The organism is Mycolicibacter hiberniae (assembly GCF_010729485.1).
GTDB classification, from domain to species: Bacteria; Actinomycetota; Actinomycetes; order Mycobacteriales; family Mycobacteriaceae; genus Mycobacterium; species Mycobacterium hiberniae.
In genome coordinates, this window is the sequence record NZ_AP022609.1 from 2,058,020 (window position 1) to 2,113,750 (window position 55,731).

Annotated in this window: 62 protein-coding genes (2 of these 62 only partly in view); 19 read left to right on the top strand and 43 right to left on the bottom strand. The window is 68.2% G+C overall.

What is annotated here, in order from left to right; genetic code table 11:
* On the bottom strand, positions 1-527 hold the 5' end (the start) of the coding sequence (locus G6N14_RS09645) for a glycosyltransferase (RefSeq protein ID WP_085134474.1). The gene continues 646 nt to the left of window position 1, outside the view; only the first 527 of its 1,173 coding nucleotides appear in the window; the start codon lies at positions 525-527; the stop codon falls past the left edge of the window.
* Positions 528-569: 42 nt separating this feature from the next.
* Between G6N14_RS09645 and G6N14_RS09650 the strand changes: the two genes are divergently transcribed.
* Both G6N14_RS09650 and G6N14_RS09655 read left to right on the top strand, forming a co-directional pair.
* Positions 570-1,016, top strand: a complete 447-nt coding sequence (locus G6N14_RS09650; RefSeq protein ID WP_085134475.1) for a limonene-1,2-epoxide hydrolase family protein — start codon at positions 570-572, stop codon at positions 1,014-1,016.
* 10 nt (positions 1,017-1,026) lie between these two features.
* Entirely contained in the window at positions 1,027-1,434 is a 408-nt protein-coding gene (locus G6N14_RS09655) for a DUF5313 domain-containing protein (RefSeq protein WP_085134476.1), read from the top strand.
* Here G6N14_RS09655 and pspM read toward each other — a convergent pair.
* The 4 genes from pspM to pgsA all read right to left on the bottom strand — a co-directional run bounded on the left by pspM (position 1,431) and on the right by pgsA (position 4,227).
* Positions 1,431-2,267, bottom strand: a complete 837-nt coding sequence (gene pspM / locus G6N14_RS09660) for a phage shock envelope stress response protein PspM (protein ID WP_085134477.1) — start codon at positions 2,265-2,267, stop codon at positions 1,431-1,433. The two genes, G6N14_RS09655 and pspM, sit on opposite strands and share 4 nt — an antisense overlap.
* 4 nt (positions 2,268-2,271) lie before the next feature.
* Positions 2,272-3,096: a phage shock protein PspA gene (gene pspA, locus G6N14_RS09665; protein ID WP_085134478.1), complete on the bottom strand. Its 825-nt coding sequence runs from the start codon at positions 3,094-3,096 to the stop codon at positions 2,272-2,274.
* A gap of 104 nt (positions 3,097-3,200) precedes the next feature.
* Complete coding sequence (clgR, locus tag G6N14_RS09670) at positions 3,201-3,542, bottom strand: transcriptional regulator ClgR (protein ID WP_046315495.1); 342 nt, start codon at positions 3,540-3,542, stop codon at positions 3,201-3,203.
* A gap of 88 nt (positions 3,543-3,630) precedes the next feature.
* Complete coding sequence (gene pgsA, locus G6N14_RS09675) at positions 3,631-4,227, bottom strand: CDP-diacylglycerol--glycerol-3-phosphate 3-phosphatidyltransferase (RefSeq protein ID WP_085134479.1); 597 nt, start codon at positions 4,225-4,227, stop codon at positions 3,631-3,633.
* A 54-nt stretch (positions 4,228-4,281) separates the two neighbouring features.
* Between pgsA and G6N14_RS09680 the strand changes: the two genes are divergently transcribed.
* Positions 4,282-4,806, top strand: a complete 525-nt coding sequence (locus G6N14_RS09680) for an amino-acid N-acetyltransferase (protein WP_179960824.1) — start codon at positions 4,282-4,284, stop codon at positions 4,804-4,806.
* On the opposite strand, the gene G6N14_RS09685 is transcribed toward G6N14_RS09680, so the two are convergent.
* Entirely contained in the window at positions 4,803-5,312 is a 510-nt protein-coding gene (locus G6N14_RS09685; protein WP_085134480.1) for a DUF421 domain-containing protein, read from the bottom strand. The two genes, G6N14_RS09680 and G6N14_RS09685, sit on opposite strands and share 4 nt — an antisense overlap.
* Before the next feature lie 182 nt (positions 5,313-5,494).
* Between G6N14_RS09685 and G6N14_RS09690 the strand changes: the two genes are divergently transcribed.
* A complete protein-coding gene (locus G6N14_RS09690; protein WP_308214857.1) occupies positions 5,495-6,856 on the top strand; it encodes a wax ester/triacylglycerol synthase family O-acyltransferase in 1,362 nt (453 codons plus the stop codon).
* A 47-nt stretch (positions 6,857-6,903) separates the two neighbouring features.
* On the opposite strand, the gene G6N14_RS09695 is transcribed toward G6N14_RS09690, so the two are convergent.
* Entirely contained in the window at positions 6,904-9,498 is a 2,595-nt protein-coding gene (locus G6N14_RS09695; RefSeq protein WP_085134482.1) for an FtsK/SpoIIIE family DNA translocase, read from the bottom strand.
* A 133-nt stretch (positions 9,499-9,631) separates the two neighbouring features.
* Between G6N14_RS09695 and G6N14_RS09700 the strand changes: the two genes are divergently transcribed.
* Complete coding sequence (locus G6N14_RS09700; protein WP_085134483.1) at positions 9,632-9,946, top strand: putative quinol monooxygenase; 315 nt, start codon at positions 9,632-9,634, stop codon at positions 9,944-9,946.
* Entirely contained in the window at positions 9,943-10,776 is an 834-nt protein-coding gene (locus G6N14_RS09705) for a mycofactocin-coupled SDR family oxidoreductase (RefSeq protein ID WP_085134484.1), read from the top strand. The genes G6N14_RS09700 and G6N14_RS09705 overlap by 4 nt, the downstream gene beginning before the upstream one ends.
* Before the next feature lie 72 nt (positions 10,777-10,848).
* Here the strand turns inward: G6N14_RS09705 and G6N14_RS09710 are convergent, their stop codons facing one another.
* The 4 genes from G6N14_RS09710 to G6N14_RS09725 are packed head-to-tail and all read right to left on the bottom strand — an operon-like array spanning position 10,849 to position 14,956.
* Entirely contained in the window at positions 10,849-12,525 is a 1,677-nt protein-coding gene (locus G6N14_RS09710; RefSeq protein ID WP_085134523.1) for a ribonuclease J, read from the bottom strand.
* Between the two features lie 8 nt (positions 12,526-12,533).
* The gene (gene dapA / locus G6N14_RS09715; RefSeq protein WP_085134485.1) at positions 12,534-13,436 is read right to left on the bottom strand and encodes a 4-hydroxy-tetrahydrodipicolinate synthase; all 903 of its coding nucleotides are present in this window, start codon (positions 13,434-13,436) and stop codon (positions 12,534-12,536) included.
* A 31-nt stretch (positions 13,437-13,467) separates the two neighbouring features.
* Entirely contained in the window at positions 13,468-14,220 is a 753-nt protein-coding gene (gene thyX / locus G6N14_RS09720) for an FAD-dependent thymidylate synthase (protein ID WP_085134524.1), read from the bottom strand.
* 10 nt (positions 14,221-14,230) lie between these two features.
* Positions 14,231-14,956 (bottom strand): sensor domain-containing protein, encoded by a 726-nt coding sequence (locus G6N14_RS09725; RefSeq protein ID WP_085134486.1) that lies wholly within the window; start codon positions 14,954-14,956, stop codon positions 14,231-14,233.
* Positions 14,957-15,103: 147 nt separating this feature from the next.
* On the opposite strand from G6N14_RS09725, the gene G6N14_RS09730 reads away from it, so the two are divergent.
* Positions 15,104-16,591, top strand: a complete 1,488-nt coding sequence (locus G6N14_RS09730) for a flavin-containing monooxygenase (protein WP_085134487.1) — start codon at positions 15,104-15,106, stop codon at positions 16,589-16,591.
* Here G6N14_RS09730 and G6N14_RS09735 read toward each other — a convergent pair.
* Genes G6N14_RS09735 through G6N14_RS09745 form a run of 3 tightly spaced genes read right to left on the bottom strand, consistent with a single transcriptional unit; the run spans position 16,576 to position 19,084 of the window.
* Positions 16,576-17,769 (bottom strand): winged helix-turn-helix domain-containing protein, encoded by a 1,194-nt coding sequence (locus tag G6N14_RS09735; protein WP_234808816.1) that lies wholly within the window; start codon positions 17,767-17,769, stop codon positions 16,576-16,578. The two genes, G6N14_RS09730 and G6N14_RS09735, sit on opposite strands and share 16 nt — an antisense overlap.
* A 38-nt stretch (positions 17,770-17,807) precedes the next feature.
* On the bottom strand, positions 17,808-18,287 hold the full coding sequence (locus tag G6N14_RS09740; RefSeq protein ID WP_085134489.1) for a dihydrofolate reductase: 480 nt from the start codon (positions 18,285-18,287) through the stop codon (positions 17,808-17,810).
* On the bottom strand, positions 18,284-19,084 hold the full coding sequence (locus G6N14_RS09745) for a thymidylate synthase (protein ID WP_085134490.1): 801 nt from the start codon (positions 19,082-19,084) through the stop codon (positions 18,284-18,286). The genes G6N14_RS09740 and G6N14_RS09745 overlap by 4 nt, the downstream gene beginning before the upstream one ends.
* A gap of 85 nt (positions 19,085-19,169) precedes the next feature.
* Between G6N14_RS09745 and G6N14_RS09750 the strand changes: the two genes are divergently transcribed.
* Positions 19,170-19,910, top strand: a complete 741-nt coding sequence (locus G6N14_RS09750; RefSeq protein WP_085134491.1) for a dienelactone hydrolase family protein — start codon at positions 19,170-19,172, stop codon at positions 19,908-19,910.
* Between the two features lie 30 nt (positions 19,911-19,940).
* Here the strand turns inward: G6N14_RS09750 and G6N14_RS09755 are convergent, their stop codons facing one another.
* From G6N14_RS09755 to G6N14_RS09800, 10 genes are read right to left on the bottom strand one after another with little or no spacing between them, the layout of a single operon-like run.
* Positions 19,941-21,347, bottom strand: coding sequence for an MFS transporter (locus tag G6N14_RS09755; RefSeq protein WP_085134492.1), 1,407 nt, complete (start codon positions 21,345-21,347; stop codon positions 19,941-19,943).
* A complete protein-coding gene (locus G6N14_RS09760) occupies positions 21,331-22,359 on the bottom strand; it encodes a phosphotransferase family protein (protein ID WP_085134493.1) in 1,029 nt (342 codons plus the stop codon). Before G6N14_RS09760 ends, G6N14_RS09755 begins: the two co-directional genes overlap by 17 nt.
* Complete coding sequence (locus G6N14_RS09765) at positions 22,360-23,127, bottom strand: SDR family oxidoreductase (protein ID WP_085134494.1); 768 nt, start codon at positions 23,125-23,127, stop codon at positions 22,360-22,362.
* Entirely contained in the window at positions 23,124-24,344 is a 1,221-nt protein-coding gene (locus G6N14_RS09770; RefSeq protein WP_085134495.1) for an acyl-CoA dehydrogenase family protein, read from the bottom strand. The genes G6N14_RS09765 and G6N14_RS09770 overlap by 4 nt, the downstream gene beginning before the upstream one ends.
* A 13-nt stretch (positions 24,345-24,357) precedes the next feature.
* Complete coding sequence (locus G6N14_RS09775) at positions 24,358-25,179, bottom strand: SDR family oxidoreductase (protein WP_085134525.1); 822 nt, start codon at positions 25,177-25,179, stop codon at positions 24,358-24,360.
* Between the two features lie 56 nt (positions 25,180-25,235).
* The gene (locus G6N14_RS09780; protein WP_085134496.1) at positions 25,236-25,883 is read right to left on the bottom strand and encodes a TetR/AcrR family transcriptional regulator; all 648 of its coding nucleotides are present in this window, start codon (positions 25,881-25,883) and stop codon (positions 25,236-25,238) included.
* A 9-nt stretch (positions 25,884-25,892) separates the two neighbouring features.
* Positions 25,893-27,140, bottom strand: coding sequence for a DNA recombination protein RmuC (locus tag G6N14_RS09785; protein ID WP_085134497.1), 1,248 nt, complete (start codon positions 27,138-27,140; stop codon positions 25,893-25,895).
* 52 nt (positions 27,141-27,192) lie between these two features.
* Positions 27,193-28,731, bottom strand: a complete 1,539-nt coding sequence (locus tag G6N14_RS09790; RefSeq protein ID WP_179960825.1) for a class I adenylate-forming enzyme family protein — start codon at positions 28,729-28,731, stop codon at positions 27,193-27,195.
* Between the two features lie 10 nt (positions 28,732-28,741).
* A complete protein-coding gene (locus tag G6N14_RS09795) occupies positions 28,742-29,191 on the bottom strand; it encodes a CPBP family intramembrane metalloprotease (RefSeq protein ID WP_085134498.1) in 450 nt (149 codons plus the stop codon).
* A 44-nt stretch (positions 29,192-29,235) separates the two neighbouring features.
* The gene (locus G6N14_RS09800) at positions 29,236-29,664 is read right to left on the bottom strand and encodes a VOC family protein (RefSeq protein ID WP_085134499.1); all 429 of its coding nucleotides are present in this window, start codon (positions 29,662-29,664) and stop codon (positions 29,236-29,238) included.
* A 161-nt stretch (positions 29,665-29,825) separates the two neighbouring features.
* On the opposite strand from G6N14_RS09800, the gene G6N14_RS09805 reads away from it, so the two are divergent.
* Complete coding sequence (locus G6N14_RS09805) at positions 29,826-30,131, top strand: CDGP domain-containing protein (RefSeq protein WP_085127407.1); 306 nt, start codon at positions 29,826-29,828, stop codon at positions 30,129-30,131.
* A gap of 6 nt (positions 30,132-30,137) precedes the next feature.
* On the opposite strand, the gene G6N14_RS09810 is transcribed toward G6N14_RS09805, so the two are convergent.
* The 7 genes from G6N14_RS09810 to G6N14_RS09840 form a co-directional block, all read right to left on the bottom strand.
* Positions 30,138-30,539: a flavodoxin family protein gene (locus tag G6N14_RS09810; RefSeq protein WP_234808822.1), complete on the bottom strand. Its 402-nt coding sequence runs from the start codon at positions 30,537-30,539 to the stop codon at positions 30,138-30,140.
* A gap of 50 nt (positions 30,540-30,589) precedes the next feature.
* Complete coding sequence (locus G6N14_RS09815; RefSeq protein WP_109559714.1) at positions 30,590-31,051, bottom strand: tetratricopeptide repeat protein; 462 nt, start codon at positions 31,049-31,051, stop codon at positions 30,590-30,592.
* A gap of 5 nt (positions 31,052-31,056) precedes the next feature.
* Positions 31,057-31,794: a 4-hydroxy-tetrahydrodipicolinate reductase gene (gene dapB / locus G6N14_RS09820; RefSeq protein ID WP_085134501.1), complete on the bottom strand. Its 738-nt coding sequence runs from the start codon at positions 31,792-31,794 to the stop codon at positions 31,057-31,059.
* Between the two features lie 113 nt (positions 31,795-31,907).
* On the bottom strand, positions 31,908-32,924 hold the full coding sequence (locus G6N14_RS09825; RefSeq protein WP_085134502.1) for an alpha/beta hydrolase: 1,017 nt from the start codon (positions 32,922-32,924) through the stop codon (positions 31,908-31,910).
* Positions 32,925-33,002: 78 nt separating this feature from the next.
* A complete protein-coding gene (locus G6N14_RS09830; RefSeq protein WP_085134503.1) occupies positions 33,003-34,079 on the bottom strand; it encodes a PDR/VanB family oxidoreductase in 1,077 nt (358 codons plus the stop codon).
* Position 34,080: 1 nt separating this feature from the next.
* Complete coding sequence (locus G6N14_RS09835; RefSeq protein ID WP_085134528.1) at positions 34,081-35,031, bottom strand: alpha/beta fold hydrolase; 951 nt, start codon at positions 35,029-35,031, stop codon at positions 34,081-34,083.
* Between the two features lie 33 nt (positions 35,032-35,064).
* Positions 35,065-35,979, bottom strand: coding sequence for a metal-dependent hydrolase (locus tag G6N14_RS09840; protein ID WP_085134504.1), 915 nt, complete (start codon positions 35,977-35,979; stop codon positions 35,065-35,067).
* A 275-nt stretch (positions 35,980-36,254) separates the two neighbouring features.
* Between G6N14_RS09840 and G6N14_RS09845 the strand changes: the two genes are divergently transcribed.
* The 5 genes from G6N14_RS09845 to glnA all read left to right on the top strand — a co-directional run bounded on the left by G6N14_RS09845 (position 36,255) and on the right by glnA (position 39,948).
* Positions 36,255-36,554: a PE family protein gene (locus G6N14_RS09845; RefSeq protein WP_085134505.1), complete on the top strand. Its 300-nt coding sequence runs from the start codon at positions 36,255-36,257 to the stop codon at positions 36,552-36,554.
* A gap of 18 nt (positions 36,555-36,572) precedes the next feature.
* A complete protein-coding gene (locus tag G6N14_RS09850; protein WP_163787115.1) occupies positions 36,573-37,739 on the top strand; it encodes a PPE family protein in 1,167 nt (388 codons plus the stop codon).
* 43 nt (positions 37,740-37,782) lie between these two features.
* A complete protein-coding gene (locus G6N14_RS09855) occupies positions 37,783-38,082 on the top strand; it encodes a WXG100 family type VII secretion target (RefSeq protein ID WP_163787117.1) in 300 nt (99 codons plus the stop codon).
* Positions 38,083-38,113: 31 nt separating this feature from the next.
* Entirely contained in the window at positions 38,114-38,398 is a 285-nt protein-coding gene (locus G6N14_RS09860; RefSeq protein WP_163787119.1) for a WXG100 family type VII secretion target, read from the top strand.
* 113 nt (positions 38,399-38,511) lie between these two features.
* Positions 38,512-39,948 carry a type I glutamate--ammonia ligase gene (gene glnA / locus G6N14_RS09865; RefSeq protein WP_163787306.1) on the top strand — a complete coding sequence of 479 codons (1,437 nt, stop codon included), beginning with the start codon at positions 38,512-38,514 and terminating at the stop codon, positions 39,946-39,948.
* A gap of 45 nt (positions 39,949-39,993) precedes the next feature.
* On the opposite strand, the gene G6N14_RS09870 is transcribed toward glnA, so the two are convergent.
* The 5 genes from G6N14_RS09870 to G6N14_RS09890 form a co-directional block, all read right to left on the bottom strand.
* Entirely contained in the window at positions 39,994-41,019 is a 1,026-nt protein-coding gene (locus G6N14_RS09870; RefSeq protein ID WP_085137247.1) for a nitronate monooxygenase, read from the bottom strand.
* Between the two features lie 4 nt (positions 41,020-41,023).
* Positions 41,024-42,346, bottom strand: coding sequence for a M16 family metallopeptidase (locus tag G6N14_RS09875; RefSeq protein ID WP_085137245.1), 1,323 nt, complete (start codon positions 42,344-42,346; stop codon positions 41,024-41,026).
* Positions 42,324-44,591: a polyribonucleotide nucleotidyltransferase gene (locus G6N14_RS09880; RefSeq protein ID WP_085137243.1), complete on the bottom strand. Its 2,268-nt coding sequence runs from the start codon at positions 44,589-44,591 to the stop codon at positions 42,324-42,326. The genes G6N14_RS09875 and G6N14_RS09880 overlap by 23 nt, the downstream gene beginning before the upstream one ends.
* A gap of 302 nt (positions 44,592-44,893) precedes the next feature.
* Entirely contained in the window at positions 44,894-45,163 is a 270-nt protein-coding gene (gene rpsO, locus G6N14_RS09885; protein ID WP_085137241.1) for a 30S ribosomal protein S15, read from the bottom strand.
* Positions 45,164-45,279: 116 nt separating this feature from the next.
* Positions 45,280-46,257: a bifunctional riboflavin kinase/FAD synthetase gene (locus G6N14_RS09890; RefSeq protein ID WP_085137239.1), complete on the bottom strand. Its 978-nt coding sequence runs from the start codon at positions 46,255-46,257 to the stop codon at positions 45,280-45,282.
* Between the two features lie 25 nt (positions 46,258-46,282).
* On the opposite strand from G6N14_RS09890, the gene mntR reads away from it, so the two are divergent.
* A complete protein-coding gene (mntR, locus tag G6N14_RS09895; RefSeq protein WP_234809022.1) occupies positions 46,283-46,981 on the top strand; it encodes a manganese-binding transcriptional regulator MntR in 699 nt (232 codons plus the stop codon).
* 5 nt (positions 46,982-46,986) lie between these two features.
* Here the strand turns inward: mntR and G6N14_RS09900 are convergent, their stop codons facing one another.
* The 4 genes from G6N14_RS09900 to G6N14_RS09915 are packed head-to-tail and all read right to left on the bottom strand — an operon-like array spanning position 46,987 to position 50,479.
* Positions 46,987-47,964 (bottom strand): DUF2804 domain-containing protein, encoded by a 978-nt coding sequence (locus G6N14_RS09900; RefSeq protein ID WP_085137235.1) that lies wholly within the window; start codon positions 47,962-47,964, stop codon positions 46,987-46,989.
* 6 nt (positions 47,965-47,970) lie between these two features.
* On the bottom strand, positions 47,971-48,861 hold the full coding sequence (gene truB / locus G6N14_RS09905) for a tRNA pseudouridine(55) synthase TruB (protein ID WP_109559921.1): 891 nt from the start codon (positions 48,859-48,861) through the stop codon (positions 47,971-47,973).
* On the bottom strand, positions 48,858-49,517 hold the full coding sequence (gene pptT, locus G6N14_RS09910; protein ID WP_109559920.1) for a 4'-phosphopantetheinyl transferase PptT: 660 nt from the start codon (positions 49,515-49,517) through the stop codon (positions 48,858-48,860). The genes truB and pptT overlap by 4 nt, the downstream gene beginning before the upstream one ends.
* Positions 49,514-50,479 carry an ACP phosphodiesterase PptH gene (locus tag G6N14_RS09915; RefSeq protein WP_085137231.1) on the bottom strand — a complete coding sequence of 322 codons (966 nt, stop codon included), beginning with the start codon at positions 50,477-50,479 and terminating at the stop codon, positions 49,514-49,516. The genes pptT and G6N14_RS09915 overlap by 4 nt, the downstream gene beginning before the upstream one ends.
* A gap of 117 nt (positions 50,480-50,596) precedes the next feature.
* On the opposite strand from G6N14_RS09915, the gene G6N14_RS09920 reads away from it, so the two are divergent.
* Positions 50,597-51,178: a DUF3558 domain-containing protein gene (locus G6N14_RS09920; RefSeq protein ID WP_085137230.1), complete on the top strand. Its 582-nt coding sequence runs from the start codon at positions 50,597-50,599 to the stop codon at positions 51,176-51,178.
* Between the two features lie 13 nt (positions 51,179-51,191).
* Positions 51,192-52,859, top strand: coding sequence for a CocE/NonD family hydrolase (locus G6N14_RS09925; protein ID WP_407663096.1), 1,668 nt, complete (start codon positions 51,192-51,194; stop codon positions 52,857-52,859).
* Here G6N14_RS09925 and G6N14_RS09930 read toward each other — a convergent pair.
* Both G6N14_RS09930 and G6N14_RS09935 read right to left on the bottom strand, forming a co-directional pair.
* Positions 52,806-53,567, bottom strand: coding sequence for a DUF5642 family protein (locus G6N14_RS09930; RefSeq protein WP_234809021.1), 762 nt, complete (start codon positions 53,565-53,567; stop codon positions 52,806-52,808). The genes G6N14_RS09925 and G6N14_RS09930 overlap by 54 nt on opposite strands.
* Entirely contained in the window at positions 53,540-53,872 is a 333-nt protein-coding gene (locus G6N14_RS09935) for a hypothetical protein (protein ID WP_133054955.1), read from the bottom strand. The genes G6N14_RS09930 and G6N14_RS09935 overlap by 28 nt, the downstream gene beginning before the upstream one ends.
* A 422-nt stretch (positions 53,873-54,294) precedes the next feature.
* Between G6N14_RS09935 and G6N14_RS09940 the strand changes: the two genes are divergently transcribed.
* Both G6N14_RS09940 and G6N14_RS09945 read left to right on the top strand, forming a co-directional pair.
* Positions 54,295-54,783, top strand: a complete 489-nt coding sequence (locus G6N14_RS09940; protein WP_085137224.1) for a hypothetical protein — start codon at positions 54,295-54,297, stop codon at positions 54,781-54,783.
* A gap of 165 nt (positions 54,784-54,948) precedes the next feature.
* On the top strand, positions 54,949-55,257 hold the full coding sequence (locus G6N14_RS09945; RefSeq protein WP_085137222.1) for a hypothetical protein: 309 nt from the start codon (positions 54,949-54,951) through the stop codon (positions 55,255-55,257).
* 47 nt (positions 55,258-55,304) lie between these two features.
* Here the strand turns inward: G6N14_RS09945 and G6N14_RS09950 are convergent, their stop codons facing one another.
* Positions 55,305-55,731: the 3' end of a lipase family protein gene (locus G6N14_RS09950; RefSeq protein WP_085137220.1), read on the bottom strand. 845 nt of this gene lie beyond the right edge of the window; only the last 427 of its 1,272 coding nucleotides appear in the window; its start codon lies beyond the right edge, outside the window — the gene reads right to left on this strand; it ends in the stop codon at positions 55,305-55,307.

Sequence of the window (55,731 nt, forward strand, 5' to 3'; positions counted from 1 at the left end):
GGCAGCCCGATAGCAACCCGGGCGTCGGCACGCTGGCGCAGCCCACTTCGGACCGACCGTGCCGTCAGCGACCGCATCACCGCATCCCGGAGCCGGCCGCGCACCCCCGTGCCCGGAGCCAGCCCGCTGCCGATCGGCGGCAGACCCTTCGACGGCAGGTACAGCGGGTGCGGGCTCAGTTCCACCCACCCGATGCCCAGCAGCTCGGCGGCCATTCCACCGCAGGCCGTGATGACGTCGGAGACCACCAGGTCGGGCCCCAGTGCCCGCAGCTGGTCACGGTTCTGCACCGCCATCCGGGCCGCACGGTGGTGCAGTTTGGCGCCGTCGTCGGCGTCGTCATCGCCAGCGGTGGGATCGAGGCCGAGTAGTTCGGCGGCGTCCACCCCGGCGGCACGCGCGGTGTCGAGCCACTTGACCCCGGTCAGCAGCGTCGGTGCGTCGCCGGCCGCCACGAAGCGCTTGCACAAGGCGATCGCGGGGATCGCGTGACCGGGATCCGGGCCTGCTACCACTACCACTCGCATCGGCCTACCGTGCCACAGCCCCACGGGCCTAGGGTGGCAGGTATGACCGAACTGACTGACCAGCACGGCGCCGCGGACACCACCGAGAACATCCGCATCGTTGAGACCTTCCTCGAAGCCCTCCGCGACGAGGATCTCGACGCGGCGGCCGCAGCGCTCGCCGAGGACGTCGTGTATCAGAACGTCGGGCTGCCGACCATCTACGGCCGCAGCGCCACGATCAAGGTGTTCCGCCGGTTGGCCGGACGCGGGTCGTTCGACGTGAAGACCCACCGTATCGCCGCCGACGGCTCGGCGGTGCTCACCGAGCGCACCGACGTGCTGACGCTGGGTCCGCTACGGCTGCAGTTCTGGGTATGCGGGGTGTTCGAGGTGCACCACGGGCGGATCACCTTGTGGCGCGACTACTTCGACTTCCTCGACATGTTCAAGGCGACGCTGCGCGCGGTGGCGGCCACGGTGTTTCCGGCGCTGCGCCCGACGCTCTAAGGTCACGACCGTGTCAAAGCGCCCCACCCCGATTCAATACATCCGTTACTGCTACGGGCGCCCGCTGCCTCCGGAGCTGCTGGACTGGGTCCGCAACGACCTCGCCGGGCCCGGCGCCACCGTCCGGATGATCATGCGCGCGGCCGTGCCCACGACGCTCATCCTGATCCCGTTCTGGTTCCTGCCGGCTGACTTCATGACGCATTTCACCATGACGTTTCCGATCTGGTTCATGGTGATTCTGTTCGCGCATGCGCTCAACAAGGTGTGGCGCACCCACATGCTGCGCATGCACGGCCTCGATCCGGAGCTCGCCACTGCGCGCAAGCGGCAGCGCGACGCCCACATTCACCGCTCCTACGTCGAGCGTTACGGCCCGCGGCCGGATTCAGTCGATCAGCGCAGCGACGACATCTAGACGACGCGGGGCAACTGGCCCAGTTCGTCGAACGCCTGGGCCCAGCCCAGCATCCGGTCGGTCGCACCGGCCAGCTCGTCGCGGTAGCGCCGCTGCGACATCGGAGAGTTCGCCGGGTCACCGGTCAAGGTCGCCGAGCCGTCGTTGGCCGAGGCCACCAGTTGCGCTGCGGCGGTGACCATCTCGTTGTACTGGCGGACGCCGGCGCTGAGCTGCGCGGTGAAGGCGTTGATGGTCGGCACCAGGTATTGGCGGGACTGCGGACTGTCCTGAACGGCGCGCTCCATGGACACCACCTCAGCAGCGGTGGCCGCCATGGTGGACGCGGCGCGGTTGACCGCAGCCGTCAGCTCGGTGATCTCGTCGGCGGGCAGCAGCCGGCCCCGCTCGAGCACGCCCAGCAGCGAGAGCATCCCCCGCTCCGAGGCACCCAGCGCGTACATCGCCGGACGCGCCGCCGAACCAGCCGCCGGCAGCCGCCGCGCGGTGGCCGCACGCACGGCCGGCAACGGCGCGGCGCGCAGCCAGCGGTAGCGCAGCAACAACAGGGTGGCCGGCGCAGCGGCCCCCGCCGACACCAGTCCGGTGATCAGCAGCACCCACACCGGCGTCGACCAGGAGGCCAGCACCGCCGTCACCAGCATCCAGAACGCGCAGGTGGCACCGAAGAACAGGCCCAGCCGCAGCGCCCACCGCCGCTTACGCAGCATCCTGGCCCGCGGATCGGCCAGTGCACCCAGCCTGGCGGCCAGGACGTCGGCAACCTCGCTGGCCCGGTCCGCGGCACGCTGCAGCAGCGAGTGCCGGGCGCTGCCTCCGAGTGTCGCGGCCATGTCGCTACCGTCCCAGCGGATTCTCGGGGGTTGGATTCGCCCCCGACTGCGGGGCCGCCGGCGTGCCCTGGCCGGCCGCGGTGGCCGATCCGCCCGCAGGCAGCGACTCGCCGCGCATGGACGCCCGGATCTGCTCCAGGCGGGAATGACCGGCCATCTGCACTCCGGCCTGCTCGACTTCGAGCATCCGCCCCTGCACCGATCCCTGGGCAAGCTCGGCCGCTCCGATCGCGTTGGCGTAACGCCGCTCGATCTTGTCGCGCACCTCATCGAGGCTCGGGGTCGTACCCGGGGCGGCGATCTCGCTCATCGACCGCAGCGATGCGCTGACCTGCTCCTGCATCTTGGCCTGTTCGAGCTGGCTGAGCAGCTTGGTGCGTTCGGCGATCTTCTGCTGTAAGACCATGGCGTTCTGCTCGACCGCCTTCTTGGCCTGCATCGCCGCGGAGAGGGCCTGGTCGTGCAGGGCCTTGAGGTCTTCCACGCTCTGTTCGGCGGTGACGAGCTGCGCCGCGAACGCCTCGGCGGCGTTGGTGTACTCGGTGGCCTTCGCGGCGTCCCCGGCGGCCGTGGCCTGGTCGGCCAAGGTCAGCGCCTGGCGCACATTGACCTGCAGCTTCTCGATGTCGGCCAGTTGGCGGTTCAGCCGCATCTCCAGTTGCCGCTGGTTGCCGATCACCTGAGCGGCCTGTTGGGTCAGGGCCTGGTGCTGGCGCTGCGCCTCTTCGATCGCCTGCTGGATCTGCACCTTGGGATCGGCGTGCTCGTCGATCTTCGCGTTGAACAGCGCCATCAGGTACTTCCACGCCTTGACGAACGGGTTGGCCATCAGTCAGCTCCGTCTGCTCGTTGTCCGGCGTTGTCGCTCCGCCGGCTACCGCTGATCAATTTATCGGGTCCGGGGTGCTCGGGTGGGTGTTCAGGCGTGGCGCGTCACGCTGAAACCGCCGATGCTAGCCCGCGAATCGGCGGGATCACCACCTTGGTGCCGGCATCGATGCGGGTCACTGCGGCCTGGCGCTGTGCCTGGTCGGACCGCTCGGCGTGGGCCAGGCGTGTTCCGGCATCGAAAAGCACCCGCGACAGCGGGATCTGCAACGCCGCGCAGATCGCGTTGAGCAGCTCACTGGATGCCTCCTTGCGGCCCCGCTCGACCTCCGAGAGGTATCCGAGGCTGACCCGCGCGGTGTCGGACACCTCGCGCAGCGTGCGCCCCTGGGCCGTCCGGGCCTGGCGCAGCACCTCACCGACCGACTCCCGCAGCAATGTCGTCATCGTGCACTCCCCTCCCGGGTCAACCTCGGCGATCCACCGTCATCACCTCAACGCGCACCGACCCCCGACGGGTTCCCGAAGGACGCGGTCAACTTGCGGCCGGGCCGCCGCGAAGGTCGGTGACCGCTGAGACCACGTAGTCGATCCCGGTCAGCACGGTCAGAATCAGCGCCACGGCCATCACCGTCCAGGCCGTCACCAGCCAGGGCCCGGACAGCGGAAGGATCAGCAGGCCGATACCCACGGCCTGCACCAGGGTTTTGAGTTTGCCGCCGCGGCTGGCCGGGATCACGCCGCGGTGCAGCACCGCGAACCGCAGCACGGTGATCCCGATCTCGCGTGCCAGGATCAACACCGTCACCCACCACCACAGGTCGCCGAGCATCGACAGCCCGATCAGCGCGGCGCCGATCAGCGCCTTGTCGGCGATCGGGTCGGCCAGCGTGCCGAATTCGGTCACCATGCCGTAGTTGCGTGCCAGGGTGCCGTCCAGTCGGTCGGTGATGATCGCCAAGGCGAAGATGACGAACGCCGCGATCCGCGTCCTCGGATCGTGGCCGTCCTCGGCGAACAGCGCCAGCAGGAAGACCGGGACCAGCCCCAACCGCATGACGGTCAGTGCGTTCGCGAGATTGACCACGGGGACGTTCGTCACCGTCGGACCGGTTTTAGGGTGCCCCGACACGGCGTCAGAATATCTGTTGTCCAGGCCGAAACGAGAAACCGATACTGTGCAGCTGTGAATCTTGCGGCGGACCGACCGGCCCAGCGGCCGTTGGTCCGGCGCGCGCGCACCTCCGACGTCCCGGCGATCAAGCGACTGGTGGACATCTACGCCGGCAAGATCCTGCTGGAAAAGAACCTGGTGACGCTCTACGAGTCGGTCCAGGAGTTCTGGGTCGCCGAGGACGGCGACCAGCAGGTGGTGGGGTGCGGCGCCCTGCACGTGTTGTGGGCAGACCTCGGCGAGGTACGCACTATCGCGGTTGACCCCGGGCTGACCGGGCACGGGATCGGACACGCGATCGTCGACCGCCTACTGGCTGTCGCCCGCGAGCTGGAGCTGCAGCGGCTGTTCGTGCTGACCTTCGAGACCGAGTTCTTCGCCCGCCACGGTTTCACCGAGATCGACGGCACGCCGGTGACCGCCGAGGTGTACGAGGAGATGCAACGTTCCTATGACGTCGGGGTGGCCGAATTCCTGGACCTGAGTTACGTCAAGCCCAACACCCTGGGTAACACCCGGATGCTGCTGATCCTCTAGTCGACGATCAGATCGCGGGAGCGGCGGGTGGCGCCGATGAGGAAGCTGAACTGTCCGTCGGACTCCATCCGGCCCTCTCGGACCACGGAGAGATCCGCGATTCCCTGTTTGCGGGCCTGCTCGCGGACCTGCTCCTCGGTGATCATCTCTTTGCGCATGTTCTCGTGCAGCAGCGCGCCGTCCTGAATCACCAGCAGCGGACCGGGCCGCAGGAACCTGGCCACGGCCGGCCAGCGGTGCGCCATCCAGTTCAGCAGGTAGGACCAGCCGATGATCACGCCGACCAGCAAGATGCCGTCGCTGATCGATCGGTAGCCGCCGGCCATCCCGTTCTGCGCCGCGTCGGCGATCAACACCACGACGATCAGGTCGGTGATGCCGTTGGTGCCGGCCTCGCGTTTGAGCACCACCCGCAGCATCGCGTAGATCGCGATGTAGATGACGGTCCCGCGGATGATGATCTCCGAGGGCGGCGTATCGAAAGCGAAAAGTCGTGCCCACTCCACGGGGCGAGATTACGCGCCCCGCTGACCGGGGAAGACTGCCGGTGTCCGGTCCGTAGCCGCTCTGTGGCCGGCATGTGTCTGCCGCCGGTGTTCCGGGCCGGACGTGAGGACTTCCGACCCTGCCGTACGCTACCGGCACAGGAGATAGTGGTACCGACAGTTGCAGACAACTGGAGGTGGCTGTGGCCGAGTACTTGACCCCCCTGGACGCCGGCTTTCTCGGGCTGGAGGATTCCGACCAGAACGTCAGCATGGCCACCGGGACGCTCGCGGTGCTGGAGGGCCCGATGCCCGAGCACGCCGCTCTGGCGGCGACGCTGGCCGAGCGCCTCGGCGGGTGTCCACGGTTCGGACAGCGGCTGGTCCGGCACGCCCTGGATCTGAGCGCACCCGAATGGGTCGATGATCCGCACTTCGACGTCGCTCACCACATCGGCCGGGTCGCGGCGCCGGCGCCCGGCGGAGCCGCCGAGCTGCACGCGGTGGTCGCCGACGTGATGTCGTGGCGTCTGGACCGCGACCGTCCGCTCTGGGAGATCTGGGTGATCGGCGGCCTCAGCGACGACCGGTGGGCCCTGCTGATGAAGGTGCACCACTGCATCGCCGGCAGCACCGCCGCCGCGCACATGCTCACCGGCCTGTCCGACACCGGTATGAGCCACCACAGGCCCAGCGCCGCCGCGCCGCCCGCCGCCGACCGGCCGACGCACACCCGGCCGCTGCTGGACCTCAATCCGGTGCATTGGGTGTACAACCTGCGCGGCGTCGTCGAACTTGCCAGCGGCCTGCTGCAGCCGGCGTCGTCGCCGCTCAACGGTCCGATCACCAGCCGGCGCCGCTACAGCGCCGCACGGGTGCCGCTCGACGGCATCGAACAGGTGTGCCGGGCGTTCGAGGTGACCGTCGACGACGTGGTGCTGGCGGCGCTGACCGAGAGCTACCGCGACTTCATGATCCGCCGCGGTGAAGTTCCCGAGCCCGATTCGCTGCGCACCCTGGTTCCGTTCTCACCGTCGTCCCCCGACGCCGCGCCGACCGCCGAGAGCCGGGCTTCGGTGCTGCTGCCCCGGCTGCCGGTCGAGGAGTCGAACCCGATCCGGCGGCTGCTGGCGGTGCGTTCCCGGCTGGCGCAGGCCAAGGCCGGCGGTCAGCGGCACGCCGCGCGTGCCGTCATCTCGGCGGCCGGAATCCTTCCCGTCGCGTGGTCGGGGTGGGCGGCCCGGCTCTTCGGCCAACTCCGCCAGCGCGGGGTCGTGGCGCTGGCGACCAATGTCGCAGGCCCGGCAGAGCCGTTGCAGATCATGGGATGCGACGTGGTTCAGGTGCTGCCGGTACCCCCGATCGCGATGCAGCTGCGCGCCGGCGTCTCGGCTCTGAGCTATGCCGGGGACCTGTTCATCGGGGTGCTGGCCGACTTCGAGTTCGCCGCGGTCGACGAACTGGCCCGGGGTCTGGAGGCTGCGGTGGCCCGGCTGGTGGCGCGCAGCCGACGACGCAAGCCGCTCCGCGACTGGCACGGCCTGGCCTTGGTGCGCAGCGCGTAGCGCTCCCCGGGCACCGTTCCCCGGCCGTCATCGGCACGGGGCGCCGGCTAGAAGTCTTCGCCGTCCCCGGTGTCCGGCTCACCGCCGCCGCGAATGGCCATCAGGGTGGCCGCCAGCTCGTCGGGCTTGACCAGTACCTGCCGCGCCTTGGAGCCCTCGGAGGGTCCGACGATGCTGCGGGTCTCCATCAGGTCCATCAGCCGGCCGGCCTTGGCGAAGCCCACCCGCAGCTTGCGCTGCAGCATCGAGGTGGAACCGAACTGGCTCGACACCACCAGCTCGACGGCCTGCAGGAAGACCTCCATGTCGTCGCCGATGTCGGGGTCCACGTCGGCGCGGTCGCCGCTGGCCTTCACCGCGGTGACGCCCTCGGTGTACTCGGGCTCTGCCTGGTCCTTGCAGGCGCTGACGACGGCCTGGATCTCCTCGTCGGAGATGTACGCGCCCTGCAACCGAATCGGTTTGTTCGCGCCCATCGGCAGGAACAGGCCGTCGCCCATCCCGATCAGCTTCTCGGCGCCGGGCTGGTCGAGGATGACCCGGGAATCGGTCAGCGAGGAGGTGGCGAAAGCCAGCCGGGACGGCACATTGGTCTTGATCAGACCGGTGACGACGTCCACCGACGGCCGCTGTGTCGCCAGCACCAGGTGGATGCCGGCGGCGCGGGCTTTCTGGGTGATCCGCACGATCGCGTCCTCGACATCGCGGGGAGCGGTCATCATCAGGTCCGCGAGCTCGTCGACCACCGCAAGGATGTAGGGGTAGGGCCGGTAGACCCGTTCGCTGCCCAGCGGCGTGGTGATCTCCCCGGAGCGGACCTTGTCGTTGAAGTCGTTGATGTGGCGCACTCGGGATGACTTCATGTCCTGGTAGCGCTGCTCCATCTCCTCGACCAGCCAGGCCAGCGCGGCGGCCGCCTTCTTGGGTTCGGTGATGATCGGGGTGATCAGGTGTGGAATGCCTTCGTAGGGCGTCAGTTCCACCATCTTCGGGTCGATCAGGATCATCCTGACCTCTTCGGGGGTGGCGCGCGCCAGCAGTGACACCAGCATGGAGTTGACGAAGCTGGACTTGCCCGAGCCGGTGGAGCCGGCCACCAGCAGGTGCGGCATCTTGGCCAGGTTGGCGCAGATGAAGTCGCCCTCGATGTCCTTGCCCAGGCCGATCACCAGCGGGTGGTGGTCGGAGCGGGTGGACGGCGCGGTCAGCACGTCGGCCAGCCGCACCAGTTCGCGGTCGGTGTTGGGCACCTCGATACCGACGGCGGACTTGCCCGGAATCGGCGCGAGCATCCGCACGCTCTCGGTGGCCACCGCGTAGGCGATGTTGCGCTGCAGGGCGGTGATCTTCTCGACCTTGACCCCCGGCCCCAGTTCCACCTCGTAACGGGTGACCGTGGGTCCGCGGGTGCAGCCGGTGACCGCCGCATCGACCTTGAACTGTTCCAGCACCGAGGTGATCGCGTCGGCCATCTGGTCGTTGGCGGCAGTGCGTGTCTTCGGGGGATCACCGGCGACCAGCAGGCTCAGTGCGGGCAGCGTGTAGGGGCCCTCGACCACCCGGTCGAGGACCACCGTGGTGTCGGTGGGCGCGGCCGCCTTGGGCGCCTTGGGCGCCTTGCGGCGCACGGGTTTGACCGGGGGTGGCGGTGCGGCCGGCTCTTCCTCGAGCGGGTAGTTGTCCAGCGGGGATCGCGATCGCCACTCCGGGGCGTCCGGCGCAGCCTCGGGCGCCGCCGCGCCGAACCGGCTCACACCGCCGGTCGGGCCGGCGGCCCCGGTGTCGCAGCCGTCGGCAGCGGCGCCGGGGTGGCCCTGGCCATAGTCCTGATCGGCGTAAGCCTCGCCGTCGTATTCGTCGTAGTAGTCGTCGTCATCGCCGTATTGCTCGGCATCGTCGTAGTCGCCGTAGTCGTCATAGTCGCCGCGGAACATCGTCCGCAGGGCCTCCGGCGCCTCGCGCAGGGTGGTCCCGGTGAGCAACAGCACGCCGAACAGCACACCGATGCACAACAGCGGTGCGGCGATCCACGCCGTGAGTCCGTCGGCGAGCGGGCCGCCGATCGCAAATCCCACGAACCCGGCGCCGTGCAGACGCCCGTCGGGACTCTGCGGCGAACCCGACCACAGGTGCCACAGGCCCAGCAGCGGCAACGCGATCATGGCCGAGCCGAGGATCAGCCGGGGCCGGTTCTCCGGGTCTGGTTCGGTGCGCATCAGCAGCACGGCGGCACCCGCGGCCAAAACCGGCAGCAGCACCACCGCCCCGCCGATCACGGCGCGCAGACCGGTGTCGATCCACGCGCCGACCGGCCGGGCGGCATCCAGCCAGCAGCTCGCCGCGGTCACCACGGCCAGGGCCAGCAGCGCCAGCGCGATGCCGTCGCGGCGATGTCCGGGGTCGATGTCGTGCGCGCGACCGACAGAACGTGCGGCGCTTCCGGCGCCCTTGGCCACCATCAGCCAGGTCGCTCGGGTGAGGCGCCCGAAGGCCATACCGACCGCCACCGGACGCGACGGCCGCGGCGCGCCACGGCGCGCCTTGGCCGGCCGCGCAGTCCCCGATCCACCCTTGGCAGGCTTCGACCTGGTCGTTCGGGTGCCAGAACGCGCAGGGGCCCTACTAGCGGTCTTACTAGCCATATGGGCAAGCCTAGTCGCAAATACCCCATCTGCACCATAAGCCACACTGGCCCCGAGCCACCCGTTCGCCGCACACCCGGCGCGGCGCTGGGTAGGGTGACCGGGGAATCCCCTCTCTGCCAAGGAGTCGCACATGCCCGTGGTCGTCGTCGCCACCCTCGCCGTCAAGCCGGAATCGGTCGAAACCGTCCGCGAAATCTGCACCAAGGCGGTGGCGCAGGTACACCAGGAGCCCGGCTGCGAGCTGTACTCCCTGCACGAAGCCGACGGGGCCTTCGTTTTCATCGAGCAGTGGGCCGACGGCGAGGCCCTCAAGGCGCACTCGACCTCCCCTGCCTCCGTCGAGCTGTTCGGCAGCCTCAGCGAGCACCTGGCCGGCGCACCCGAGATCAAGTTGCTCAACGCCGTGCCCGCAGGCGACCCGACCAAGGGCCAACTGCGGCCGTGACGGCCCGGCCGTCGGACAAAGCCCAGCAGGGGAAGGTCGCGCTGATCACCGGCGCGGCCCGCGGCCAGGGTCGCGCCCATGCCCTGCGACTGGCCGCCGACGGCGCCGACATCATCGCCGTCGACCTGTGCGGTCAGATCGACAGCGTGCCCTATCCGCTGGCCGTCGCCGAGGACTTGGCGACGACAGCAGAGCTGGTCGAACGCACCGGTGCGCGCATCGTGGCCCGGCAGGCCGACGTACGCGACCAGGCCGCACTGGGTGCCGCGGTGCAGGCCGGACTCGACGAGCTGGGCCGGGTCGACATCGTGGTGGCCAACGCCGGCATCGCCCCGATGGCCGCGGCCGACGGCTGGCGTGACGTCATCGACGTCAACCTGACCGGCGCCTACCACACCATCGAAGCGGCACTTCCGGCGATGATTGCCCAAGGCCAGGGCGGATCGATCGTGCTGATCAGCTCGGTGGCGGGCCTGGCCGGCATCGGCAGTCACGACGCGGGTGCGATCGGTTACGCCGCGGCCAAGCACGGGCTGGTGGGGTTGACGCGGGTCTACGCGAATCTGCTGGCGCCGCACAGCATTCGGGTGAACTCGGTGCATCCGGCCGGAGTCGATACGCCGATGATCAACAACGACTACGTGCGAGGCTGGCTCGCGGAGCTCACCACCGCGACGGGGTCGCCACCGGACATGGGCAATGCACTGCCGGTGGCGGTGCTGCAACCGGAGGACATCGCCAATGCGGTGGCCTGGCTGGTCTCGGATGCGGCCCGCTACGTCACCGGCATCGCCTTGCCCGTCGACGCCGGCTTCGTCAACAAGCGATAAGCCGCGGCAAGCGCTAGGCCGCGCCCCGCCCGAATCGTCCGCCACGCCGAAACACGCAGCGGCTGTGACGGATCAGACCTCGAGTACCGTCGGCACGATCATCGGCTGACGCCGGTAGGCCTCCCCCACCCACTTGCCCACCGTGCGGCGCACGGCCTGGGCGATCCGGACCGGGTCGGTGACCCCTTCTGCGGCAAGCGACTCCAGCTCCGCCGCGACCTTGCGCACGGCCGGCTCGAGCGCCTTGGGATCTTCGGAGAATCCACGCGAGTGCAGGTGGGGTGCGGCCACCGGCTTTCCGGTGCCGCGGCGCAGTACCACCGTGATCGCGACGAATCCGCTCGACAGGATCAGCCGCTCCCCCAGCGTCGCGTCGCCCACGTCGCCGTCGACGAGTCCGTCGACGAACATCTTGCCCACCGGAACCGCACCGGCGATGCGGGCCTGTCCGGCGACCAGATCGACGCTGACTCCGTTCTCGGCCAGCAGGATCGACTCCTCCGGCACCCCGGTACGGGCGGCCAGCGCGGCGTTGGCCCGCAGCATCCGCCAGGTGCCGTGGACGGGCATCACATTGCGCGGCCGGATCCCGTTGTAGAGGAACAGCAGCTCGCCGGCGTATGCATGCCCGGAGACGTGCACGCGGGCGGCGGCGTTGGTGACCACCCGGGCGCCGATCTTGGCCAGGGCGTCCAGCACGCCGAAGACCGCTTCCTCGTTGCCGGGGATCAGCGACGACGACAGGACCACCAGGTCACCGGCGGTCAGCGTGATCGACCGGTGCTCCCCGCGCGACATGCGCGACAGGGCCGACAGCGGTTCGCCCTGAGTTCCGGTGGTGACCAGCACCACCTTGTCCGGCGGCATCATCTCCGCGGCCGCGATGTCCACCAGATCCGAGTCGGCCACCCGCAGGAAGCCCAATTCCTTCGCGATGCCCATGTTGCGCACCATGGACCGGCCGACGAAGGCCACCCGCCGGCCTTGGGACACCGCGGCGTCGACGATCTGCTGCACCCGGTCGACGTTGGAGGCGAAGCAGGCCACGATCACGCGGCCCTCGGCCCCGCGGATCAGCCGATGCAGGGTGGGGCCGACCTCGCTCTCGCTCGGCCCGACCCCGGGGATCTCGGCGTTGGTGGAGTCGCACAGGAACAGGTCCACGCCCCGGTCGCCCAGCCGGGACATGCCGGGCAGGTCGGTGGGGCGCCCGTCCGGCGGCAGCTGGTCGAGTTTGATGTCACCGGTGTGCAGCACGGTGCCCGCGCCGGTATGCACCGCGATCGCCAGCGCGTCGGGGATCGAGTGGTTCACCGCGAAGTATTCGCATTCGAACACGCCGTGGGTGCTGCGCTGGCCTTCTGCCACCCGAACGAACACCGGCTTGATGCGGTGCTCCCGGCACTTGGCGGCGACCAGGGCCAGGGTGAACTTCGAACCGACAATCGGGATGTCGGCCCGCAGTTTGAGCAGGAACGGGATGGCGCCGATGTGGTCCTCGTGGGCGTGGGTGAGCACCAGCGCCTCGACGTCGTCGAGCCGGTCGGCGATGTGGCGGATGTCCGGCAGGATCAGATCGACGCCGGGCTCGTCATGGCCGGGGAACAGCACGCCGCAGTCGATGATCAGCAGCCGACCGAGGTGCTCGAAAACGGTCATGTTGCGGCCGATTTCACTGATCCCGCCCAGCGCGGTGACACGCAGCCCGCCTTCGGCCAACGGACCCGGCGGAGTGAGATCCTCGGTCATCCCGTACCTCACCCGAGTACAGCCGCGGCGCGCATGTCGATGGCCAGTTCCTCGACCTCCGCGGCGGACGCCGGCACCATGGGCAACCGCGGGTCACCCACCTCGAAGCCCTGCAACCGCAGGCCGGCCTTGACGAAGGTCACCCCGCCCACCCGACCCATCGCATTGGACAGCGGGGCGATCGAGACGTTGAGCTTGCGGGCGGTCTCGACGTCGCCGGCGGTGAAGGCGGCGAGCATGTCGCGCAGCTGGCCCGCCGCGAAGTGCGACACCACGCTGACGAAACCGGTGGCCCCCATGGCCAGCCAGGGCAGGTTCAGCGCGTCATCGCCGGAGTAGTAGGCCAGTCCGGTCTCGGCCATGATCTGTGCCCCGGCGTGCAGATCGCCCTTGGCGTCCTTGATGGCCACGATGTTGGGGTGCTCGGCCAGCTCGAAGATCGTGTCCGGAGCGATCGGCACCACCGAGCGCGCCGGGATGTCATAGAGCATCACCGGTAGCGAGCTGGCGTCGGCGACGGCGGTGAAGTGCGCCAGCAACCCGGCCTGCGACGGACGCGAGTAGTACGGCGTCACCACCAGCAGGCCATGCGCCCCGACCCCGGCGCACGCCTCGGCCAGCCGCACGCTGTGCTCGGTGTCATTGCTGCCGGCGCCGGCGATGATGCGGGCCCGGTCGCCGACGGCCTCGACCACCGCACGCAGCAGCGTGAGCTTCTCGTAATCCGCGGTGGTCGGCGACTCGCCGGTGGTGCCTGAGATCACCAGACCGTCGCAACCGGCGTCGATGAGGCGATTGGCCAGCCGGACCGCCGTGTCGGTGTCCACCGAGCCGTCCGCGCCGAAGGGGGTCACCATGGCGGTCAGCACGGTGCCGAACTGCGCCTTGGCGTCGAATCCGCTGCTGCTCACGGCCCCAAGATTACCTGGCGCCCGGACGTACTCAGACCTCGGTGGCGAGCGGACTGGTCGCGACTTCGGTGCCGTCGGCCAGCGTGCTGATCTGGAAGTCCCCGAACGCCGCCGGCGCCGCACCCGACAACTGGCGCAGGCACTCGACGGCCAGCCGCCGGATCTCGACGTCGGCGTGCTCGCTGGCCCGCATCGCGATGAAATGCCGCCAGGCCCGGTAATTGCCGGTCACCACGATGCGGGTCTCGGTGGCGTTGGGCAACACGGCGCGGGCGGCCTGGCGGGCCTGCTTGCGCCGCAGAGTCGCGTTGGGCTGATCGGCGAACTTGGCTTCGAGCCGGGCCAGCAGCGTGGCGTAGGCGGCGTGGCTGGCGTCGGCGGCCTCGATCAGGATCTGCTGCAACTCCGGATCGTCCTGTATGCCGGGGGGTAGCACGACACGAGAATCCGGTTCGGGGACGTAGCGCTGCGACAGTTGAGAGAACGAGAAGTGCCGGTGCCGGATCAGCTCGTGGGTGGCCGACCGGGAAACTCCGCTGATGTAGAACGTGACTACGGCGTGCTCAAGCACCGAGAAATGGCCGACGTCGATGATGTGCTTGAGGTAGGCGGCGTTGGTGGCGGTGCGCGGGTTGGGCTTGGACCAGCTCTGATAACAGGCGCGGCCGGCGAACTCCACCAGGGCCTGCCCGCCGTCGGCATCAGTACTCCAGGGCACGTCCGGCGGCGGAGTGAACTCGGTCTTGGCAATCAGTTGCACGCGCAGCGGCGCCGTCTCGGCCACGGCACTCACCTTAAGGTGTGCCCGCCCCCCCTGGTGGGAGGCCGTCACCCTTGCGGACCTTCTCGGCGATCTGCCGGGCGATGACGACCGCGGAGTCCTTGGGGTCCGCACTGCAGGTATTGATGTCGATCACGACGTTGTTGGCCACGGTCAACGCCCGCCCACAGGCCCAGCTGGCGTCGTTGCCGGCGTTGCTCTGGGTCGCGATGGTGCTCAGCATGCCATCGGCGTTCACGATGGGCGCGGCGATCCAGGTGCTGCCGCTCTGCACATGGCTGTACTCCTCGCAGGCCAGCCACTGCTCGGCGGAAGCGGCGAAGAACGCCGCGGCCTGATTCGCCGATGGGAACGCGACCACGGCCTGCTCGACGTAGTGCTCGAAATCGTCGCCCTCGCTCATGGCCTGCTCCCGCACCCCGGTGTAGCCGCTGTCGGCGTAGACCAGCGCCTGGCCGGCGCCGTCGATGGCCAGGCATTCGCGGGGCTGCATGCTGGCGCTGTCGTCCGACAACGCGTTGTGGATGCGGGTGACGACCATGTCGGTCGCCTCCATGATCGGGTTGACCTGTTCGGGCGGCAGCAGCAGGGCGCGCAGCCCGGTCTCGCGGACCGGCACGGCCGGGGTGGTGGTCACCGCGCTGGTGGCCGGCGGCAGAACTCGCAAGCCATGCTGCCCGCAGCCGGCGGCCAGCACCGCACCGACGACTACAAACCCCCACAAAACAGAACCCCGCACCCGACCCACCCCGATTTGCCGACTCAGAGATCGCCGTGCCCGGTCACGGCGCCACGACCTCACCAAGGAATCGGTGATAACTTAGCACCGAAGCGCCCCGGCCCGTCGTGTTCGCCCGCCACGAACACCGGGGATTACCATCTGGGCATGGAGACCGAACAGCACGAGGCCGTCATCGTCGGCGCAGGATTTGCTGGAATCGGCGCGGCCATCCAGCTCAAGCGCCTGGGCATCGAAGACTTCGTGATTCTTGAGCGCGAAGACGATCTGGGCGGTACCTGGTATGTCAACCACTACCCAGGGCTTGCCGTCGACGTGCCCACGACCACCTATTCGTACTTTTTCGAACCCAATCCGAATTGGTCACGGATGTTCAGCACGGGCGAGGAGATCAAGCAGTACGCTGACGACGTCGCAGCCAAATATGATGTGGTTCGCCATATCCGGTTCAACACCGTGGTTGAGGGGGCCCGCTGGGACGACGAGGCCTCGCTTTGGCGGGTGAGCCTCTCCGGCGGCCAGACCATCAGCGCCCGCTATTTGTTCACCGCCACCGGTTTCCTGTCCCAGCCCCACATTCCCGACATTCCGGGCATCGAGTCGTTCCGCGGCCGGGTCATCCACACCACCAAGTGGGACGACAACTATGACCCGACAGGTGAGCGCATCGCCGTGATCGGTACCGGCGCGACTGCGGTACAGCTGATCCCCGAGCTGGCCCGGACCGCCGCCGACCTCACGGTGTACCAGCGCACACCGATCTGGGTGGTTCCCAAGGTCGATCTACGGTTCGGGCCGTGGGCTAAGCGGATGTTCGCCCGCCTGCCCTTCACGCAGCGCTTCCTTCGCTGGCTCACCGACTCGACGTACGAGTGGATGGTCACCCTGGGAGTCCGGCGCTATCGCCTGTTCCGCGGCCGGTTCAACATCGCGGCCTCGGATCTGGCCAAGATCAACCGGTTCCTGGTCATCCGCGATAAGGATCTGCGCCGACGACTCACCCCGGACTACGATTTCGGCTGCAAGCGCCCGACCTTCTCCAACGGCTTCTATCAGGCGTTCACCCGACCGAACGTGCACCTGCAGGATGCCGGCATCGACCACATCGAGGCCGACGGGATCGTCGGCAACGACGGCGCCAAGGTCGAAATCGACACGCTGGTGCTGGCCACCGGGTTCGACCTGTGGGAGGCCAATTTCCCCGCTATCGAGGTGATCGGCCGAGAAGGCCGCAACCTCGGAAAGTGGTGGCGCGAAACCCGATTCCAGTCCTATCAGGGCGTGTCGATGCCGTACTTCCCGAATTACCTGAGCCTCGCCGGGCCGTACGCGTTCCTGGGGTTGAACTTCTTCAACACCATGGAGTATCAGATGCGACTCATGGATCGGCTCTTCACCGAGGTCAAGCGGCGCGGGGCGACGACGTTCGAGGTCACCGAGGAAGCCAACGCCGCTTTCCTCAACCGGATGACCGAGCTGCTCGGAGATTCGGTGTTCACCGCGGGTAACTGTGCCAGCGCGCACTCGTACTACTTCAGCCCCAACGGTGATCCCGCGTTGCTGCGCCCGACCTCGACTGAAACCGCGATCCGGGAAGCCAGCGAATTTCCGCTGACCGACTACCGTATTGCCTGATCGGGGCTGCCGACCTGCCGTAGGCGATCGACCAGATCGCCGCGATCCCCGATCGTGATCCTGCCCAATCCCAGCCACGACGCCATCGACGCCAATTCGCCAGCCAGGCCGACTGCGATGCGGTCCAGTCGCCGGCCCGGCTCGGCGAACGCCCCGACGACGTGCAACGCATCGCGTTGCTTGTCCGCCTTAAGGTCCACCCGGGCAACCAGTTCGCCGTCCAGCAGGAACGGCCACACGTAGTAGCCGTACTGGCGCTGGGCCGCCGGTGTATAGATCTCGATCCGGTAGTGGAAGCCGAACAGCCGCTGTACCCGGGGCCGGAAGAAGATCAGCGGGTCGAACGGACACAGCAACGCGGTGCCGCGGTCGGCCCGCGGTATCGACTGCCCGGCCCGCAGGTAGGCCACGCTGTCCCAGCCCTTTACGGCGACCGGTTCCAGCTCGCCGTCGGCCACCAGCCGGGCGATCGCCGGCTTGGCCTGGGCGGCCGACAGCCGAAAGTAGTCCCGCAGGTCGGCCTCGGTGGCCACCCCCAGCGCGCTGGCCGCCCGCCGTACCAGCTCGCGCACCGCCTCGTCGTCATCGACCTCGACCGCCAGCACCTGCGGCGGCAGCACGTTCTGGACCAGGTCGTAGTGCCGGGCAAATCCGACCCGGGTGGCGGTGGTCAGCACGCCGGAGGCGAACAACGCCTCGGCCACCCATTTGGTGTCGCTGCGGTTCCACCACGGCCCTTTGCCGGCGCGCCCGGATGCGGCGGCAAGATGCGCTTCGATCTGGCCGGCGGTCGCCGGTCCGAGTTCCTCGATTGCGGCGGCCACATCGGCGACCAGTTGCGGATTGCGCCGCACGATCGCCGAGCCCCACCGGCCGTGCGGCCACTGCCGCATCCGCCAGCGCAGCAATGGCCAGTCCTCGACGGCCATCAGCGCCGCCTCATGCGCCCAGTATTCGACCAGCAGCCGCGGCGCGCGGGCGCTGTGGCTCCACGCGGCCCGGTCGAGCACCGCACGGTCATAAGGGCCCAGCCGGCTGAAGACCGGCGCGTAGTGGGCGCGCACCGCGACCGACACCGAGTCCAGTTGCAGCACCTGTATGCGCGAGATCAACCGCTGCAGGTGCGCCCTGCCCACTGCCGCCCGCGGCCTGGGCTGCGCGAACCCCTGTGCGGCCACGGCGATTCGCCGTGCCTGCCCTGGGCTCAGCGTCGGCGTCACCGCAGGTAGCTGCAGAACCGGTACCGCAGACCTGTTGCGCTGGTGAGCCACTCGCCCTTGATCACCGACCACTGGTGGTCGAGTTCCGGAGCGGCGGCGTCCCCGTCGCATGGCGGTAGGTCGAGGTCGATCTCGGTGACTTCGCACCGGTCGGCTTTCGGCAGTGCCAGCTGGTAGATCTGCGCGCCGCCGATCACCCAGGTCTCGGCATCGGTCAGCGCCGCGTCCAGGGAGCCGACCACTTCGGCCCCGTCAGCGCGGTAGTGCGGCTGGCGGGTCACCACCACGTTGGGGCGCCCGGGCAGCGGCCGCACCGAGGCCGGCAGCGACTCCCAGGTCAGCCGACCCATCACCACCCGGTGTCCCAGGGTGAGCGCCTTGAAACGCGCCTGGTCCTCCGGCAGCCGCCACGGTATGCCGCCGTCCCGGCCGATGACGCCGGAGACGGACTGCGCCCAGATCAGAGCAAGCGTCATATGGCCACGGGCGCTTTGATCGCCGGGTGTGGATCGTAGCCGTGGATCTCGATGTCGTCGTAGGTGTAGTCGAAGATGGAATCACGTTCCGCCAGAACCAGTTTCGGGTAAGAGCGCGGCTCCCGAGACAGCTGCTCGCGCACCTGGTCAACGTGGTTGTCGTAGATGTGGCAGTCGCCGCCGGTCCAGATGAACTCGCCGACGCCCAGCCCGGCCTGCGCGGCCATCATGTGGGTGAGCAGTGCGTAGCTGGCGATGTTGAACGGCACCCCGAGGAACAGATCGGCGCTGCGCTGGTAGAGCTGGCAGGACAGTTTCTGGTCGGCGACGTAGAACTGGAACAGCGCGTGGCAGGGGGCCAGCGCCATCTCGCTCAGTTCACCGACGTTCCAGGCCGAGACGATGATCCGGCGGGAATCGGGGTCGGTGCGCAGCAACTCCACCGCGGCCGCGATCTGGTCGATCCGTTCTCCCGACGGGGTGGGCCACGATCGCCATTGCACTCCATAGACCGGGCCCAGATCGCCGGTGGGGCTGGCCCACTCGTCCCAGATGGTGACACCGTGCTCGTTGAGCCACTCGATGTTGGAATCGCCGCGCAGGAACCACAGCAGCTCATAGATCACCGACTTGACGTGCACCTTCTTGGTGGTGATCAACGGGAATCCGGCGGCCAGGTCGTAGCGCACCTGGTGACCGAACAGGCTGCGGGTTCCGGTGCCGGTGCGGTCCGCCTTGGGAGTTCCGCTCTCGAGCACCAACCGCAGCAGATCCTCGTACGGTGTGGCGATCGGCACGCGCCTAGCTTAGCGGGGAGGGCAAGCACGGCGAAGCCACGCGCCGCTGTAGGGCCCGCGCACATGGCGGAGTACAACAGAGGCCATGCCGATGATCACCGACACCGTTGCCACGCCCGACGGCGACTGCCCTGTGCGCCTGTTCACCCCGGAGGGGTCCGGGCCCTGGCCGGGCGTCGTGATGTATCCGGACGCCGGCGGGGTCCGCGCGACCTTCGACGACATGGCCGCCGAGCTGGCCGGCATGGGCTACGCGGTGCTGCTGCCCGACGTGTACTACCGAAACGCCGGCTGGGCACCGTTCGACATGGCGACGGTGTTCGCCGATGCCGGCGAGCGCAGCCGGCTGTTCTCGATGATCGGCACGGTGACCCCCGAGCGGATGGCCACCGACGCGCAGGCGTTCTTCGACTACCTGGACGCCCGGCCGGAGGTGCGGGGGCACAGGTTCGGGGTGTGCGGTTACTGCATGGGCGGACGCACGTCGCTGGTGGTCGCCGGCCGGGTGCCCGATCGGGTCGCCGCGGCGGCCTCGTTCCACGGCGGCGGCCTGGTGACCGACGACGCCGACAGCCCACACCTGCTGGCCGACCGGATGACCGGCACGGTCTATGTGGCAGGCGCGGAGAACGACGCCGGGTTCACCCCGGAGCACGCCGTGACGCTGGACGAGGCGCTGAGCGCCGCGGGCGTGACCCACACCGTCGAGATCTACCCGGCCGCGCACGGCTTCGCCGTCCCCGACAACGCGCCGTATGACGCCGACGCCGCGGCTCGCCACTGGGCGGCGATGCGCGAGGTGTTCGGCGGGGCACTCGGCGGTTAGCGAGCCTCGACGCAGGAGAGGCGAAGCTGGTTAAAGATCCACCAGTTCGGCGTCCCTGGTCTCGTGCATCGCCAGCAGCGCCGCAAAGGAGCACGCGGCCACCGTCGCCAGATAGCCGCCCACCCAGGCCACGCCATGGCTGGTGACCAGCCAGGTGGTGATGAACGGCGCCACCGCCGCTCCCAGGATGCTCGCCGCGTTGTAGGCCACACCCGACCCGGTGTAGCGGACGTTGGTGGGGAACAGCTCCGGCAGCACCGCACTCATCGGACCGAAGACCAATCCCATCAGGGTCATACCGACGATGAGGAAGGCCAGCATCGTGCCGGTGGAGGCGGCCGGGTTCAGGAACGCGCCGAAAGTGGCCCCGTACACCATGATTCCGGCGGTGAAGATCAGCAGCAGGGAGCGCCGGCCGAAGCGGTCGGCCAGCCTTCCCACGATGGGCAGCACACAGACGAAGAACACCACGGCGATCAGCTGAAGTCCGAGGAAGTCGGCGTAGCCGTAGCCCAGCCCAAAACCCTCGGGTGGGCGTTTGGCGGTGCCGTAACTCAAGCTCCACGTCGTGACGGTGTAGAAGAGCGTGTAGGGCACGACCATCACCAAGGTGCCGATGACCAATTGGCGCCAGCTGCCGCGCAGCAGCGCCGCGATGGGGGCCTTCACCGGCGTCCCCGCGGCGACTGCCTGCGCGAAGACCGGGGTTTCGGTCAGCCGCAGCCGGACATACAAGCCGACGGCCACCATGACGGCGCTCAGCAGGAACGGGATGCGCCAGCCCCAGGCCAGAAATGCCCCGGGACCGTCCGCGCCGGCGGTGACCGGTCCCGACCACCGGAACAGGATCAGGAAAATCATGGTGGCGAGCAGATATCCCAGCGGCGCACCCAGCTGCGGCCAGATTCCCGCCGTCGCCCGCCGGCCCGGTTTGGCGGTCTCGGTGGCCAGCAAGGCCGCCCCGCTCCATTCACCGCCGATCGCCAGCCCCTGGCTGAACCGCAGCACGGCCAGCAGCACGGGGGCGAGCAGACCGATCTGGTGATAGGTCGGCAGCACGCCGATCAAAAACGTGGCGATACCCATCAGCAACAGCGAGGCGACCAGAGTCGACTTCCGGCCCAGGCGATCACCGAAATGGCCGAACAGGATCGAGCCCAGCGGGCGCGCCACGAATGCCAGGCCGAACGTGGCCAACGAGGCCAGCAGCGCGGCCGTGGAGTCGCCCTGCGGGAAGAACAGGTGCGGAAAGACGGTGACGGCTGCGGCCGCATAAATGTAGAAGTCGTAGAACTCGATGGTGGTGCCGACCATCGCCGCCACCGCGATGCGCCGGCGCGGAACGCCGGCGACGACGTCGGGCTCCGCGGCGCCCACGGTGCCACGGGGCGCTCCGCCGGCACGATAGGCCGTGCTCACCTCAGATGCCCGCCTCATCGGCGACTCCGCACGCCCGGTCCACCAGCGCGTCGATCCACGCGGTGATCGGCGTGCCGGCGGCGGCTTTGTTGGCCGGGTTGTCCAACACCCGCCGCACGATTCCTTCGGCGATGATCGCGACTTTCCACAGGCCAAGAGCATGCCAGTACTGCAGCGTCCCCGCGTCACGCCCGGTCAATTCCAGATAGACCCGGGCCAGCTCCGCCCGGTCCGGGAAGCCCTCGAGCGTGCTGATGACGAAGTCCCCGGCGGTCTGCTCCTCGCCGGCTTCGGGCCAGTACGCGAGCAGACTTCCCATGTCCGCCAGCGGATCTCCGAGGGTGGACAACTCCCAGTCCAGCACCGCGATCACCTGGCCGTTGCCGGGGTCGGTGATCACGTTGCGCAGGTGGAAGTCTCCGTGGACCAGGGTCAGCTCCTGCTGCTGCGGCACGGCGGCGGTCAGTCGCCGGGTCAGCTCGTCGAGTGCGGGCAGTTCTCGCGTCTTGGACTTCTCCCACTGCCCGGCCCAGCGTTTGAGCTGACGCTGGGCGTACGGCTTGTGGCTGGCCAGATCCTCGAGGCCCACCGCGGCGATGTCGACGGCGTGGATCCTGGCCAGCGTCTTGGGCATGGACAGCCCGATCTGCCGGCGCCGCTGCGGGGACAACGACTCTCCCACCGACATCCGGTCGACCACCACCCCCTCGATGTACTCCATCAGCAGCAGCGGCGTGCCTTCGCCGTCATGGGTCAGCCCGTAGACCCGCGGCGTGGGGACATCGGTGTCGCCCAGCGCGGCAAGGATTCGCGCTTCCCGTGCCACATCGTGCGCCGATGCCAGCAGCGTCCCCACCGGCGGGCGGCGCAGCACCCAGTCGTGACCGGCGCTGTCGGAGACCCGATAGGTCAGGTTCGACTGCCCGATCCCGATTCTCTCGAAGGTCAGCGGGCCCCGGACGGGCAGGCCCAGTCCGGCGATCCAGGTCGCCGCAGCGGCCGGATCGATTCCCAGTGGTTCTTCGACCACTCAGCCCTCCCGGAAACCCGTTGCGTCACCGAGGATCTGGCCACCATCGATGACGAGTGTCTGCCCGGTGATCCAGCTGGCCGCATCTGAGACCAGAAACATCACCGCGTCGGCGACGTCGACGGGCTCACCGATGCGGCCCAGCGGCATGGTGGCGGCCAGGTCCTGCTCGTGTTCCTTCCACAGCACCTCGGCCAGTCTGGTGCGCACCACACCCGGACAGATGGCGTTCACCCGGATTCCGGGGGACAGTTCCAGCGCGAGCTGCTTGGTGATGTGGATCAGGGCCGCCTTGGTGGCGTTGTACATGCCCATCAGCGGCGCGTGGCTCATTCCGCCGATCGATGCCGTGTTGACCACCACGCCGCCGTTGTCGCCCATCCACGCCTTGACCGCGCAGGAGGTCCACAGCAGCGGTCCCCACAGGTTGACGTCGAAGATCTTGGCGAACCGGGCGTGGTCCTGCTCGATCAGCGGCCCGAACGCCGGATTGGTACCGGCGTTGTTGACCAGGATGTCGACGCTGCCGAACCGTTGCAGGGTGAGCTCGACGCAGCGGCGGGCCGCGTCGCCGTCGGCGACATGGGCGGCCACACCCAGCGCGGCGCCGTTGACCTGGGCCGCTGCGGCGTCAGCGCTGTCCTGGGTGCGCGAGGTCAACACCACGTTGGCACCCGCCTCGGCCAGTCGCTGTCCGATCGCCAGCCCGATCCCCCGCGACGCACCGGTGATGATGGCGGTGCGTCCGTGGAGATCCGGTGTGGTCACCGGGGATCCTCGCGGTACTTGCGCAGTTCCTGACGAGCGATGGCGCGCTTGTGCACCTCGTCGGGGCCGTCGGCCAGCCGTAAGGTGCGCAGGTGCGCCCAGAAACCGGCCAGCGGGAAGTCCTCGGTGACCCCGCCGGCACCGTGCACCTGAATGGCCCGGTCGACGATCTTGAGCGCGATATTGGGCGCTGCCACCTTGATCGCCGCGATCTCTACCTGCGCCGCCTTGTTGCCGACGGTGTCCATCAGGTAGGCGGTCTTGAGCGTCAGGAGCCGGACCATCTCGATGTCGATACGGGCCTCGGCGATCCAGTCGCGAATGTTGGCGTTGTCGGCGACCGGCCGGCCGAAGGTCACCCGGGACTGCGCGCGCTTGCACAACAGCTCCAGAGCACGCTCAGCCATGCCGATCGCCCGCATGCAGTGGTGGATCCGGCCGGGTCCGAGCCGCGCCTGGGCGATCGCGAACCCCTCTCCCTCGCCCTTGAGCACGTCCTTGGCAGGCACCCGAACGTCTTTGAAGTCGATTTCGGCGTGGCCTTCGCGATCCTGGTAGCCGAAGACCGTCACGCCGCGCCGGATGGTGACTCCCGGGGCGTCGATGGGAACCACCATCATCGACTGCTGGCGGTGGGTGGCGGTGTCCGGGTCGGTCTTGCCCATCACGATCATCACCTTGCAGTTCTGATGCAAAGCATTGGAGGCAAACCACTTCCGTCCGTTGAGCAGGTAGCCGTCACCGTCGCGCACCATGGACAGCTGGACGTTGGTGGCATCCGAGCTGGCCACCTGCGGCTCGGTCATCGCGAAAGCCGACCGGATGGTGCCCTCCAACAACGGCTTGAGGTAGCGCTCTTTGTGTTCGTCGCTGCCGAACAGCGTGAACACCTCCATATTGCCGGTGTCGGGGGCGCTGCAGTTGCAGGCCTCCGGAGCCAGATGCGGACTGCGTCCCATGATCTCGGCCAGGGGTGCGTATTCCAGATTGGTCAGGCCCGGCCCCCATTCGGGGTGGGGGTGAAACAGGTTCCACAGGCCGCGCGCGCGGGCCTGTGCTTTGAGTTCTTCGATGATCTGGGGCTGGAAGTGCGGGTCGCCGGATTCGGCCATCTGCGTCTCGTACACCGGCTCGGCCGGGTAGACGCACTCGTCCATGAACTCCAGCAGGTTGTCGCGGTATTTCGTTGCGCGTTCTGACATTTCAAACAGGGACATACCAGCTCCTCATCTAGGACACTTCGGGGTCGAGCAGGCCCCGCTGGTAGCGGCGCATTCCGCGCAACCAGCGGTCGTAGTCGGCGGCCTTGTGCCGGAACATCTCCAGCACGGCCGGGTGCGGCAGGATAAGGAACCGCTCGTCGTCGATGGCGGCCAGCACCTGTGCGGCCACGTCGGCGGGTTCGAGTACCTCGCCCGCGGCCGTGACCGCGCGGGTGGCCAGCTCACCCAGCGGGTCACCGGAGTGCTCACCGGCGTAGAGCAACTTGGTGTTGACGCCCATGGGGCACAGGCAGCTGACCCGCACACCCTTGTCGCCGTAGGTGATGTTGAGCCATTCGGCGAAGCCGACAGCCGCATGCTTGGTGACCGAGTAGGCGGCCCCGCCCAATTGGGTGAGCAGGCCGGCCGCCGAGGCGGTGGCGACGAAGTATCCCTGTCCGCGGTCCACCCAGCCCGGAACCAGCAGCTGAGCCGCCCGGATATGGGAGCGCAGATTGACGTCGATCGCCACATCCCAGTCGGCGTCGCCCGCCAGGCCGGTCGCACCGACGATTCCGGCGTTGGCGAAGTAGAGGTCGACCGGGCCGTAGGTCTGTTCGGCCAGGGCGATCAGTTCCCGGATGGTCTCGGTGTCCGACACGTCGCCGCCGCGAGCGATGGCGGCACCGGGGTGCGCGCTGTTGATCTCGTCGGCCACCGCGCGCGCGGCGTCGTCGTCGAGGTCGGCCACGACCACCTTTGCCCCGGCGTCGGCCAGCGCCGCGGCCAGGGCTCCCCCGATGCCGCCACCGCCCCCGGTGACGATCGCGATTCGGTCGGCAACCTTCATCGGCAGCATCCCCGTTCTTCTGTTCGCACCAGCAATGACATTAGATGAATCCGATCTCAGGTTCGATTGGTGGATGTGCGGAATTGCAGGGCGTTCGCCCACAGCCGCGTCACGGTGGCGACCAGGGCCTCGAAATCGGTGCCCGCGCCCCCGGCGCCGTCTTCACTCACGAATGTGGCGTAGGCCAGCCGACTCACCATCCCCGACAGTGCCCGCGAGGCCAGCAGCGGATCGACGTCGGCGCCGGCGATCCCCCGCGCCTGCAGGTCGGCGATTCCGGCGGCGTTGCGCGCAATGAACCCATCGGCCCGCCGCGCCCGGAAGGCCCGAAACTTCGGGTCGATCTGCGCCACTTGCTCAAGTAGTCCCATCAGCTGGGCATTGCGCCGATAAGCCTCCAAGTAGGCGCGATTACTGGCCTCCAACACGGCGTAGGGGTCATCGGAATCGCTGACCCGGCCCATGCCCGGGTGCATCATGTCCTGCTGCGACTGTTCGAGGACCGCCGCGAAGATCTCCTCTTTGTTGGCGAAGTAGGTGTAGAACGACCCCGTCGCACAACCTGCGGCCTTGGTGATGTCGATCAGCTTGGCGTCGAGATAGCCGTCGCGCTCGAAGACCTTGCGGGCCGCGGCGACCAGCGCCGCCCGGGTCCGCGCCCCACGCACCGTCGCCGGTAACTGGCGTGCCGGCACGGGGTCCACCCGGGCAGATTAACTGAATTCGATGTCAACTTCATCCAGTTCCTCGGGGCAGGTTGCGAAATCTCCCAGCATCGCCTCTGCCTCCGGTTCGGGTAGCGACTCCACCCCGCGCAGCTTGCGTTCGATGGCGCGGGTGCGAATCCCCGCTGAGTCGATGGTGTTGCGGGCGGTGTCGAGCTGCTTGCGCGTCTTCTCCAGTACCGCGGCGAACTTTCCGAACTCGGTCTTGACCGCTCCGAGGACCTGCCAGACCTCGCTGCTGCGCTGCTCGATCGCCAGGGTGCGAAAGCCCATCCGCAGGCTGTTGAGCAGCGCGGCCAACGTCGTCGGCCCGGCCAGGGTGACTTTGTACTTGGACTGGATGCGCTCGAACAGCCCCGGTTGCCGCAGCACCTCGGCATACAGGCTCTCGGTGGCCAGGAACAGGATGGCGAAATCCGTGGTGTGCGGCGGAGACAGGTACTTGTCGCAGATGTCGCCGGCCTCAGCTTCGATCCGCCGGACCAGCGCCTGGCGGGCGGCGGCCTCCCCGGCGGAGTCGGCGTGTTCCTGCGCTTCGAGCAGGCGTTCGAAGTCCTCCCGCGGAAACTTGGCGTCAATGGGCAACAGCACCTCACCGGCACCGGCGGCACCGGGCAGTCGGATGGCGAACTCCACGCGGGCGTTCGAGCCCGGAACGGTGTTGACATTGGTGGCGTACTGCTCGGGCGTCAGAGTTTCAGCCAACAGCGCGGCCAACTGCGTCTCCCCGAAGATGCCCCGGGTCTTGACGTTGGTCAGGACCCGCTTGAGATCGCCGACGCCGGTGGCCAGGGTCTGCATCTCACCCAATCCGCGCTGCACCGCCTCCAGCCGCTCCGAGATCTGGGTGAAGGACTGCGCCAGGCGAGTCTCCAGGGTGGCCTGCAGCTTCTCGTCCACCGTGGCGCGCATCTTCTCCAGCTGCGTGGTGTTCTCGGCCTGCAGGCTCCGGAGCTGCCGGTCCAGGGTGGCGCCCAGTTTGTCCTGGGTGCCCTGCAAACTCGCCCCGAAGCGGTGCAGCGTCAGCTGCCACTGATGGAACGCCTGGGCGAGTTCGGCCCGCCCCGCATGCTGCTCTTCGCGCAACGTGCGCTCCACCCGTTCACTGTCGCCGCGCAGCGCGGCGAGCTGTTCGGGCGTGATCGCCCCGCCTCCCGGGCGCACGAGCACCACCACCTGCAGGATGACCGCCAGCAGCGCCAGTGAGGTGAGGAGGATCAGCAGTGCTGTGTCCATGCCGGAAAGGTAGCGCGGGCCACCGACACTCCGGGCCGCGCGGGCTCGGCGGTTACCGCAGGGGTGGCCCCCATCGCACCTGCTCGCGCAGCTGCGCCTTGAGCAGTTTGCCGCTGGCCGTGCGCGGCAGGGGCTCACTGACCACCGTGACGTATTGCGGCACCTTGAAGTCGGCCAGCCGGCCGCGGCAGTAGTCGACCACCGCCGCCACGTCGATCGGGCCCTGGTCCCCGAGCAGCACCGCGCCGACCTTCTCCCCCATCACCTCGTCAGGCACCGCGAGCACGCAGGCGTCGGCCACGCCGGGCGCAGACATCAGTGCGGCTTCTACCTCGACGCTGGAGACGTTCTCCCCGCCGCGGTTGATGATGTCTTTGAGTCGGTCGATGATGTGCACGCGGCCGGCGTCGTCCACCCGCACCACATCGCCGGTGTGCAGCCACCCGTCGACGATCGTGGCGGCGGTGGCGTCGGGCCGGTTCCAGTAGCCGCGCATCACATTCGCACCGCGCACCACCAGTTCACCGGTAACGGTTTCGCTGGAATCGTTCAAGGGGATCACGCCGATATCGCCCGAGGGGACGGCGTAACCGACCGAGTCCGCGTGCGCCACCGCGTCGAAGTCCGGCAGCACCGTCATCAGCGATGCCGTCTCAGTCATGCCGTAGCCGTTGAACACCGTTGCCGCTGTGAACGCATCGCGCAGCGACCGCACCAGCGCCGGCGCCGTCGGCGCACCCCCGTAACCGACCCACCGCACGCCACTGGTGTCGGCCGCCGTGAAGTCGGGGTTCCGCAACAGCAGGGCGTAGATCGCGGGCACGGTCACCATGGACGAGATCCGTTGCTCGCCAAGCGTGGCGATCAACTCCGGAAGGTTCAGAGCCGGCATGATGACCGCCGCCCCGCCGGTGTAGGCGGCGACCAGCAGTTGAGAGTTGCAACCGGTCACATGAAACAGCGGGACGGAGATCAGGGTGCGAAACTCCTCGCCCAGCGCCCGGGACTGACCCAGGACACGCACCATGTTCTCGGCGTTGGTCAAAAAAGCTTCGTGGGTGGTGGGCACGCCTTTGGGGCTGCCGGTGGTTCCGGAGGTGTAGAACAGCGCCGCGGTGTCGGCCGCCTCGAGCCCGTCGACCACGTACGGCTGTCCATCGGGCAGAGCGGTGCCGGGTGCGAGATCGACCCGGACGCCGGCGTCGGCGAGCATGAAGTCGACTTCCGGTGCGGCCGAGCGGGTGTTGACGGCCACCGGTATTCCACCGGCCATCAGCGTTCCCCAGAACGCCAGCACCCAGTCCAGTCCCGCCGGGTAGCGCAACGCGACCCGGTCACCACGGTTGAGCCCGTCGGCCCGCAGCCCGCCGGCCACCCGCGCGGCCCGCTGCCACAACTGCCGGTAGGTCAGCCGGCCGCCCCCGAGTTCGACGACGGCCTCGCTGTGCGGCCGCTGCTCGGCCTGCTCGGCCAGCAGCTCGACCAACGAGGTGGGCAGCCGCTCGTAGTGCGCGACGCCGTTGCGGTCATGGACCACTCCGGTCGTCGGAAAAGGATTGTGCCGCCGCGGTATTCCGATGATCCCGATCATGAACGGGCCGTCATCGCCGCCGCAGCCGGATCTGCACCACCGCCCGCAGGGTCCCGCGCACCGCGTAGATCGCCGACAGGACGCACGCGATGATCAGCACGATGAACATCGGCAGCCAGTTGCCGCGGTCGTGGTTGACGTGCCACCAGACGTAAGCGAACAACACCGAGGAGACGAACAGGACCAGGTCGCGCCAGTTGCCCTGATAGGAGAACGCCGCGGCTCGCAGCGCCCGCGTCTGGTCGGACGCGGCGACCAGATCGTCGATGCGCTCGCCGATGACGCGCTGCACCTCCGCGCGGCGCGCAGTATCCTCCCGCGGGATCCGGTCGAGCAGGTCGAGGTCTTGCTTGATCAGGCTGCGCATATCCGGGCCCCTGAGCTGCCCGGCCGCCGCTGTCAGCAGGGCGCCGCCGAAAACCGGTGCCGCGCCCAGCGCCGTACTCAGCAGTGTGGGCATCGTTGCACCGTTCCTTTCCGTGACGTCCCGGCCACCCTACGACCTCACGCGAGAATTACCGTGCCATCGGGCGCAATCCGCCAGCCGGGATTGTGGGCGATCTCCCAGATCAGCCCGTTGGGATCTTGGACGTGCGCATGGAAGACGCCGCCGAACTGGCCGGCCTGCGGCGGCTTGAGCACCACTGCGCCCGCCTCGGCCATGGCGTCGGTCAGTGCCGTCACCGCTTCGGGACTCCCGACGTTGTGCGCGACAGTCACCCCGCCGACCCGGCCATGGCCACCGGCAAGCCCGAGGTCTTCGTTGAACTTCTCGGCCGCGAAAAAGCCCAGCACCTGTCCGGGCGCAGACTGATAGAAGACGATCTCCCCCTCGACGTCGAGCAGGGGGTTCCAGCCCAGCGCGGCGTAGAAACTCCGGGTCGCGTGCAGGTCGGTTGCCGCGATGGTGACGAAATGCACCCGTTGTTCCATCCGGCCAGCCTAGAGTGGCCCGCGCGGGTCAGCTCTTGAACGGCAACACCTTGTTGAGCTGGTCGGGTTGCTTGCGCAGGCTGCACCGGCATACTGCGACCAACACCGGCAGGGTGCGGCTAGTCTGCTCGACAACACGACGTGACGAGAAGGGGTCGACAGTGAAGCGCTACCTCAGCGGAGGTTTGGCCACCGCGCTGGCTGCCGCCGGGCTGACAGCCGGTTGGCTGATCGCGTCGGCGCCGCCGGCTCAGGCAGGGTGCCAGGACAACCCGCTGCTGTTCTTCTCCACCGCCCAGAAGTGCGATGGCCCGATCCAACCCGACGGCAGCTGGCAGCGCTGCGTCATCTACTACTACGAGCCGCCGAAATCACCGCCATCCCAGCAAGATTGCCACTCGATGGGGCCGGGCCGGGATTATCCCTTTCACTCGTTCTACGAGCCGGTAACCCACATCGACCCGTAGCGGGGCTCACTGCGTCAACGTCGCGGCCACCGTCGCGCCCAGTTCCCAACACGCTTCCAGCTCAGGCTTTCCCGGCTTTCCCGACACCACGACCGAGTCGGCCGCTTTGACCCATCCCAGTCCCGTCGTGATGGCGTCGACAGCCCGTTCGGCACCCTCGGTTCCTTCGTTGCCGTGCAGGTACAGGCCGTACGGCCGACCGCGGGTCGAGTCCAGGATCGGGTAGTAACAGACGTCGAAGGCGTGCTTGAGCGCGCCGCTGATGTAGCCGAGGTTGGCGGGGCTGCCCAGCAGGTAGCCGTCGGCGGCCAGCATGTCGGTGGGCGACACCTCCAGCGCGGCGCGGCGCACCACCTGCACGCCCTCGATCTCAGGGGCGGTGGCCCCGGCCAGCACCGCCTCGAACATGGCCTGACAGTGCGGCGACGGCGTGTGGTGCACCAGCAGGAGCGTCTTGCTCACCGCTTCTCCTGCATCGCGACCGCGGTCTTCATCGCCTCCCGGGCGCGACGGCGGTCCCCGGCGAACTCGTAGGCCCGGGCCAATCGGTACCAGCGCCGCCAATTGTCGGGGTCGGCGTCGAGTTCGGCGCGCACCGTGTGGAACAGAGCGTCGGCGGCCTCTCGTTCGAAGCGACCCGAGGGCCGTCGCGGCAAAACGCTGGGGTCCAGATCCATGCCGTCCTCGGCGATCAACCGGGACAGTCGCTGGACGGCGAATCCGTCGCGCAGGGTTGCGACCATCGCCCACAGCCCCAGCACCGGCATGATCAGCAGCGCCAGGCCCAGCCCGATCGCCGTCTTGGAATCGGAGGTGATCAGCAACACCGCGATCCGGCCCAGGAACACCAGATACATCAGCAGCGCCACGCACATGAACGCGACGAGCACCTTCACCCGGGCGGCCGGCGACACCTTCATCACAACTACTTCAGGTCGAGCAGGGGCTCGATGCCGATGGTGAGTCCGGGGAATTCAGCGATCCGGCGCACCGCCAGCAGCACCCCGGGAACGAACGAGGTCCGGTCAATGCTGTCGTGCCGGATGGTCAGCGTCTCGCCAAGGGTGCCGAACAGGACTTCCTGATGGGCGACCAGACCGGCCAGCCGGACCGAGTGCACCGGCACGCCGTCGACGTCTGCGCCGCGGGCACCGGGCAGGCCGGTGCTGGTGGCGTCGGGGTTGGGCGGCAGCCCTTTTCGGGCCTGCGCGATCAGCTGAGCCGTACGGGTCGCGGTGCCCGACGGTGCGTCGGCCTTCTGCGGGTGGTGCAGTTCGATGACCTCCACCGACTCGAAGAATTTCGCGGCCTGGGCCGCGAAATGCATCGACAGTACCGCGCCGATGGCGAAATTCGGTGCGATCAGTACCGCAGCCCCGGGCTTGGCGGCCAGCCAGGAGCGCACCTGGCCGAGCCGCTCCTCGGTGAACCCGGTGGTGCCGACTACGGCATGAATACCGTTGTCGATCAAGAACTTCAGGTTGTCCATCACCACATCGGGATGGGTGAAGTCGATCACCACCTCGGTGCCGCCATCGGTCAACAGGCTCAGTGGATCACCGGCGTCGACCTTGGCGGACAGGGTCAGATCTTCGGCGGCTTCCACCGCCGCCACCATTGTGGCGCCGACTTTGCCCCTGGCGCCCAGCACTGCTACCCGCATGGCTGCCACCCTAGTGGTGATCGCAAGCGCGGCGAAGCCGGGCGTAGCGGGTCACCACCATCAGCACCGGTGATCGCAAGCGCGGCGAAGCCGGGCGCAGCGGGCCACCACCATCAGGACACTTCCCTCCGGGGCTGCCCGGATGCGCCAGCATCTGCCAGCCGTTCGGCCACGAAACTGACCATCAGGGCAAACGCGGCCCGGCTGTCGGGCAGAAAGGGGAACAGCGCCGGGAAGGCGTGCAGCTCGCGGGCCCACACCTCGAGGCGGCTGGACCGGCCCGCCCGCTGCAGCGCGTCGTGCAGCCGCTCGGCGTCGCACCGCAGGATCTCCGACTCGGCCGCGATCAACAGCGCCGGGGGCATGGTCTGCAGCGGACCGTTGATCGGGGACAGCTCATGCCGCAGGGTCGCCGAGGGACACACCAGATCGATGATGTCGGGCAGCACCGCCGGGATTCCGAACGCGTCTGCGGTTCGGTTCGAATGCGTGCTGCGAGCGATGCCGTCCAGTTCCAGCAGCGCCGAGATCCCGATCACCCCGGCTGGGGCGGGCAAGCCGCGCTGCTGGCTGCTCAGCGCGGTCGCAAAAGCCAGGAAACCCCCGGCGGAGTCGCCGGCCAGCACCGTCTTGGCGGGGTCGGCACCCATGTCGAGCAGCCACCGGTAGGCGCTGACGCAGTCGTCCACCGACCCGTCCACGGTCACCTGGGGGTACTGCCGGTAGTCGACGTGCACCACCGGCAGCCCGGTACGCCGGGCGAGCTTGACCGCCACATGCAGGTGGGTGTCCAAGCCGCCGGTGACGAACCCGCCACCGTGGAAATACAAGATCGCGCCGCCGCCGAATGCCGCGTCGAGCGGCCGGGCGCGATCGATGCGCCGCACCACCTCGACGGGGACACCGGCCGCGGCAGCACGGGTGAATCCCACCCCAAAGAACGGCCGGACCCGCTGCAACCGGGCCAGGGTGTTGATCCGGCGCCCCATCGTGGGGGTCCGCTCGGCAAGCGCGCCGCTGCCGCCGCGCAGCACCAGGCGGCGCACCAGCCGCGGAGTGATGGCGTTGGCGACCGCATAGATGAGCTTCGCGGCAAGACTGGCGGGGTGAACGGGACCTGCCTGGAGCATCCGCGCAGTCTAGAGGGATGTCTGCCCGGGCGCGCGGTGAATGTGGCAAAGCGCGCCGCCGGCTCACGCCGTGGGGGCTCAGGCGTCGATGATGATCCGTCCCCCGTGGGACCGCGAAACGCAGACCAGCATTTCGTCGTCGCCCTCTGCGGTGCGTCCGCGCCGGTCGACATCGCCGGCGATCACCCTGACCTTGCAGGTGCCGCAGAATCCCTGCCGGCAGGAGCAGGCGGTTGTCGGGTCGGCGTCGAGCATCACCTCCAGCGCCGAGCGGTCTGCGGGGATCGTCAGCACCCGGCGGGACCGGGCCAGCTCCAACTCGAACGGCGCCCCATCGACCACCGGCGGCGGGCTGAACCGCTCGTAATGCAGCGGCGCGTCGGCATGGCTGTTGCGCGTGACCCGCACCGCCTCGAGCATCGCGCTGGGACCGCAGACGTACACCGAGGTCTGCGGACCGGCGCCGGCCAGCAGCTCGTCGGTGCTGGCGAGGCGTCCGTGCTCGTCGTCGGCCCATACCGTGACCCGCTCGGGGTCGACCGCCAGCACCTCGTCGAGAAACGGCATGTCGGCCCGGCTGCGGCCGGCATAGACCGCGCGCCAGTCGGTTCCGCGGTGGGCGGCCTCGCGGAGCATCGGCAGCATCGGGGTCACCCCGATCCCGCCGATGATGAAGAGCACATCGCTTTCACCGGTTCCCAGGTAGAAGGCATTGCGCGGCCCCTCGAACAGCAACGTGTCGCCCTCCGCGTAAGCCTGGTGCATCTCGACCGAGCCACCGCCCCCGTCGTCGAGCCGGCGGACCGCGATGCGGTAATCGGTGCGGCGCCCCGGCGGGCCGCACAAGGAGTACTGCCGGCGGCGGCCGGACGGCAGCTGCACGTCGATGTGGCCCCCCGGCGTCCAGTGCGGCAACAGTCCGCCGTCGGGGTCGGCCAGGGTGAGGGCAAGCACGTCGCGGGTCACCATCTCCCGCTTGGTGACCACGGCCGTGATGGTCCGTGACACCGGCGCAACCTGGGCCGGCTTCCAGCGTGACAGGGATGTCGCTCCGCTGAGCAGCGTGATTCCGGCCCACAGCGCGTTGAACACCCGATCGTGCTTCCGGCGGCCGTAGAGGTCGGCGGGCCGTGACTCCCAGATCTGCGGTGCCATCTCAGGCCTGCCGTGCGTCATCACCGGACGTGGCCGCAGCGCCGGCCACGCCGAGCTGAATCCACTCGTCGGTGAGCCGGGCGATCACGCCGGGACGATCGATCACCACCCAGTGGCCGCCGTCGATGTCGACCACCCGGTGCACCGCCGGGATGGATCCGGTGAAACGTTGCAGGGCCGGGCTGACGAACACGTCCAGGCGTGGCGCGAGTACCTGGACCGCGACATCGGTGACGGGCAACGGCGCCGCCGGCTTCAGAAACGGTCCCGGCATGTTCGCGCGGTACAGGTTCAGTCCGTTGACGTAGTCGTTTTCGCCACGGGGCATGGCAGGCTGCGGATTGCCGGAGCGACCGATGCGGTCCAGCCAACCCAGGACCCGCACACCCAGCCCGGAGCGGAACGCCGCCTCGGGGACGCGGGGGGTCAAGAACAGCCAGATGTAGCTCGATTCCAGCAGCTGCCGGAACACGTCGGCAAGGGTGCGCAGGTTGCGCGCCGAGCGCAGGAACCGTCCGGCGTAGTCCAGGTGCGGACCCGAAATCGACGTGTAGGAGCCGACTTTGGCAGCGACGGTCGGGGCGGTGACAGCGGCCCACCCCTGGATCGAACCCCAGTCGTGGCCCAGTAAGTGGACCTGGTCGATACCGTGGCCGCCCAGGTGCTCGATCACCGCCGCGACGTCGTTGACCAGCTGCGGGAAGCGGTAGCCGGACTTCTCCCCCGGCGACGACGACTCCCCCGCGCCGCGTACGTCGTAGGCGACGACGTTGTAGCGGCCCGGATACTGCTCGATGAGCTCGCCTGCCACCCCGTCCCAGACGTGGTGATTGTCCGGGTAGCCGTGGATCGCCAGGATGGTCGCCCGCTGCGGGTCCAAGTCGGTGTAGGCGTGCACCGCCAGCCTGACTCCGTCAGGTGACGTCACAGTGGTCGTGGTCGGGTTGGTCATCGACTGCACTCCTCGTGGTTCGCCGCGCTGCGGTCAGTGTGTGGCGCGGGCGGCAGGTGATACGGCCAAGTAGTTCACGGCTTTCTCCACCCCACCGAGTTGCGCCGGGTGGAAACCCGGACGGTAGTAGGAGGCGATGGCCGGCAGGAACTCCCACGGCGAGGGCACCAGCCCGCGGCGCGCCGCGACGAACCAATCCCGCCAACGCGGCCTGGTCCCGGGCGGCAACAGCGGGTCGGCCTTGTACATGTAGCGCAGGCCGCGCACCCACATCATCAGCATCAGCGGCGTGACGGCAAGTTGGGTGCGGACCTGACGCAGGAATCCGGCCCGCAGGTGCTTCATCACGTCGAAGGCAACCGCCTTGTGTTCGACCTCTTCGGCGCCATGCCAGCGCAACATGTCCAGCATCACCGGGTGCACCCCGATCGCATCGAGTGCAGGGCTGTCGAGAATCCACTCGCCGAGAATGGCCGTGTAGTGCTCCACTGCGGCCACCAGAGCCACCCGCTCCAGCAACCAGCGCTGCTGGCGGCGCTCACCCCAGTGCGGCCGATCCCCGAGCAGCTTGCCGAACAGCCAGGCCATCTGGGCGGTGAACGGTGCCATGTCGACGCCGCGGGCCGCCAGGTGGTCCACGACCGCGGCGTGCGCCTGAGAGTGAGTGGCCTCCTGGCCGATGAAGCCCTGCACGTCCAGCCGAAGCTGATCGTCCTTGATCAGTGGCAGCGCCTGTTTGAACACTTCGACGAAGAACTCCTCGCCGGCAGGCAGTAGCAGGTGCAGCACATCGCAGAAGTGGGTGACGAACGGCTCGCCGGGCACGTAGTGCACAGGCAGCTCGGACCAGTCGAATCCGACGTCACGGGCCTGCAGCACGATGCGTTCGTGGTCCAGCCCTGCACCGGGCGCGTGCGGGCCCGCTGCGGTGTCGTCAACGCTGAGCATCCAGACCTCCCTTTTGGACAAATATACGGTGAATGTCAAGCAGGAGGCGGCCCGCGCAGACCCGGGCCTGGGAGCCCTAGACGTTGAGGGCCGCTGCGGTCGTCTCTGTTACGTGCTGATTACCAAGTGAGCGCACCGTTACGGCGCGGTTACATTGTCGGGCTCCCGTTTAAAAAGCTGTTAACCAGCTTGAACTCCAAGGCTCTCGCCAGGAAACGTCACAGGGCGTCACCAGCCGACCGTTCCGGGGCGGCCGAATAACGAGGAGAAGCTCAGTGACTTTTGTCACCGCACATACCGAGGAACTCAGGACAGCAGCCGACAGCCTCAGCGCTGCGGGCCTCGCGCTCGCAGCCCAGAACGCGGCGGCTCAAGTCCCGACGACCGGCGTGGTTCCCCCGTCCGCCGATGAGGTTTCGGCAACGACCGCCGCACGTTTTGCCGCGCACGCGCTGATGTACCAGCAGATCAGCTCGCAGGCGACGGCGATTCACGAGATGTTTGTGGCAACGCTTGCCGCCAGCAGCGACTCGTATGCCGCTGCCGAAGCCGCCAACGTGCTCGCAGCCGGTTGACGGTAGGAGGCAATGGCAATGGATTTCGCGATGCTTCCGCCGGAGATCAACTCCGGACGCATGTACGCCGGCCCGGGCGCCGGGTCACTGTTGGCGGCTGCGGCGGCCTGGGATGAACTGGGTGCCGAACTGCACACCACCGCAGCCAACTACCAGTCGGTGATCTCCGGCCTCACCAGCGGCGCCTGGCAGGGCGTCTCCTCGACACGCATGGCTGCGGCGGCCGCGCCGTACATCACGTGGCTCAGCGCCACCGGCGCACAGGCCGAGCAGACCGGCGCGCAGGCCAAGGCCGCGGCTACTGCACACGCGACCGCGTTCGCGATGACGGTGCCGCCTGCTGTTATCGCGGCCAACAGGGCACAGCTGGCCGCGCTGGTGGCGACCAACTTCTTCGGTCAGAACACCCCGGCGATCGCGGCCACCGAAGCCCAGTACGCCGAGATGTGGGCACAGGATGCCACCGCGATGTTCAGCTACGCGGTGGCCGCCGAGATCGCTTCGCAGGTAGCGCCGTTCGGCCCGCCCCCGCAGACCGCCAATCCGGGCGGAATGGCGGCGCAAGAAGCTGCGGCTGCCCAGGGACTTGGCCAAGGTGCAGCGCAAGCCGCGGTCAACGGGGTGATGGAGGCGTTGCCGGGCGCGGCACAATCGGCAATTCCCCCGGTTATCGGCGACATTCTCGCCGATCTCGGGGCGTTGGGCGTCACTCCGGTAGGAACTGCCCTGACCGTGGCCATCATCGCGGCCTTCATACCCGAGTACCTCATTGCGGGCGCCGCGCTTCCGTCGCCGTTCGGCTTGGGAGATGCGTCACCGATGTCCATCGCGGCAGGTGTACCTCTCGGTCTGGCCCCCACGTTGGCGGCACCTGCGTCGGCCGGCCTGGCCTCGGCCACGTCGGCCTCGGTCGGCAGCGCGCAATCGGTCAGCGGGCTGTCCGTTCCCAAAGCCTGGGCGACCGCGGCTCCCGAGATGCGCCTGGCGGCAGCGGAGGTCGAGGCCGCCAACGTGGTGGCCGCCGAGGGTGTGGGCGGCGGAATGTTCGGCGGGATGCCGCTGTTCGGCGGGGCGCCGCTGATGGCGATGGGCGGGCGCGGCGCCAACTCGCAATACCGCGAAAACAAGTCTGTCGAGGAGGCAAAGCGAAAGGCCGTCAAGGGACGGCGTTCCACGATGTGGTGAGCCGAACCCGGCTGCACCGATTTCACCTTGAGGAGAGCAAATCATGACTTCACGTTTTATGACCGACCCGGACGCGATGCGTGCGATGGCCGGCCGGTTCGATGTGCACGCGCAGACCGTTGAGGACGAGGCTCGCCGGATGTGGGCGTCGTCGACCAACATCTCCGGTGCCGGCTGGGGTGGTCTGGCGGAGCGGACGTCGTTGGACACCATGGGTCAGATGCAGACCGCGTTCCGCAACATCGTGACCATGTTGCACAGCGTGCGCGACGGCTTGATCCGCGACGCCAACCACTACGAGCAGCAGGAAGCTGCGTCCCAGCAGATCCTGTCGGGCAGCTAGAGCGAGCTAGAGCGAAAAGGGGAACACGCAGATGTCGATTAACTACCAGTTCGGTGATGTGGATGCCCACGGTGCGTTGATTCGTGCCCAGGCGGCGTCGTTGGAGGCCGAGCACCAGGCGATCGTGCACGACGTGCTGACTGCCGGGGACTTCTGGGGCGGCGCCGGTTCGGTGGCCTGCCAGGAGTTCGTGACGCAGTTGGGCCGCAACTTCGCGGTCATCTACGAGCAGGCCAACTCCCACGGTCAGAAAGTCCAGACCGCCGGGAACAACATGGCCAACACCGACGCGTCGGTCGGCTCCAGCTGGGCCTGAGCCCCAGCGGAGCTGTGTAGCAATCCATTTCATCCCCCGACCCGCGATGTCCGTGCCCGGCGCGGACATCGCGAGGCCGTGGAAACCACTTGTTTTTCGAGGAAGGCACGGCATTGGCCAAGAAGACAGCTGACGATATTCTCACTTTGATCTCCGACGAGTCGGTGGAGTACGTCGATGTCCGGTTCTGCGATCTACCCGGTCAGATGCAGCATCTGACCGTTCCCGCAGCCTCCCTCGACGCAGCCGCGTTCGAGGATGGGCTGGCCTTCGACGGGTCGTCGATCCGCGGATTCCAGTCCATCCACGAATCGGACATGATGCTGCTGCCCGACTACGAGACCGCCCGCATCGACCCCTTCCGGGCCGCCAAGACACTGAACCTGAACTTCTTCGTCCACGACCCGTTCACCCGCGAGCCCTACTCGCGTGACCCGCGCAACATCGCCCGCAAAGCCGAGAACTACCTCACCAGCACCGGCATCGCCGACACCGCCTACTTCGGCGCCGAAGCCGAGTTCTACATCTTCGACTCGGTGCGCTTCGACTCCCAGATCAACGGCTCGTTCTACAAGGTGGACTCGGGCGCCGGCTGGTGGAACACCGGCCGCACCACCGAAGCCGACGGCAGCCCCAACCTCGGCTACAAGGTCCGCCCCAAGGGCGGCTACTTCCCCGTCGCCCCCACCGACCAGTACGTCGACCTGCGCGACGCCATGTCGACCAACCTCACCAACGCCGGCTTCACCGTCGAACGCGGCCACCACGAGGTCGGCACCGGCGGGCAGACCGAGATCAACTACAAGTTCAACACCCTGCTGCACGCCGCCGACGACCTGATGCTGTTCAAGTACATCATCAAGAACACCGCCTGGGCCCACGGCAAGACCGTCACCTTCATGCCCAAGCCCCTGTTCGGCGACAACGGCTCGGGCATGCACGTACACCAGTCGGTCTGGCAGGACGGCGAGCCGCTGTTCTACGACGAGATCGGCTATGGCGGACTGTCGGACACCGCACGCCACTACATCGGCGGGATCTTGCACCACGCCCCGTCGCTGCTGGCGTTCACCAACCCCACCATCAACTCCTACAAGCGCCTGGTTCCCGGCTACGAGGCCCCGATCAACCTGGTCTACAGCCAGCGCAACCGCTCGGCCTGCGTGCGCATCCCGATCACCGGCACCAACCCCAAAGCCAAGCGCCTGGAGTTCCGCTGCCCGGACTCCTCGGGCAACCCCTACCTGGCCTTCGCCGCCATGCTGATGGCCGGCATCGACGGCATCAAGAACAAGATCGAACCGGCAGCCCCGGTCGACAAAGACCTCTACGAACTGCCCGCCGACGAGGCCGCCAACATCGCCCAGGCTCCGACATCGCTTTCCGAGGTGATCGACAATCTGGAAGCCGACCACGAATACCTCACCGAGGGCGGCGTGTTCACCCCGGACGTGATCGAGACCTGGATCAACTACAAGCGCGACAACGAGATCGCCCCGGTGAACCTGCGCCCGCACCCCTACGAGTTCGCGCTCTACTACGACTGCTGACGAACTGCTGGCGACCGCCGGCCGGGAGCGCCGGCCGGCGGGGTGTCAGCGGGGGGCCAGCCCAGCGATGATGTCAGCCGCCCGCGCCGCGCGGGCGGTCCGGTAGGAGGTACCCGCCCACAGGCTGGTGCCGTGCGGGTCGTCCATGGCCACTGCCGCCGCCCGGATCGGAGACGTCATGTGGTGGATCTCGGGATAGCCCACCGGTGCCACGTCTTCGAAGGAACGCGTGAAGTCATTCTCCAGGCTGCGCGCGTAGCGGCCGGAGAACGCGCATGTGACCGTGGTGTTGACGAATTCCGGGTTGGTCAGTGCCGCACGGTGGGTCGGGTTGGTGCCTGCCTCATGCGCCAGGAGCAGGGCCGTCCCGACCTGAGCGGCCACCGCGCCACGGCGCAGCACACCGCTCACGTCGGCCGCCGTGCCAAGCCCGCCCGCCGCCACCAAGGGGACGCCTGGGTGGGCGTGGCCGATCTGCGCCAGCAGGTTCTCCAGGGAGTCGGTGCCCGGCAGCGTGTCCGGGGCAAAGGTTCCCCGGTGCCCGCCGGCATTGGGGCCCTGCACCACCAGTGCCTCGGCGCCGTGCCCCACCGCGACGCCGGCTTCATAAGCCGACGTCACCGTGACCACGGTCAGGATGCGCTGCGACCGCAGCAGCTCCAGGATGTCGGGCGTCGGTGTCCCGAAGGCGAACGACACCACGGTGGGCCGCAGCTCCGCGACCACCTGAAGCTTCTCCGACCAGCAGTCGTCGTCATTGAAGCGTGGCTGGCCCAGCTCCACCCCGTAGTGCTCGGCCAGCGGATCCAGCAGGCCGGCGTATTCGTCGAGCAGCACGATGTCGGCGGCACTGGGTTGGGGCACAAAGAGGTTGACCCCGGTCGGACCGGTGGTGGCGACACGGGCCTCCGTGAGGTCGTCGGCCAGTTGCTCCGGCGTGCGGTAACCGCCGGCCACGAATCCCAGACCGCCAGCCTGGGATACCGCCGCCGCCAACGCCGGTGTGCTGGGACCGCCCGCCATCGGAGCGCCGACCAGCGGGACGGCGAGTTCGGAGAAGCTGAACGCCATTGCCTTAGCCTGCCATCGCCCTCAAACGCCGCGGAAGCGCCCCTTTGGAGCGGTACGGCCCGAGGACCGCGACGCCGTAGGGCTGGCGCAGCAGCCGCCCGGCCACCGCGTTGACCTCCTCGACGGTGACCGCGGACAGCTCTCGCAGGGTGCGCGCGATGGGCCGGTGCCGGCCGTAGTTCAACTCGCTGCGGCCCAGCCGGTTCATTCGGGAAGCCGAATCCTCCAGGCCCAGCACCAGTCCGCCGCGCAGCGATCCCTTGGCGATCCGGCACTCTTCGGCGGTGATACCGTCGCGCGCCACCGACTCCAGCACTTCGGCGGTGACAGCGGCGACTTCGGCGAACCGGTCCGGCTGGCATGCGGTGTACACCGAGAGGGCACCGGCGTCGGCAAAGGTGTCCACCGAGGAGTAGATCGAGTACGCCAGACCGCGAGCCTCCCGTATCTGTTGGAAGAGCCGCGAACTGAGTCCGCCGCCCAGGGCGGTGTTGAGCACCGCCAGCGCCTGGCGGTGCTGCCAATGGCGTCCGGGCGCCCGCACCCCCAGGGACATGTGCGTCTGGTCGGCATCGCGGTTCACCACGGTCAGACCGGGGGAACCCGGAACCCGTGCTGCCCCGCGCCGTGGAGCGGCCGGGCGCTCGCCGCGAACCAGCCTGTGCCCGAAGTGCTCTCGTACCATGGCCACCACGGTCTCGTGGTCGACATTGCCGGCGACGGCGACCACCATGCGCTCCGGCGTGTAGCGGCGCTGGTGAAACGAGCGCAACTGCGCGCGGGTCATCGCCGACACCGATTCCGCGTTGCCGATCACCGGCCGCCCGATCGGATGGTCGCCGAACAGCGTCGACAGGAACACGTCGCCCAGCGCGTCCTCGGGATCGTCGTCGCGCATCGCGAGTTCCTCAAGGACCACGTCGCGCTCGACTTCCACATCGGCAGCCGCGCAGGACCCGTTGAGCACCACGTCACTGACCAGCGCGACCGCCAACTCCAGGTCGGTGTCGAGCACATGGGCGTAGTAGCAGGTGTGCTCCTTGCCCGTGAAGGCGTTGAGCTCGCCGCCTACGGCGTCCATCGCCTGAGCGATACCGGCCGCAGTCCGGGTCGGGGTCGCCTTGAACAGCAAGTGCTCCAGGAAATGTGCCGCCCCGGCGACGGTCGAGCCCTCGTCGCGGGATCCGACGCCGACCCAGACACCCACCGACGCCGAACGAACCGCGGGGAGGTACTCGGTGACCACCCGCAGTCCGCCCGGCAGGGTGGTGCGTCGCAGTGGGGAGCGCGGTCGCGCCCCGGTGTCAGCTGTCGGCAGCCGCGGCATCGGCAGGCTCAGCGGACCCAGACTTTTGGGCCGAGTCCGCCGCGTCTGCCGCGTCCTCGACGGGCACCAGCGAGATCTTGCCGCGGTTGTCGATGTCGGCGATCTCCACGCGCAGCTTGTCGCCGACCTTCACCACATCTTCGACCTTGGCGACCCGCTTGCCCTTGCCCAGCTTGGAGATGTGCACCAGCCCATCGCGGCCCGGCAGCAGCGACACGAACGCGCCGAAGTCGGTGGTCTTGACCACGGTGCCCAGGAAGCGCTCGCCGATCTTCGGCAGCTGCGGGTTGGCGATGGCGTTGATCTTGTCGATCGCGGCCTGTGCCGACGGGCCGTCGGTGGCGCCCACGAACACGGTGCCGTCGTCCTCGATGGAGATCTGCGCACCGGTCTCCTCGGTGATCGCGTTGATCATCTTGCCCTTGGGCCCGATCACCTCGCCGATCTTGTCCACCGGGACCTTGATGGTGGTGACCCGCGGCGCGTACGGGCTCATCTCGTCGGGCTCGTCGATGGCCTCGGCCATGACGTCCAGAATGGTCAGGCGAGCGTCCCGGGCCTGCGCCAGCGCACCGGCGAGCACCTGCGACGGGATGCCGTCGAGCTTGGTGTCGAGCTGCAGGGCGGTGACGAACTCCTTGGTGCCGGCCACCTTGAAGTCCATGTCGCCGAACGCGTCCTCGGCGCCCAGGATGTCGGTGAGCGCCACGAAGCGACGCTCGGTCTTGCCGTCCACCTCGACATCATCGGAGACCAGACCCATGGCGATACCGGCGACCGGAGCCTTCAGCGGCACACCGGCGTTGAGCAACGCCAGCGTCGACGCGCAGACCGAACCCATGGAAGTGGACCCGTTGGAGCTCAGGGCTTCCGACACCTGCCGGATGGCGTAGGGGAACTCTTCGACGCTGGGCAGCACCGGAACCAGTGCGCGCTCGGCCAGCGCGCCGTGGCCGATCTCCCGACGCTTGGGCGAACCGACCCGGCCGGTCTCACCGGTCGAGTACGGCGGGAAGTTGTAGTGGTGCATGTAGCGCTTGGACTTCTCCGGTCCCAGCGAGTCGATCTGCTGCGCCATCTTCATCATGTCCAGCGTGGTGACGCCCAGGATCTGGGTCTCGCCACGCTCGAACAGGGCGCTGCCGTGTGCCCGCGGCACCACCGCGACCTCGGCGGACAGTGCCCGGATGTCGGTGATGCCACGGCCGTCGATGCGGAAGTGGTCGGTCAGGATGCGCTGCCGGACCAGCTTCTTGGTCAGGCTCCGGTAGGCCGCACTGATCTCCTTCTCGCGACCCTCGTAGGTCTCGGCCAGGCGCTTGAGCACCTCGGCCTTGATCTCCTCGGTGCGGTCGTCGCGCTCGGCCTTGGCCGCGATGGTCAGCGCCTTGGCCAGCTCGTCGGTCGCGACGGAAGCCACCGCGTAGTAGACGTCGTCGCCGTAGGCGGGGAACAGGGGGTATTCGACGGCCGGGCGCGCAGCCGCCTCGGCCAGCTCTTGCTGGGCCTTGCACAGGGCCGCGATGAACGGCTTGGCCGCTTCGAGTCCTTCGGCCACCACCGTCTCGGTCGGCGCCTGGGCGCCGGCCTGGACAAGTTCGATGACGTTCTCGGTGGCCTCGGCCTCGACCATCATGATCGCGACGTCACCGTCATCGAGGGTACGGCCGGCCAGCACCATGTCGAACGTGGCGCGCTCCAGCTGCTCCACCGTGGGGAAGGCGACCCAGGTGCCGTCGATGAGTGCCACCCGCGCCGCACCGACGGGGCCGGAGAACGGCAGGCCCGCAAGCTGGGTGGACGCCGATGCGGCGTTGATCGCCACCACGTCGTAGAGGTCGTTGGGGTTCAGGCTCATCACCGTGACGACGACCTGGATCTCGTTGCGCAGACCGTCGACGAACGACGGGCGCAGCGGACGGTCGGTGAGGCGACAGGTCAGGATCGCGTCAGTGGACGGCCGGCCCTCGCGCCGAAAGAACGAGCCCGGGATGCGGCCGGCCGCATACATCCGCTCCTCGACGTCGACGGTCAACGGAAAGAAGTCAAAGTGCTCCTTGGGCGCCTTGCTGGCGGTGGTCGCCGAGAGCAACATGGTCTCGTCATCGAGGTAGGCGACGACGCTGCCGGCGGCTTGCTGGGCCAACCGGCCGGTCTCGAAGCGGATGGTGCGCTTGCCGAAGCTGCCGTTGTCGATGACAGCGGTGGACTCGAATACGCCCTGTTCAATTTCAATTGCAGACATGGAAGCCGTGCGGCCTTTCCTGGTTCATTCAACTGTTTCGCTACGTCAGACGTGCGTCAGCGAAGGACCTGGATGCGGCTACGGTCGTCGATCGAAGCGGCCGGATCAAAGACGTACTGTCAGACCCGGCTGCCACTACCGAAGACCGCGCGACACAGGTCTGGCTGTTCGCACCGGACGTGTCCGTCGTGACGTGCCGGAGTGGCGCACGCGGATGCGGGGGCCACACCGATGTCCGGGCCTGGTCGGCCCGGAACGGTCTCACTCTACACGGCAGCGGCTGGCGACTGCCCCGATCGCCGTCAGCGACGCAGGCCCAGGCGCTCGATGAGCGAGCGGTAACGCGCCACATCGGTCTGGGTCAGGTACTTGAGCAGACGGCGACGACGGCCGACCAGCAGCAGCAGACCGCGCCGCGAGTGGTGGTCGTGCTTGTGCTTCTTGAGGTGCTCGGTCAGGTCGACGATCCGCTTGGTGAGCATGGCGATCTGGGCTTCGGGCGAGCCGGTGTCGGTCTCGTGCAGGCCGTAGCTGCCCAGGATTTCCTTCTTCTGCTCGGCGGTCAACGCCATGACAAATCTCCATCGATAGGTCCCGCGAATATCAAGTCGATGGCCACCGCGGACTGCAGCACACCGAGGGGCGAGTCTAACAGCGCCATGGGTACTCGTCCTAACCGCGCAACCGGTCAGTCACTGTCGAGCAGGTCGCGGGTCTTCTCGACGTCGGTGTTCATCATCGCCACCAGGTCCGCCACCGAGTCGAACTTCTTCTGCCCCCGGATCCGGCTGACGAAGTCCACAGCGACGCGCTGGCCGTACAGATCGGCGGTTTCATCGATCACGAACGCCTCCACGGTGCGGGCCCGCCCGGAGAACGTGGGGTTGGTGCCTACCGACACCGCGGCCCGGCAGCGCTGGCCGGCGACCACAGTGCCCGGAACCTGGCCGTGACCCAAGACGGTGAACCATGCGGCGTACACCCCGTCGGCCGGGATCGCCGCAAACGCCGACGGAGCCACATTGGCCGTCGGGAAACCCAGACCGCGCCCACGCCCGTCGCCGCGCACCACCAGACCCTCGACCCGGTGCGGCCGACCCAAAGCCTCGGCCGCCGCCGCCACGTCGCCGGCGTCCACGCAGGACCGGATGTAGGTCGAGGAGAAGGTGACCGACTGGGTTGCGTCGGCGCGCTCGGCCACCAGCGACACCGATTCGACGCCGAACCCGAACTGCTCACCGGCACGGCGCAGGGTCTCGACATTGCCGGCCGCCTTACGGCCGAAGGTGAAGTTCTCGCCGACCACTACCTCCACCGCATGCAGGTCCTCGACCAGCAGCTGGTGGATGTAGCGGTCCGGGGTGAGCTTCATGAACTCGGGGGTGAACGGAATGACCAGGAACACGTCGATGCCGAGCTGCTCGACCAGCTCTGCGCGGCGCGCCAGGGTGGTGAGCTGCGCCGGATGGTTGCCGGGGTAGACCACCTCCATCGGATGCGGATCGAAGGTCATCAGCACCGTCGGTACGCCGCGCGCCTTTCCGGCCTTCACCGCGTGGGCGATCAGTTCCGCATGGCCGCGATGCACACCGTCGAACACGCCGATGGTGAGCACGCACCTGCCCCAGTCTGTGGGGATCTCATCCTGCCCCCGCCACCGCTGCACGGGGACAAGCCTAAACTGTCCGGTTGTGAGCCCTTGGGAGCAGTCGGATGGGCTGAGTAGCGTCGCTCAGGACTATCTGAAAGTCATCTGGACGGCCCAGGAGTGGTCACCCGACAAGGTCAGCACGAAAATGCTGGCGGAAAAGCTCGGAGTGTCCGCCAGCACGGCATCGGAGTCGATTCGCAAACTGGCCGACGCGGGCCTGGTGGACCACGAGAAATACGGTGCGGTGACGCTGACCGGCCAGGGCCGTCAGGCCGCTCTTGCGATGGTCCGCCGCCACCGCCTGATCGAGACGTTTCTGGTCTGCGAACTCGGCTACGCCTGGGATGAGGTGCACGACGAGGCCGAAGTCCTCGAGCATGCGGTGTCCGACCGGCTGGTCGCCCGTATCGACGCCAAGCTGGGGTTTCCGCAGCGCGACCCGCACGGCGACCCCATCCCGGCGCCGGACGGGCAGGTACCCACTCCCCCCGCACGTCAGCTGTGGGCGTGCTCGGAGGGCGAGGCCGGGACCGTGGCCCGAATCTCCGACCACGATCCAGAGATGCTGCGCTACTTCGCCCAGGTGGGCATCAGCCTCGACGCCCGCATCCGGGTGCTGACCCGTCGCGATTTCGCCGGGATCATCTCGGTGGCCCTGGACCAAGCCGGGGACTCCGACGGCGAGTCGGCCACGGTGGACTTGGGTAGCCCTGCCGCCCAAGCGATCTGGGTGGTCTGATCCGCTTACCAGAGCAGGTGTACCTGTTCGGCCCAGCCGAGGAGTCCGTCGACAGCAATGCTGGCACCGGCGTCGGTGCGGATGCGGCCGTGGTAGTGCCCGAAACACAGATGGGTTCCGGGCAGCGGTGACCGGTGATGAAACGGCGTGAAGGTCAGGTCCACCTGGTCGGATTCCGGCGTGCGGATGGTCCACGACCCCGCGTATTCGGGGTAGTGCCAATCCAACTCGTCGCCGATCTTGTTCAGCCGACCGTCCACGCAGAGCGCGTTCTCGGTGCTGCCCGTGCCCACGGTCCACTTCCCGCCCAGTTGCAGACCGACGACGTGGCCGTCGGTGTGCCCGGAGGCCGCGCCCCAGTTCCACAGGGTGTTCGCCGGCCAGCGGCCGCGTCCGTGGTCGAGCACGCCCCAGCCGCCGTCGAAGTCATACGTGGTGTCGCCGACCCGCACGACGCCCGATGCCGGGCGCGCGGTGTGCTTGGCGGTGTACTGGAACCGCTTCGAGCTCCAGGGCACCACCACTGCCAGCGTCTCGTGACCCGGTGGTAGCGCGACGAACAGGTCACCCGTCATGGGTCCGGCAGATGTTCTGCAGGAGAAGCGAATCCGGGTTCCGTCGGCTTCGGTGGTGAGATCGATCGCCACCGTTCCGCGCGCCCGGGCCGGCCCGTCGCCGAGGTTGTCGGGCAGGGTTATCCCCCAGCCGCCCGGGTGCGCGCAGCTGCGGGACACCGCACGGCCGGAATAGTCGAGCAGGTACACGTTGCTGACACCGAGATAATCCAGGTCGGCAACGGTGACCGCGACCAGGTGCGTGGGGGTGGTCAGGCACCAGTACTCCCACCTCTTGGTACGCCCCCAGCCACGCAGCCCGGTGCGGTGCAACGGTGTTCGGGTCCAACCGACGGCCGCAGGGTTCAACGCCCCCGACGCATCGCATAGCTCGACCGCCTCGGTGATCTCACGTTCGTGGGTGACCACGGCGGCCTACAGCGTCGCCGGCCGGATGACGACCACCGACTTGGTTCGCCGGGGCGCATCCTCGAGCAGTGCGATCACCCGGCCGTCGGGTGCGGTCGCGGCGTACACGCCGTTGATGCCGGCGGGAGACAGCGGTCGGCCGTGGCCGGCATCGAGTGCCTCCTGCTCGGTCAGGTCCCGGCGGGCGAAGGCGCGCAGACAGGCCTCGTCTATGGGGTAACTGAGCACTGGATGCTCCTGCAGCTCATCGAGGGTTCGGGCCTGATCCAGCCCGAAGCTGCCGGCCCGGGTGCGCCGCAGCGCCGTCAGGTGCCCGCCGACTCCCAGCGCGGCACCCAGGTCGCGGGCCAAAGCCCGGATGTAGGTGCCCGCCGAACAGTCCACCTCGACGTCCAGGTCGACGAACGGATCATCGCGCCGTACGGCCAGCAACTCGAAGCGCTCGATGCGCACCGGGCGGGCGGGCAGCGCAACGGCCCGGCCCTCTCGCACCAACTGATAGGACCGCTTGCCGTCGACCTTGATGGCGCTGACCGCCGAGGGCACTTGCGCGATATCGCCGCGCAACCCGGCGATCGCCGTAGCGATCTGAGGGTCGGTGAGATGAGACGCCGACGTGGTCTGCAGCACCTCGCCTTCGGCGTCCTCTGTCGAGGTGGTCTGCCCCAACCGGACGGTGCCGGCGTAGGACTTCTCCGACGCGGTCAGCAGCCCCAGAATCTTGGTGGCCCGTTCGATGCCGATCACCAGCACGCCGGTGGCCATCGGGTCCAACGTGCCCGCGTGGCCGACCTTGCGGGTACCGAACGCTCTGCGGCATCGCGACACCACATCGTGGCTGGTCATTCCGGCGGGTTTGTCGACGATCACCAGGCCGGCCGCCACGGGTTCGCTCACAGGATGATCGCCGTCAGTACCAGGCCGCCCGCTACCGACCACCGCCCGCGCAGTGTCGTCAGTGGCGGCCCGGACCGTGCCGCGGGATCGATCAGGATCCGCGAGGCGAAGCTGCCGTCGGTCTCGAAGGTGATGTGTGCGTCCTCGAAGCCCAGCCACCGCCCGGTCAACGGGAACCATGCCTTGTAGGTGGCCTCTTTGGCGCAGAACAGGATTCGGTCCCAATGCCGATCCTGGGGCAACGCCGCGAGCTCAAAGCGTTCGACCGGAAGGCTCACCGCGTCGAGCACGCCGTCGGGCAGCACGTCGTGTGGCTCGGCGTCGATTCCCACCGACCGCACGGCGGTGCTGCGGCCCACCACCGCGCCGCGGAAACCGGCGCAGTGGGTCAGGCTGCCGACGATGCCGGTGGGCCACGACGGCTCGCCCTTCTCCCCCTTGAGAATCGGGACGGGCGGTTGCCCGAGTTCTTCCAGCGCCAACCGGGCGCAGTAGCGGGCGGTGACGAATTCATTGCGGCGCTTGGCGACCGAACGGGCCACCAGTGGCTCCTCCTCGGGCAGCGGAGCCAGTCCGGGCGGGTCGTCGTAGCGCTCGGCCCAGGCCAGCGATCCCCTCGGCGCTCCACAGAGCACCGTGTCCAGCAGCTTGCTCATCGGGCCTGCCTCTGGCGTAGCCGCTCGGCGAACTTCGCACTGGCCTCGCGCATCTCGTCGGTGATCGCGAAGTGGCCGCCGAACTCGTTGAGGTAGCCGGGCGGGTACTGCGGATCGGGCAGTATCTGGCGCAGCCACCGGTGCGGGCGCCGCCGGCGCCATTCCCGCGGGTAGCCCACCGAGACCTCTTCGAAGCGCACACCGTCGTAGTAGGTGGTTCGCGGGATGTGCAGGTGGCCGTAGACCGAACACGTGGCGTTGTAGCGGGTGTGCCAATCGGCGGTTTCGACGGTGCCGCACCACAACGAGAACTCCGGATAAAACAATGCGTCGCAGGGTTGGCGCACCATCGGAAAGTGGTTGACCAGCACGGTCGGCGTCATCCAGTCGAGTTCTTCGAGGCGCTTTCGAGTGGCCGCCACCCGGTCGCGGCACCAGGCGTCGCGGGTGCCGTAGGGCTCGGGCGACAGCAGGAACTCGTCGGTGGCGACCACGTTGTTCTCCCGCGCGATGGCCAGCCCTTCGGCCTTGCTGGTCGCTCCGGCCGGAAGGAAGGTGTAGTCGTAGAGCAGGAACATCGCCACGATGGTGGCCGGGCCCCCCTGCTCGGTCCAGACCGGGAAGGGATGCTCGGGCGTGATGACGCCCATCTGGTCACACATGTCGACCAGGTAGTCGTAGCGCGAGCGGCCGAAAATCTGCATCGGGTCCTTATTGGTGGTCCACAACTCGTGGTTCCCGGGCACCCAGATCACTTTCGCGAACCGTTTGCGCAGCAGATCCAGTGCCCAGCGGATCTCGTCGGTGCGCTCCGCGACATCACCGGCGACGATCAGCCAGTCGTCGCCGGTAGCCGGGTACAGCGCCTCGGTGATGGGCTTGTTACCCGAGTGGCCGGTGTGCAGATCGGAGATCGCCCACAGGGTGGGGCCGTCGGCGGCCCTCGGCTCGTGGGTGGTCACGAGTTCCGAGCCTAGTGGGTGACCGGAATGAGAACGTGTTCTCGCCTTCGAATCAGTGGCGGGCGCCACAACTTGTACACTGCCCAGGCAGAGCATCGGGCGGAAGCAAGGAGTGTCATGCTCACCAAACTGCGTCTGATGACCGCGGTGGGAGCGCTGGTGATGGCCGTCGTGGTGGTCTGCCAACAAGCACCCGTCGACGGCGTTCCGGGGAGTGCGGGGGTCGACCTGCGTTCCACCGGGATACCGTTGGCGCCCCCGACCACGTCGAGCAAAGCGGTCAACCTCACCAACCCGCGCCCGTTCGACGCCTGCGAAGACATTCCCTTCGACGTCATCGCGCAGCTGGGTCTGGCGTTCACTCCCCCCAAGCCGGTCGAGGGTGTGCGCTGCGAGTTCGACGCGGGCAACTACCAGATGGCCGTTGAGACTTTCGTGTGGCGCAGCTACGACGAATCCATCCCCGCCGACGCCATCGAGATGGACATCAATGGGCACCGGGTGGCGCAGTACTGGGTGATGAAGCCCACCGAGTGGAACAACCGCTGGTGGGTCTCGTGCATGGTGGCTTTCAAGACCAGCTACGGACTGATCCAGCAGTCGCTGTACTACTCGCCGGTGTACTCCGAGCCGAAGGTGGACTGCCCCGCCGAGAACCTGATGCGGGCCCATCAGCTGGCACCGCACTACAAGTACTGAAGGTACTGAGTTCGTGACGTCCACCACCTCAGCCCGGCGGGCCCGCCCGCGTCTTGGCGATGTCGTCCTGAACCGGGCGCTGCGGCAACTGCCACCGCCCACCACCGGCTACACGGTGCGCCGGGAACACATCCCGATGCGCGACGGGGTAGAGCTGCGGGCCGACCATTACCAGCCGACCGGCGACGTGGCCGGCACCCTGCTGGTCCGCTGTCCCTACGGCCGGGGATTCCCGTTCTCGCTGGTGTTCGCTCGGCTGTTCGCCGCCCGCGGGTACCGGGTGATCCTGCAGAGTGTGCGCGGCACCTTCGGCTCCGGCGGGGTGTTCGAGCCGATGGTCAATGAGGCCGCCGACGGCGCCGACACGGTGGAGTGGCTCCGCGCCCAGCCGTGGTTCACCGGATCCTTCGGCACCGTGGGGCTGTCGTATCTGGGCTTCACCCAGTGGGCGCTGCTGGCCGACCCGCCACCGGAACTGGCCGCCGCCGTCGTCACCGTCGGACCGCATGATCTCTACGAGTCCACCTGGGGTGGCGGGTCTTTCGCCCTCAACGACTTCCTGGGCTGGAGCCACATGATGGCCCACCAGGAAGTCCGCCCCCGGATCAGGGCCGGTCTGCAGCAGCTGACCGCCCAGCGCCGGGTCCGACGGGCCGCGGCGGCCCTGCCCCTGGGGACGGCGGGACGCGCACTTTTGGGCACGAGGTCGACCTGGTACGAGTCCTGGGTCGAGCACCCGGACCGTGACGACCCGTTCTGGGACAGGATGCGTTTCCCGGCTGCGCTCGAGGAAACTCAGGTGCCGGTACTGCTGCTCAGCGGCTGGCAAGACCTGTTCTTGGATCAGACGCTGACACAGTTCCAGACCCTGCGCGACCAAGGGGCCCAGGTCGCGATGACCGTCGGCCCCTGGACTCACACCGAGATGCTGACCAGCGGCCTGCGCACCGTCACCGCCGAATCCCTCGATTGGCTCAACACTCACCTGGCCGGCGCCGACGGGCCGTCGCGAACCAGCCCGGTCCGGGTGTATGTCACCGGCGGCGGCGGATGGCGTGAGTTTCCGGATTGGCCGCCGGCGACGACCACGCACACCTGGTGGCTGGCGCCGAGCGGGCGCCTGGCCGCCTCCCCCGTGGCCGACGGCGCGACGGACGCGGTCAGCTTCACCTACGACCCCGCCGACCCCACGCCGACGGTGGGCGGGCGGCTGCTGGCCCCGGGTGGCGGCTACCAGCGCGACGGCGTTCTGGCCCGCCGTGGCGATGTGCTGACCTTCACCGGTGCAGCCCTGACCGAGGATGTCGACGTCTTCGGCAGCCCGGTGGTCGAGCTGGCGCATTCGAGCGACAACCCGAACGTCGACCTGTTCGTCAGGGTCAGCGAGGTCGACGCTCGCGGGCGCTCCCGAAATGTCAGCGACGGCTACCGCCGGCTGACCCCGGCCGCCGGAACGGTCCGCATCGCGCTCGACCAGATCGCCCACCGGTTCGCGGCCGGCTCGCGCATCCGGGTGTTGATCGCCGGCGGCTGCCATCCCCGGTTCGCCCGCAATCTGGGCAACGATGAACCCGCGATCAGCGGTACCGCACTGCTGCGCGCGACTCACACGGTGCGGCTGGCCGGCTCACGGCTGCTGCTGCCCGCGCACCGCCGAGACAGCCTTGACCAACAGATCTGACATCAGCCGCTGCGGATCCAACTGCTCGTCGGCGCTGCCCATCACCACCACCGACGTGTGGTCGTCGAGCGCCGCCGTGTAGAGATAGTCGGGATCGTCCTCCGGGTCTGCGACGGTCAACTTGACCCCGGTCGTGGTGACGCCGCCGATGTCAGGTGCCGGAATACGCTCCACCGTTCCGGTCGCCTGGGGCGAACCGGACAGCGCGATGCGGTCACAGCCCGCCGGATCGGCTTCCGGCGTCACGGAGTCCGGGGATCTCAGGGCGACGACGTACATGTTCCCCTGGTCCCCCTGTCCGATCACCCCGGCGGCCTCGGTACCGGCTTTCGGGTCGACATAGCGCGGGATGACCACCGACCGGCATTGTGGCGGGTCGACTTGGGCCTGGGTGAACGCGGCTACCGCGGATCCGTCGATGTCGGACTGCCCCAAGGTCTTTGCCGGGTGCGCCTGCGCGGTGAAACCCTCCGGAAAATCATTGGCGACGGCATCGATGCGGGAAACGTCGTAACGCGGCGGGGCCGGCTGGGCAGCGGCCGGCTGGGACGCCGCCGAACCCGCCGGGGTCACTTCGGCGTTGGTGGCGCACCCGGCGAGGGTCAGCCCCACGCCGAGCGCGCCCCCCACCATGGGACCGATGACGGCCCGGTTCCGACGCGGCTGGACCGGCATTGCGGTCACCACCACCACCACCAGTGGTGCCACAAGTGGTGATGGTGACGCCACCAGTGGTGGTGGTGCGGTCCCCATTGCGGCACGGGTCCCGAACGCAGATCCGTGGCGAACACGTGGTCGGCCGGAGCGCGATCGAGACCGGCGTGGTTGCCCAGCGCGGCCGGAAGAGCGGGTAGGTCGCCGTGGATCTCGACCACGGCGGGCGGGTGCGCAGCGGCCTCCCCCGGAACAGCCTGCGCCGGTCCGGCCGCGCCGATCACCAGCGCGCCGCCTACCGTGCCGACGCTGACGACTGCGGCGGCCACGCGTCGGCTGGCATTCCGTGACATCACCATGATTTCCTCCCTAGTCAAGAATCCTGAATTCTCTTGATATTCGCGAGGTTAGCACCAGAAAAGCTTGCCGACAATGGCCCCCAGTATATTTCTTGGAAGCTGGCAAAGTTTTCTACTTGAACGCCCCTCCCGCAGGAGCGTAACGCTATTTCCCCAGCTCATAGGCTATCTCCTGATCTACTGATCCACTGAGTCACGTCAATCCGTATTTCATGCAATAAGGAATTACGAGATGCTTTCTAAAAGCATTCGAGCTTGCCACGATAATGGCCCGTAGAACCATCCCCTCGGTCGATCTGAATGGCGCCACGCGCCAGCGGGCCGGACATGCGAAGATGCGATGAGCCGGGACGAGCACCCGTTCGGAGGGATCTCCACGGGCGAACCCCGGCCCGGGGTGATAACGGACGAAACGAGCGACCATGAAGCAGCTCTACGAGCGCCACAGCACGGCGAGTACCCCCGAGCGCCTTGATGCCGCGATACGCGCCGCAATCGGCGACCACGCAGCAGCGCACCAGCTCGGCGACGTGTTGGGGCAGGCGCAGGCGGTCTGCGAAACCCACAGCGTGCGGCTGTACCGCAATGGGCTGATCGCCAGGATCACCGGCTCGGCAGACCCCGATCGAGAGCACCGGACCGTGGCCGTGCTGACCCCCCGCTACCTGGTCATCGCCGTGTCCGGCGACAAACGGGGAACCCACGTTCGCTCGGCACGGCTTGAGACGATCAGCACCCGTCCCGGCATCGTCGGGGTGCCCGACTTCGGAGTCGATGTCGTCGGGCACTGGTCCGGCGCGACCGACGAGCAGGCGGACGCCGGGTTCTACCTCGGTCTCGGCGCTGACCAGAGCGGGCAGGATTTCGCCGACCGGCTGCGCGCCGCCGTCTCCGCGGCCAAAGCCCGCTGACCTAGGGTTTCGGCGGTCCAGGGGCGCACCGACGGAGCACGACGCGACGGCGGCGCGGGTTGAGCCCAGCAGGCCGGTGCCGCAGTGCGGTCCCGGATGGCCGGTGAGCGGCTACGCTGGCATGAGCACCAGGGTGAGGTACCACCGCAACCGAAGGTCCACACGATGAGAGCTTCCAGCGATCCCCTCGACAACCGCGGTTTCGCCGTCCCGGCCACCGGCTGGGCACCGGCCCGCGAGCCGGGCATGAAGCCGACCGAGCCGATCCCGCTGCGTCAGACCCGAACCCGCCGGACCGTCGACCTGTCGCCGGCCCAGCACCGCGGGCTCGACCTCTGGCAGCGGGAGGCCGCCGACCGCGTCGGCTGTGCGCGGATCACCGGCCAGGAAGTCATGACAGCGCTGATCGACCAACTGCTCGCCGACCCCGACCTGTCCGCCCAGATCATTCGGACCCTGCGGTCGCGCCGGTAGTACCGACGCGCCCACAGGGTCCGACTTCGCCTAGCTGCGCCCGCAGCTCACTCGGCCAGGATCGCCGAGCAGTTCGAATGGGTGGGGACACCGTTGAAGCGATCGCTGACCCACGCCATGCTCCGCTCACCGTCGACGAACTGCGGTAGCAGAATGTTGATATCCATCTTGTTCAAGAACGGCGGCTGCTCGTTGGTCCACAGTTCGACGTCGGCTCCCTGGTTGCACCAATCACGCGCGGTGTCATGAGCAGACGTGTACGGCGCCAACGGGTCCCAACGGTTGTGCGAGATGTACACCGGGCCTTTGGGTTTGATGTTGCCGACCCGCTGTGAGGCGAAGATGGTCTTCAGAGGTTCGGACGAGGCGACGGCGTTCAGGTCGTCCTTGAACCAGAACTCCAGGTGGCGGAACGCGTAGTCGACACCACCCTGCACCAGGCAGGTGTGTCCGCTCCAGTCCAGCATCTGCACG

Coding starts and splice junctions, on each gene's coding strand:
- G6N14_RS09860 (WP_163787119.1), top strand. CDS start 38,114: ATGTCGATTAACTACCAGTTCGGTGATGTGGATGCCCACGGTGCGTTG.
- G6N14_RS09785 (WP_085134497.1), bottom strand. CDS start 27,140: ATGGACACAGCACTGCTGATCCTCCTCACCTCACTGGCGCTGCTGGCG.
- G6N14_RS09800 (WP_085134499.1), bottom strand. CDS start 29,664: ATGGAACAACGGGTGCATTTCGTCACCATCGCGGCAACCGACCTGCAC.
- clgR (WP_046315495.1), bottom strand. CDS start 3,542: ATGACGACATTGCTGCGGGAGTCGGTCGGTGAGGTGCTGCGCCAGGCC.
- pptT (WP_109559920.1), bottom strand. CDS start 49,517: ATGAGCAAGCTGCTGGACACGGTGCTCTGTGGAGCGCCGAGGGGATCG.
- G6N14_RS09730 (WP_085134487.1), top strand. CDS start 15,104: ATGGAGACCGAACAGCACGAGGCCGTCATCGTCGGCGCAGGATTTGCT.
- pspA (WP_085134478.1), bottom strand. CDS start 3,096: ATGGCCAACCCGTTCGTCAAGGCGTGGAAGTACCTGATGGCGCTGTTC.
- dapB (WP_085134501.1), bottom strand. CDS start 31,794: ATGCGGGTAGCAGTGCTGGGCGCCAGGGGCAAAGTCGGCGCCACAATG.
- G6N14_RS09795 (WP_085134498.1), bottom strand. CDS start 29,191: ATGCCCACACTGCTGAGTACGGCGCTGGGCGCGGCACCGGTTTTCGGC.
- G6N14_RS09770 (WP_085134495.1), bottom strand. CDS start 24,344: ATGTCCCTGTTTGAAATGTCAGAACGCGCAACGAAATACCGCGACAAC.
- G6N14_RS09920 (WP_085137230.1), top strand. CDS start 50,597: ATGCTCACCAAACTGCGTCTGATGACCGCGGTGGGAGCGCTGGTGATG.
- G6N14_RS09775 (WP_085134525.1), bottom strand. CDS start 25,179: ATGAAGGTTGCCGACCGAATCGCGATCGTCACCGGGGGCGGTGGCGGC.
- G6N14_RS09790 (WP_179960825.1), bottom strand. CDS start 28,731: ATGATCGGGATCATCGGAATACCGCGGCGGCACAATCCTTTTCCGACG.
- G6N14_RS09830 (WP_085134503.1), bottom strand. CDS start 34,079: ATGGCACCGCAGATCTGGGAGTCACGGCCCGCCGACCTCTACGGCCGC.
- G6N14_RS09740 (WP_085134489.1), bottom strand. CDS start 18,287: ATGACGCTTGCTCTGATCTGGGCGCAGTCCGTCTCCGGCGTCATCGGC.
- G6N14_RS09880 (WP_085137243.1), bottom strand. CDS start 44,591: ATGTCTGCAATTGAAATTGAACAGGGCGTATTCGAGTCCACCGCTGTC.
- G6N14_RS09940 (WP_085137224.1), top strand. CDS start 54,295: ATGAAGCAGCTCTACGAGCGCCACAGCACGGCGAGTACCCCCGAGCGC.
- G6N14_RS09835 (WP_085134528.1), bottom strand. CDS start 35,031: ATGACCAACCCGACCACGACCACTGTGACGTCACCTGACGGAGTCAGG.
- rpsO (WP_085137241.1), bottom strand. CDS start 45,163: ATGGCGTTGACCGCCGAGCAGAAGAAGGAAATCCTGGGCAGCTACGGC.
- G6N14_RS09815 (WP_109559714.1), bottom strand. CDS start 31,051: ATGAAGGTGTCGCCGGCCGCCCGGGTGAAGGTGCTCGTCGCGTTCATG.
- G6N14_RS09710 (WP_085134523.1), bottom strand. CDS start 12,525: ATGACCGAGGATCTCACTCCGCCGGGTCCGTTGGCCGAAGGCGGGCTG.
- G6N14_RS09695 (WP_085134482.1), bottom strand. CDS start 9,498: ATGGCTAGTAAGACCGCTAGTAGGGCCCCTGCGCGTTCTGGCACCCGA.
- G6N14_RS09700 (WP_085134483.1), top strand. CDS start 9,632: ATGCCCGTGGTCGTCGTCGCCACCCTCGCCGTCAAGCCGGAATCGGTC.
- G6N14_RS09840 (WP_085134504.1), bottom strand. CDS start 35,979: ATGCTCAGCGTTGACGACACCGCAGCGGGCCCGCACGCGCCCGGTGCA.
- G6N14_RS09945 (WP_085137222.1), top strand. CDS start 54,949: ATGAGAGCTTCCAGCGATCCCCTCGACAACCGCGGTTTCGCCGTCCCG.
- G6N14_RS09755 (WP_085134492.1), bottom strand. CDS start 21,347: ATGAGGCGGGCATCTGAGGTGAGCACGGCCTATCGTGCCGGCGGAGCG.
- pspM (WP_085134477.1), bottom strand. CDS start 2,267: ATGGCCGCGACACTCGGAGGCAGCGCCCGGCACTCGCTGCTGCAGCGT.
- G6N14_RS09650 (WP_085134475.1), top strand. CDS start 570: ATGACCGAACTGACTGACCAGCACGGCGCCGCGGACACCACCGAGAAC.
- G6N14_RS09750 (WP_085134491.1), top strand. CDS start 19,170: ATGCCGATGATCACCGACACCGTTGCCACGCCCGACGGCGACTGCCCT.
- G6N14_RS09855 (WP_163787117.1), top strand. CDS start 37,783: ATGACTTCACGTTTTATGACCGACCCGGACGCGATGCGTGCGATGGCC.
- G6N14_RS09825 (WP_085134502.1), bottom strand. CDS start 32,924: ATGCTCCAGGCAGGTCCCGTTCACCCCGCCAGTCTTGCCGCGAAGCTC.
- G6N14_RS09875 (WP_085137245.1), bottom strand. CDS start 42,346: ATGCCGCGGCTGCCGACAGCTGACACCGGGGCGCGACCGCGCTCCCCA.
- G6N14_RS09935 (WP_133054955.1), bottom strand. CDS start 53,872: ATGGTGATGTCACGGAATGCCAGCCGACGCGTGGCCGCCGCAGTCGTC.
- G6N14_RS09810 (WP_234808822.1), bottom strand. CDS start 30,539: ATGTTCGAGGCGGTGCTGGCCGGGGCCACCGCCCCTGAGATCGAGGGC.
- G6N14_RS09850 (WP_163787115.1), top strand. CDS start 36,573: ATGGATTTCGCGATGCTTCCGCCGGAGATCAACTCCGGACGCATGTAC.
- G6N14_RS09870 (WP_085137247.1), bottom strand. CDS start 41,019: ATGGCGTTCAGCTTCTCCGAACTCGCCGTCCCGCTGGTCGGCGCTCCG.